General features: G+C 71.1%; 54 protein-coding genes and 1 pseudogene. 44 read left to right on the plus strand and 11 right to left on the minus strand.

The genetic code is table 11. From position 1 onward, the window contains the following. From ABZT04_RS36075 to nusB, 6 genes and pseudogenes are all read left to right on the plus strand, one after another. Nucleotides 1–111: pseudogene (locus ABZT04_RS36075) on the plus strand (shikimate kinase); the annotation flags it as partial. Then, the gene (gene aroB, locus ABZT04_RS36080) at nucleotides 108–1202 is read left to right on the plus strand and encodes a 3-dehydroquinate synthase (RefSeq protein ID WP_356062035.1); all 1095 of its coding nucleotides are present in this window, start codon (nucleotides 108–110) and stop codon (nucleotides 1200–1202) included. The pseudogene ABZT04_RS36075 and the gene aroB, both read left to right, overlap by 4 nt. A gap of 184 nt (nucleotides 1203–1386) precedes the next feature. Further along, nucleotides 1387–2205 carry a Pro-rich N-terminal domain-containing protein gene (locus tag ABZT04_RS36085; RefSeq protein WP_356062037.1) on the plus strand — a complete coding sequence of 273 codons (819 nt, stop codon included), beginning with the start codon at nucleotides 1387–1389 and terminating at the stop codon, nucleotides 2203–2205. 95 nt (nucleotides 2206–2300) lie between these two features. Further along, entirely contained in the window at nucleotides 2301–3407 is a 1107-nt protein-coding gene (locus ABZT04_RS36090; protein WP_356062040.1) for an aminopeptidase P family protein, read from the plus strand. Nucleotides 3408–3467: 60 nt separating this feature from the next. Next, nucleotides 3468–4034, plus strand: coding sequence for an elongation factor P (efp, locus tag ABZT04_RS36095; protein WP_356062043.1), 567 nt, complete (start codon nucleotides 3468–3470; stop codon nucleotides 4032–4034). A 2-nt stretch (nucleotides 4035–4036) separates the two neighbouring features. Next, a complete protein-coding gene (gene nusB / locus ABZT04_RS36100; protein WP_355925542.1) occupies nucleotides 4037–4471 on the plus strand; it encodes a transcription antitermination factor NusB in 435 nt (144 codons plus the stop codon). Between the two features lie 167 nt (nucleotides 4472–4638). Here the strand turns inward: nusB and bldD are convergent, their stop codons facing one another. Further along, the gene (gene bldD / locus ABZT04_RS36105; protein ID WP_019059743.1) at nucleotides 4639–5139 is read right to left on the minus strand and encodes a transcriptional regulator BldD; all 501 of its coding nucleotides are present in this window, start codon (nucleotides 5137–5139) and stop codon (nucleotides 4639–4641) included. Between the two features lie 253 nt (nucleotides 5140–5392). Here bldD and pyrR point away from each other — a divergent pair, with 253 nt between their 5' ends. From pyrR to metK, 13 genes are all read left to right on the plus strand, one after another. Beyond that, the gene (pyrR, locus tag ABZT04_RS36110) at nucleotides 5393–5956 is read left to right on the plus strand and encodes a bifunctional pyr operon transcriptional regulator/uracil phosphoribosyltransferase PyrR (protein ID WP_356062046.1); all 564 of its coding nucleotides are present in this window, start codon (nucleotides 5393–5395) and stop codon (nucleotides 5954–5956) included. Nucleotides 5957–6042: 86 nt separating this feature from the next. Continuing rightward, nucleotides 6043–7020: an aspartate carbamoyltransferase catalytic subunit gene (locus ABZT04_RS36115; protein ID WP_356062048.1), complete on the plus strand. Its 978-nt coding sequence runs from the start codon at nucleotides 6043–6045 to the stop codon at nucleotides 7018–7020. A 5-nt stretch (nucleotides 7021–7025) separates the two neighbouring features. Next, nucleotides 7026–8312 carry a dihydroorotase gene (locus ABZT04_RS36120; protein ID WP_356062051.1) on the plus strand — a complete coding sequence of 429 codons (1287 nt, stop codon included), beginning with the start codon at nucleotides 7026–7028 and terminating at the stop codon, nucleotides 8310–8312. Beyond that, nucleotides 8309–8902, plus strand: coding sequence for a hypothetical protein (locus ABZT04_RS36125; RefSeq protein ID WP_356062054.1), 594 nt, complete (start codon nucleotides 8309–8311; stop codon nucleotides 8900–8902). Before ABZT04_RS36120 ends, ABZT04_RS36125 begins: the two co-directional genes overlap by 4 nt. Further along, nucleotides 8899–10056, plus strand: a complete 1158-nt coding sequence (gene carA, locus ABZT04_RS36130; RefSeq protein ID WP_356062057.1) for a glutamine-hydrolyzing carbamoyl-phosphate synthase small subunit — start codon at nucleotides 8899–8901, stop codon at nucleotides 10054–10056. The genes ABZT04_RS36125 and carA overlap by 4 nt, the downstream gene beginning before the upstream one ends. Continuing rightward, the gene (carB, locus tag ABZT04_RS36135) at nucleotides 10049–13357 is read left to right on the plus strand and encodes a carbamoyl-phosphate synthase large subunit (RefSeq protein ID WP_356062060.1); all 3309 of its coding nucleotides are present in this window, start codon (nucleotides 10049–10051) and stop codon (nucleotides 13355–13357) included. The genes carA and carB overlap by 8 nt, the downstream gene beginning before the upstream one ends. Nucleotides 13358–13431: 74 nt before the next feature. Further along, on the plus strand, nucleotides 13432–14538 hold the full coding sequence (locus tag ABZT04_RS36140; RefSeq protein ID WP_356062063.1) for a quinone-dependent dihydroorotate dehydrogenase: 1107 nt from the start codon (nucleotides 13432–13434) through the stop codon (nucleotides 14536–14538). Then, the gene (gene pyrF / locus ABZT04_RS36145; protein WP_356062065.1) at nucleotides 14535–15380 is read left to right on the plus strand and encodes an orotidine-5'-phosphate decarboxylase; all 846 of its coding nucleotides are present in this window, start codon (nucleotides 14535–14537) and stop codon (nucleotides 15378–15380) included. Before ABZT04_RS36140 ends, pyrF begins: the two co-directional genes overlap by 4 nt. A gap of 289 nt (nucleotides 15381–15669) precedes the next feature. Next, a complete protein-coding gene (locus ABZT04_RS36150) occupies nucleotides 15670–15993 on the plus strand; it encodes an integration host factor (RefSeq protein ID WP_019059734.1) in 324 nt (107 codons plus the stop codon). Between the two features lie 37 nt (nucleotides 15994–16030). Then, on the plus strand, nucleotides 16031–16588 hold the full coding sequence (gmk, locus tag ABZT04_RS36155) for a guanylate kinase (protein ID WP_356062068.1): 558 nt from the start codon (nucleotides 16031–16033) through the stop codon (nucleotides 16586–16588). Nucleotides 16589–16628: 40 nt separating this feature from the next. Beyond that, nucleotides 16629–16901 (plus strand): DNA-directed RNA polymerase subunit omega, encoded by a 273-nt coding sequence (gene rpoZ / locus ABZT04_RS36160; protein WP_019059732.1) that lies wholly within the window; start codon nucleotides 16629–16631, stop codon nucleotides 16899–16901. A gap of 100 nt (nucleotides 16902–17001) precedes the next feature. Then, on the plus strand, nucleotides 17002–18204 hold the full coding sequence (gene coaBC / locus ABZT04_RS36165) for a bifunctional phosphopantothenoylcysteine decarboxylase/phosphopantothenate--cysteine ligase CoaBC (protein WP_356062071.1): 1203 nt from the start codon (nucleotides 17002–17004) through the stop codon (nucleotides 18202–18204). Between the two features lie 239 nt (nucleotides 18205–18443). Next, nucleotides 18444–19652 carry a methionine adenosyltransferase gene (metK, locus tag ABZT04_RS36170; protein WP_356062074.1) on the plus strand — a complete coding sequence of 403 codons (1209 nt, stop codon included), beginning with the start codon at nucleotides 18444–18446 and terminating at the stop codon, nucleotides 19650–19652. 68 nt (nucleotides 19653–19720) lie between these two features. On the opposite strand, the gene ABZT04_RS36175 is transcribed toward metK, so the two are convergent. Both ABZT04_RS36175 and ABZT04_RS36180 read right to left on the minus strand, forming a co-directional pair. Next, the gene (locus tag ABZT04_RS36175; RefSeq protein WP_356062077.1) at nucleotides 19721–20470 is read right to left on the minus strand and encodes an ABC transporter permease; all 750 of its coding nucleotides are present in this window, start codon (nucleotides 20468–20470) and stop codon (nucleotides 19721–19723) included. Further along, complete coding sequence (locus ABZT04_RS36180; RefSeq protein ID WP_356062081.1) at nucleotides 20460–21359, minus strand: ABC transporter ATP-binding protein; 900 nt, start codon at nucleotides 21357–21359, stop codon at nucleotides 20460–20462. Before ABZT04_RS36180 ends, ABZT04_RS36175 begins: the two co-directional genes overlap by 11 nt. A 68-nt stretch (nucleotides 21360–21427) precedes the next feature. Between ABZT04_RS36180 and ABZT04_RS36185 the strand changes: the two genes are divergently transcribed. Continuing rightward, the gene (locus ABZT04_RS36185; RefSeq protein WP_356062084.1) at nucleotides 21428–21958 is read left to right on the plus strand and encodes a TetR/AcrR family transcriptional regulator C-terminal domain-containing protein; all 531 of its coding nucleotides are present in this window, start codon (nucleotides 21428–21430) and stop codon (nucleotides 21956–21958) included. Nucleotides 21959–22019: 61 nt separating this feature from the next. Next, a complete protein-coding gene (locus ABZT04_RS36190; RefSeq protein WP_356062087.1) occupies nucleotides 22020–24161 on the plus strand; it encodes a primosomal protein N' in 2142 nt (713 codons plus the stop codon). 167 nt (nucleotides 24162–24328) lie between these two features. Here ABZT04_RS36190 and ABZT04_RS36195 read toward each other — a convergent pair whose 3' ends face one another. Further along, complete coding sequence (locus tag ABZT04_RS36195; protein ID WP_355918640.1) at nucleotides 24329–24880, minus strand: hypothetical protein; 552 nt, start codon at nucleotides 24878–24880, stop codon at nucleotides 24329–24331. Nucleotides 24881–25135: 255 nt separating this feature from the next. Between ABZT04_RS36195 and fmt the strand changes: the two genes are divergently transcribed. Next, the gene (gene fmt, locus ABZT04_RS36200) at nucleotides 25136–26068 is read left to right on the plus strand and encodes a methionyl-tRNA formyltransferase (RefSeq protein WP_356062090.1); all 933 of its coding nucleotides are present in this window, start codon (nucleotides 25136–25138) and stop codon (nucleotides 26066–26068) included. A 94-nt stretch (nucleotides 26069–26162) separates the two neighbouring features. Continuing rightward, entirely contained in the window at nucleotides 26163–27581 is a 1419-nt protein-coding gene (locus ABZT04_RS36205) for a transcription antitermination factor NusB (protein ID WP_356062093.1), read from the plus strand. 577 nt (nucleotides 27582–28158) lie between these two features. Here ABZT04_RS36205 and ABZT04_RS36210 read toward each other — a convergent pair. Next, nucleotides 28159–29325, minus strand: a complete 1167-nt coding sequence (locus tag ABZT04_RS36210; protein ID WP_356062096.1) for an alpha-hydroxy-acid oxidizing protein — start codon at nucleotides 29323–29325, stop codon at nucleotides 28159–28161. A 95-nt stretch (nucleotides 29326–29420) separates the two neighbouring features. Between ABZT04_RS36210 and ABZT04_RS36215 the strand changes: the two genes are divergently transcribed. After that, entirely contained in the window at nucleotides 29421–30455 is a 1035-nt protein-coding gene (locus ABZT04_RS36215) for an Lrp/AsnC family transcriptional regulator (RefSeq protein ID WP_356062099.1), read from the plus strand. A 384-nt stretch (nucleotides 30456–30839) separates the two neighbouring features. Here the strand turns inward: ABZT04_RS36215 and ABZT04_RS36220 are convergent, their stop codons facing one another. Further along, nucleotides 30840–31178, minus strand: coding sequence for a hypothetical protein (locus tag ABZT04_RS36220; RefSeq protein ID WP_356062102.1), 339 nt, complete (start codon nucleotides 31176–31178; stop codon nucleotides 30840–30842). Nucleotides 31179–31355: 177 nt separating this feature from the next. Between ABZT04_RS36220 and rpe the strand changes: the two genes are divergently transcribed. The 5 genes from rpe (at nucleotide 31356) to ABZT04_RS36245 (ending at nucleotide 34559) form a co-directional block, all read left to right on the plus strand. Next, entirely contained in the window at nucleotides 31356–32042 is a 687-nt protein-coding gene (rpe, locus tag ABZT04_RS36225; protein ID WP_317887984.1) for a ribulose-phosphate 3-epimerase, read from the plus strand. Nucleotides 32043–32120: 78 nt separating this feature from the next. After that, nucleotides 32121–33167 (plus strand): sugar-binding domain-containing protein, encoded by a 1047-nt coding sequence (locus ABZT04_RS36230; RefSeq protein ID WP_356062106.1) that lies wholly within the window; start codon nucleotides 32121–32123, stop codon nucleotides 33165–33167. Nucleotides 33168–33217: 50 nt separating this feature from the next. Beyond that, nucleotides 33218–33589 (plus strand): ribonuclease, encoded by a 372-nt coding sequence (locus tag ABZT04_RS36235; RefSeq protein ID WP_356062109.1) that lies wholly within the window; start codon nucleotides 33218–33220, stop codon nucleotides 33587–33589. Beyond that, a complete protein-coding gene (locus ABZT04_RS36240; RefSeq protein WP_356062112.1) occupies nucleotides 33586–33912 on the plus strand; it encodes a barstar family protein in 327 nt (108 codons plus the stop codon). The genes ABZT04_RS36235 and ABZT04_RS36240 overlap by 4 nt, the downstream gene beginning before the upstream one ends. A gap of 35 nt (nucleotides 33913–33947) precedes the next feature. Beyond that, the gene (locus tag ABZT04_RS36245; protein WP_356062115.1) at nucleotides 33948–34559 is read left to right on the plus strand and encodes a hypothetical protein; all 612 of its coding nucleotides are present in this window, start codon (nucleotides 33948–33950) and stop codon (nucleotides 34557–34559) included. A gap of 20 nt (nucleotides 34560–34579) precedes the next feature. Here ABZT04_RS36245 and ABZT04_RS36250 read toward each other — a convergent pair whose 3' ends face one another. Then, nucleotides 34580–35974 (minus strand): hypothetical protein, encoded by a 1395-nt coding sequence (locus tag ABZT04_RS36250; RefSeq protein ID WP_356062118.1) that lies wholly within the window; start codon nucleotides 35972–35974, stop codon nucleotides 34580–34582. A gap of 203 nt (nucleotides 35975–36177) precedes the next feature. On the opposite strand from ABZT04_RS36250, the gene ABZT04_RS36255 reads away from it, so the two are divergent. The 5 genes from ABZT04_RS36255 (at nucleotide 36178) to ABZT04_RS36275 (ending at nucleotide 39632) form a co-directional block, all read left to right on the plus strand. Continuing rightward, a complete protein-coding gene (locus ABZT04_RS36255; RefSeq protein ID WP_356062222.1) occupies nucleotides 36178–37620 on the plus strand; it encodes a GuaB1 family IMP dehydrogenase-related protein in 1443 nt (480 codons plus the stop codon). Between the two features lie 86 nt (nucleotides 37621–37706). After that, a complete protein-coding gene (locus ABZT04_RS36260; protein WP_356062121.1) occupies nucleotides 37707–38225 on the plus strand; it encodes a GNAT family N-acetyltransferase in 519 nt (172 codons plus the stop codon). A 21-nt stretch (nucleotides 38226–38246) separates the two neighbouring features. Next, the gene (locus ABZT04_RS36265; protein WP_356062123.1) at nucleotides 38247–38642 is read left to right on the plus strand and encodes a hypothetical protein; all 396 of its coding nucleotides are present in this window, start codon (nucleotides 38247–38249) and stop codon (nucleotides 38640–38642) included. A 73-nt stretch (nucleotides 38643–38715) separates the two neighbouring features. Next, nucleotides 38716–39168 (plus strand): Lrp/AsnC family transcriptional regulator, encoded by a 453-nt coding sequence (locus tag ABZT04_RS36270; protein WP_355918601.1) that lies wholly within the window; start codon nucleotides 38716–38718, stop codon nucleotides 39166–39168. Between the two features lie 35 nt (nucleotides 39169–39203). Then, entirely contained in the window at nucleotides 39204–39632 is a 429-nt protein-coding gene (locus tag ABZT04_RS36275; RefSeq protein ID WP_356062126.1) for a VOC family protein, read from the plus strand. A 10-nt stretch (nucleotides 39633–39642) separates the two neighbouring features. Here ABZT04_RS36275 and ABZT04_RS36280 read toward each other — a convergent pair whose 3' ends face one another. Then, nucleotides 39643–40383, minus strand: coding sequence for a GntR family transcriptional regulator (locus tag ABZT04_RS36280; protein WP_356062129.1), 741 nt, complete (start codon nucleotides 40381–40383; stop codon nucleotides 39643–39645). A 237-nt stretch (nucleotides 40384–40620) separates the two neighbouring features. On the opposite strand from ABZT04_RS36280, the gene ABZT04_RS36285 reads away from it, so the two are divergent. From ABZT04_RS36285 to ABZT04_RS36315, 7 genes are all read left to right on the plus strand, one after another. Further along, on the plus strand, nucleotides 40621–41778 hold the full coding sequence (locus ABZT04_RS36285) for an ABC transporter substrate-binding protein (RefSeq protein WP_356062132.1): 1158 nt from the start codon (nucleotides 40621–40623) through the stop codon (nucleotides 41776–41778). Beyond that, nucleotides 41775–42674 carry an ABC transporter permease subunit gene (locus ABZT04_RS36290; RefSeq protein WP_356062134.1) on the plus strand — a complete coding sequence of 300 codons (900 nt, stop codon included), beginning with the start codon at nucleotides 41775–41777 and terminating at the stop codon, nucleotides 42672–42674. The genes ABZT04_RS36285 and ABZT04_RS36290 overlap by 4 nt, the downstream gene beginning before the upstream one ends. Then, entirely contained in the window at nucleotides 42659–43477 is an 819-nt protein-coding gene (locus tag ABZT04_RS36295) for an ABC transporter permease subunit (protein WP_356062136.1), read from the plus strand. Before ABZT04_RS36290 ends, ABZT04_RS36295 begins: the two co-directional genes overlap by 16 nt. A gap of 3 nt (nucleotides 43478–43480) precedes the next feature. After that, complete coding sequence (locus ABZT04_RS36300; RefSeq protein ID WP_356062138.1) at nucleotides 43481–44560, plus strand: ABC transporter ATP-binding protein; 1080 nt, start codon at nucleotides 43481–43483, stop codon at nucleotides 44558–44560. A gap of 41 nt (nucleotides 44561–44601) precedes the next feature. Then, a complete protein-coding gene (locus ABZT04_RS36305) occupies nucleotides 44602–46086 on the plus strand; it encodes an HAD-IA family hydrolase (RefSeq protein WP_356062141.1) in 1485 nt (494 codons plus the stop codon). A 318-nt stretch (nucleotides 46087–46404) separates the two neighbouring features. Continuing rightward, on the plus strand, nucleotides 46405–47193 hold the full coding sequence (locus ABZT04_RS36310; protein WP_356062144.1) for a carbon-nitrogen hydrolase family protein: 789 nt from the start codon (nucleotides 46405–46407) through the stop codon (nucleotides 47191–47193). A 53-nt stretch (nucleotides 47194–47246) separates the two neighbouring features. Next, on the plus strand, nucleotides 47247–48947 hold the full coding sequence (locus ABZT04_RS36315; protein WP_356062147.1) for an NAD(P)/FAD-dependent oxidoreductase: 1701 nt from the start codon (nucleotides 47247–47249) through the stop codon (nucleotides 48945–48947). 7 nt (nucleotides 48948–48954) lie between these two features. On the opposite strand, the gene ABZT04_RS36320 is transcribed toward ABZT04_RS36315, so the two are convergent. Both ABZT04_RS36320 and ABZT04_RS36325 read right to left on the minus strand, forming a co-directional pair. Further along, nucleotides 48955–49884: an LLM class F420-dependent oxidoreductase gene (locus ABZT04_RS36320; protein WP_356062150.1), complete on the minus strand. Its 930-nt coding sequence runs from the start codon at nucleotides 49882–49884 to the stop codon at nucleotides 48955–48957. Nucleotides 49885–49960: 76 nt separating this feature from the next. After that, nucleotides 49961–50647, minus strand: coding sequence for a DUF5995 family protein (locus ABZT04_RS36325; protein ID WP_356062152.1), 687 nt, complete (start codon nucleotides 50645–50647; stop codon nucleotides 49961–49963). 139 nt (nucleotides 50648–50786) lie between these two features. Here ABZT04_RS36325 and ABZT04_RS36330 point away from each other — a divergent pair, with 139 nt between their 5' ends. Together ABZT04_RS36330 and ABZT04_RS36335 are read left to right on the plus strand one after the other, a co-directional pair. Beyond that, nucleotides 50787–51896, plus strand: coding sequence for a glycoside hydrolase family 6 protein (locus ABZT04_RS36330; protein WP_356062225.1), 1110 nt, complete (start codon nucleotides 50787–50789; stop codon nucleotides 51894–51896). Between the two features lie 114 nt (nucleotides 51897–52010). Continuing rightward, on the plus strand, nucleotides 52011–53276 hold the full coding sequence (locus ABZT04_RS36335; RefSeq protein WP_356062155.1) for an alginate lyase family protein: 1266 nt from the start codon (nucleotides 52011–52013) through the stop codon (nucleotides 53274–53276). Nucleotides 53277–53534: 258 nt separating this feature from the next. On the opposite strand, the gene ABZT04_RS36340 is transcribed toward ABZT04_RS36335, so the two are convergent. Further along, nucleotides 53535–54746, minus strand: a complete 1212-nt coding sequence (locus tag ABZT04_RS36340) for an MFS transporter (protein WP_356062158.1) — start codon at nucleotides 54744–54746, stop codon at nucleotides 53535–53537. A 131-nt stretch (nucleotides 54747–54877) separates the two neighbouring features. Between ABZT04_RS36340 and ABZT04_RS36345 the strand changes: the two genes are divergently transcribed. Continuing rightward, nucleotides 54878–56050 carry an ROK family transcriptional regulator gene (locus ABZT04_RS36345; protein ID WP_356062160.1) on the plus strand — a complete coding sequence of 391 codons (1173 nt, stop codon included), beginning with the start codon at nucleotides 54878–54880 and terminating at the stop codon, nucleotides 56048–56050. Nucleotides 56051–56175 lie beyond the last annotated feature (125 nt).

Raw genomic sequence — 56175 nt, forward strand, 5'->3', positions numbered from 1 at the left:
AGGCGGCACTTGTATGCCGAGGTCGCGCGGGCCGTCGTACCCACCGACGGCCGCACCCCCGAAGAGGTCACCCAAGCCGTCCTGGACGCACTGGAGTTGAAGGAAGCATGAGCAGCGAGTCAGTGACGCGGATCCAGGTCGGCGGCACGGCGGGCAGTGACCCCTACGAGGTCCTGGTGGGCCGTCAACTCCTGGGCGAGCTGGGCGGGTTGATCGGCGACCGGGCGAAGCGGGTCGCGATCGTCCACCCCGAGGCCCTCGCCGAGACGGGGGAGGCGCTGCGCGCCGACCTGGCCGGGCAGGGCTTCGAGGCCGTCGCCATCCAGGTGCCCAACGCGGAGGAGGCCAAGACCGCCGAGGTCGCCGCCTACTGCTGGAAGGCGCTCGGTCAGTCCGGGTTCACCCGCTCCGACGTCATCGTCGGCGTCGGCGGCGGCTCCACCACCGACCTGGCCGGGTTCGTCGCCGCGACCTGGCTGCGCGGGGTCCGCTGGATCGCCGTCCCGACCACCGTCCTCGCCATGGTCGACGCGGCGGTCGGCGGCAAGACCGGCATCAACACCGCAGAGGGCAAGAACCTGGTCGGCTCCTTCCACCCGCCGGCCGGCGTGCTCTGCGACCTGGCCGCGCTGGACTCCCTCCCGGTCAACGACTACGTCTCCGGGCTCGCCGAGATCATCAAGGCCGGCTTCATCGCCGACCCGGTGATCCTCGAACTCATCGAGTCCGACCCCCAGGCCGCCCGCACCCCGGCCGGACCGCACACGGCCGAGCTGATCGAACGCTCCATCAAGGTCAAGGCCGAGGTCGTCTCCGCCGACCTCAAGGAGTCCGGCCTGCGCGAGATCCTCAACTACGGCCACACCCTCGCGCACGCCATCGAGAAGAACGAGCGCTACAAGTGGCGGCACGGCGCCGCAGTCGCCGTAGGCATGCATTTCGCGGCCGAACTGGGCCGTCTCGCGGGCCGGTTGGACGACGCGACGGCGGACCGCCATCGCACGGTCCTCGAATCCGTCGGTCTCCCGCTCAGCTACCGCTACGACCAGTGGCCCAAGCTCCTGGAGACCATGAAGGTCGACAAGAAGTCCCGCGGCGACCTGCTCCGCTTCATCGTCCTCGACGGCCTCGCCAAGCCGACGGTCCTGGAGGGCCCCGACCCGGCGGTGCTGCTCGCCGCGTACGGCGAAGTGGGCGAGTAGGTCCTGTCACACCCCCTTCCATCCGATTTGCCTTGCGGGGATGGGCACTTCGGGCCCTCCCCGGCCGTTCACCAAATGGCGGCGGGGGAAGGTACCGTTCGGTAGGGAGCGGGGGTTCGGGCCCGCTGCCAGCGCCAATCGCCGCCGCGAGCGAGCCAGAAGACACGAGACGGAGTGGCACCGGATGCAGCACGCAGTGGGGTCTCCGCTGCCGCCGCCCCACCAGCCGGGGCAGGGACCGGCCACCGGTTGGATGCCGACCGGACAGCATCCGGGCCCGCATCCTCCGGGTCCGGCCCCGGTGCCCCCACCGCCACCGGCCCCACCCCTGCCGCACACAGTCCCGCGCCGCGCCCCGGACACCACCGGCCATGTCCAACTGCCGCCGGGCGGCCCCGTGCCCATGCCCAGCACGCCCCCCGCGCCGGCCGCGGCCGACCCGGCCTCCACCACCCTCGCGGTGCTGCTCATCGGCCCCGCCGGCGCGGGCAAGACGAGCGTCGCCAAGTACTGGGCGGACCATCGCGGGGTCCCCACCGCGCACATCAGCCTCGACGACGTACGCGAATGGGTCCGCTCGGGCTTCGCCGACCCGCAGTCGGGGTGGAACGACCACTCGGAGGCCCAGTACCGCCTGGCCCGCCGAACCTGCGGCTTCGCCGCCCGCAACTTCCTGGCCAACGGCATCTCCTGCATCCTCGACGACGCGGTCTTCCCCGACCGCCCGGTCGTCGGCCTCGGTGGCTGGAAACGCCATGTGGGCCCCGGTCTCCTCCCGGTCGTTCTCCTCCCGGGGCTGGAAATCGTCCTGGAACGCAACGCGGAGCGCTCCGGCAACCGCCGCCTCACCGACGAGGAGGTGGCCCGTATCCACGGCCGTATGGCGGGCTGGTACGGCTCGGGCCTCCCGATCATCGACAACTCGCAGATGGACGTACAACAGACGGCTCAAGTGCTCAACGACGTGCTGGCCCGATCGATAGCGAGCCCCCCGAGCTGGTAGTCACCGGGGAGTGGCCTTACCCGTTCCGCACCCCCGTCCCCCGAACGGCACCCTCCCAACCAGCACAATCCGGCCACCGCTCCTACGCTCGTCTCATGTCAGAGGTCTACGCAGCCCGCAGAGCACGCCTCAGGGAACGAGCCCAGGCCGGCGGCAGCCAATCCGCGCTGGTGACCAGCCCGGCCAACGTGCGCTATCTGGCCGGGCCGGCCCCGCAAGGCACCGTCCTGCTCCTGGGCAGGCGCGAGGACCTGCTGGTCTGCGCCGGCCCGGCGGAGGAGCGCCCCGCCGAGGGTCGCCCCGATGAGGCGCTCCGCATCCACGAACTGTCCGGCCCGGGCGGCGACCCCGCCGTGGCGGCCACGGACCTCGCGCTCGCACAGGGCGCCGAATCGCTGGCCGTGGAGGAACACCACCTCACCGTGACCCGCCACCGAGCCCTCCGCTCGGTCGCCCCTGCGCTGCGCCTCACCGACATCGGCGCGGCGGTCGAGCAGCTCCGGGTCGTCAAGGACGAGGAGGAGATCTCCTGTCTGAGAATCGGCGCCGAGATCGCCGACCAGGCCCTCGGCGAGCTGCTGGAGTCGATCCTCGTCGGCCGCACCGAACGCCATCTCGCCCTCGAACTGGAGCGACGGCTCGTCGACCACGGTGCCGACGGCCCCGCCTTCGCCACCTCCGTCGCAACTGGCCCGCACTCCGGCAGACGCGGCCACCGGCCGACCGACCGCCGGGTCGAGGAAGGAGATTTCCTCTCCGTCTGCCTCGGCGCCGCCTATCGCGGATACCGCTGTGAGATCGGCCGTACGTTCGTCATCGGCACCTCTCCCGCGGACTGGCAGATCGAGCTGTACGACCTCGTCTTCGCCGCCCAGCGCGCCGCACGGGAGTCCCTGACCCCCGGTGCCGCCTACCGGGAGGTGGACCGCGCGGCCCGCCAGGTACTGGACTCCGCGGGGTATTCGGAGGGCCTTCCAACCCTCACCGGGCACGGTGTCGGGCTCGAAATCGACGAGGAGCCGCAGTTGGCCCCCGCGGCCATGGGTAAACTGGACGCTTGCGTGCCGGTCACCGTCGAACCGGGGGTTCACCTCCCGGGCCGGGGCGGTGTCCGGATCGATGACACGCTCGTCGTGCGCCCTGAGGCGGACGGCGGACCCGAGCTACTCACCATCACGACCAAGGAGCTGCTCGCGCTGTAGCTTTTCGAGCTGTGCGCAGGCCCCGTGGTCGTCCACGTCAGTCCAGGAGATTCCGCAACCGTGGCTTCCACGAACGACCTCAAGAACGGCCTGGTGCTCAAGCTCGACGGGGGCCAGCTCTGGTCCGTCGTCGAGTTCCAGCACGTCAAGCCCGGCAAGGGCCCTGCCTTCGTGCGCACCAAGCTCAAGAACGTGCTCTCCGGCAAGGTCGTCGACAAGACGTTCAACGCCGGCGTCAAGGTCGAGACGGCCACTGTCGACAAGCGCGACATGCAGTTCTCGTACATGGACGGCGAGTACTTCGTCTTCATGGACATGGAGACCTACGACCAGCTCATGGTCGACCGCAAGGCCGTCGGCGACGCCGCCAACTTCCTGATCGAGGGCTTCACCGCCACGGTCGCCCAGCACGAGGGCGAGGTGCTCTTCGTCGAGCTGCCGGCCGCCGTCGAGCTGGTCATCCAGGAGACCGAGCCCGGCGTCCAGGGCGACCGCTCCACCGGTGGCACCAAGCCCGCCATCCTGGAGACCGGCTACCAGATCCAGGTCCCGCTCTTCATCACCACCGGTGAGAAGATCAAGGTCGACACCCGCTCCAGCGACTACCTCGGCCGGGTGAACAGCTAACCGTGGCTGCCCGCAATACGGCCCGCAAGCGCGCCTTCCAGATCCTCTTCGAGGGCGACCAGCGCGGTGTCGGTGTCCAGACGGTCCTCGCGGACTGGATCCGGCTCTCCCGGGACGACACCCGGCAGCCGCCGGTCAGCGAGTACACGATGGAGCTGGTCGAGGGGTACGCGCAGCACGCGCGCCGTATCGACGAGCTGATCGCCCAGTACTCGGTCGGCTGGACGCTCGACCGCATGCCCGTGGTGGACCGCAACATCCTGCGCCTCGGGGCCTACGAGCTGATCTGGGCCGACGAGACCCCGGACGCCGTCGTCCTGGACGAGATGGTGCAGTTGGCGAAGGAGTTCTCGACGGACGAGTCGCCCTCGTTCGTCAACGGCCTGCTGGGCCGGTTCAAGGACCTGAAGCCCTCGCTGCGCCGGGACGACGTCTGAGCAGTACGCGAGCGAAACGCCGGAGGGCCCGCAGCGACACCGCTGCGGGCCCTCCGGCGTTCCCGTACGCATGAGGCCCCTGAGGCCCGCAGAAAGCCGCCGGGGTGGGCGGAACGGTGAAGTTCCGGCCACCCCGGCGGCACGTTTCTGCTGAGACGGGGAGCGGCTCAGTTCTCCTCGTGGGAGACGGCGCGACGCGCGTCCGCGTCCAGCACGCCCCAGCTGATCAACTGCTCGGTGAGGACCGAGGGCGACTGGTCGTAGATGACGGCGAGTGTGCGCAGGTCGTCCTGGCGGATCGAGAGCACCTTGCCGTTGTAGTCACCGCGCTGGGACTGGATCGTGGCGGCATACCGCTGCAGCGGGCCGGCCTTCTCGGCGGGCACGTGGGCCAGCCGCTCCAGGTCCAGGACCAGCTTCGGCGGCGGCTCGGCGGCCCCGCCCGGCGTGGTGCCCGGCAGCAGCTCCTGCACCGGAACCCCGTAGAAGTCCGCCAGCTCGGCAAGGCGCTGCACGGTGACGGCACGGTCACCGCGCTCGTACGACCCGACCACGACCGCCTTCCAGCGTCCCTGGGACTTCTCCTCGACACCGTGGAGGGAAAGGCCCTGCTGGGTGCGGATGGCCCGGAGCTTGGCCCCGAGCTGTTTGGCGTATTCGCTGGACATATAGCTCCCCGGACACTGTGTCGACGCGGCAGCGGTGGGTCCGCGCCGCGCGGCTGGTAACTCACTGTGAGGTTACGCAGCGTTACACTTCCGCGTCAAGCCGAATGGTCCGCACCGGCACTTCCGTGCCAGCGGTGGCCGATTACTCCATAGGGGTGATCAGGGGTGTCGCCCCGGCCTGCTATCGTCGATGGCGCAAATCCGACGTCCTTTAAGGTCCGTCCCGTGAGGCGGAGAAGGAGGTCCGTTTCCTATGGACACCCAGCAGTACGAGTCCGATGCGCGGCCGGTGCTCGAAGCCCCCGACATCGCGCGGGTCCTGACCCGCATCGCCCATGAGATCGTCGAGCGCGCCAAGGGCGCCGACGACGTGGTGCTCCTCGGCATTCCGACCCGGGGCGTGTTCCTCGCCCAGCGGCTCGCCGTCAAGCTCCAAGAGATCACCGACCGCAAGATCCCGGTCGGCTCCCTCGACATCACCATGTACCGCGACGACCTGCGCATGCACCCGCCGCGTGCGCTGGCCCGCACCGACATCCCCGGTGACGGCATCGACGGCCGCCTCGTCGTCCTCGTCGACGACGTGCTCTTCTCCGGCCGCACCATCCGCGCCGCCCTCGACGCGCTGAACGACATCGGGCGCCCGCGCGCGGTGCAGCTCGCGGTCCTGGTCGACAGAGGCCACCGCGAACTGCCCATCCGCGCCGACTACGTCGGCAAGAACCTCCCCACGTCGCTGCGGGAGACGGTCAAGGTCCTGCTCGCCGAGGAGGACGGTCGCGACACCGTGCTGCTCGGCGCGAAGCAGACCTCGTAGCGGGCCGAAGGGCGTGCGCCGGTTCGGCGTGCCCCTGGCTGCCCGGAATCTCCCTCTTTCGTGAACTGCCTTACGGAGCCTGACAGATGCAGCGTCATCTCATCTCGGCCGCCGACCTCACCCGCGACGACGCCGTCCTGATCCTCGACACCGCCGAGGAGATGGCCCGGGTCGCCGACCGGCCGATCAAGAAACTGCCGACCCTGCGCGGCCGTACCGTCGTCAACCTCTTCTTCGAGGACTCCACGCGCACGCGCATCTCCTTCGAAGCCGCCGAGAAGCGCCTCTCCGCCGACGTCATCAACTTCACCGCCAAGGGGTCGAGCGTCTCCAAGGGCGAGTCCCTGAAGGACACCGCCCAGACCCTCGAAGCCATGGGCGTCGACGCGGTCGTCATCCGGCACGGCGCCTCCGGAGCGCCGTACCGGCTCGCCACCTCGGGGTGGATCGACGCGGCCGTCATCAACGCCGGTGACGGCACCCACCAGCACCCGACGCAGGCCCTGCTGGACGCGTTCACCATGCGCCGCAGGCTGGTCGGCCGGGATGCCGGGCTCGGTCAGGACCTGGCCGGCAAGCGGATCACGCTCGTCGGCGACATCCTGCACAGCCGGGTCGCCCGCTCGAACGTCGATCTGCTGCACACCCTCGGCGCCGAGGTCACCCTCGTCGCCCCGCCCACCCTGGTGCCGGTCGGCGTCGAGACCTGGCCCTGCGAGGTGTCGTACGACCTGGACAGCACGCTCTCCAAGTCCGACGCGGTGATGCTGCTGCGCGTGCAGCGCGAGCGCATGAACGCGGCGTTCTTCCCGACCGAGCGCGAGTACTCGCGGCGCTACGGCCTCGACGGCGACCGCATGGCGAGGATGCCCGAGCACGCCATCGTGATGCACCCCGGGCCGATGGTCCGGGGCATGGAGATCACCGCCGAGGTCGCCGACTCGGACCGCTGCACCGTCGTCGAGCAGGTCGCAAACGGAGTGTCCATCCGGATGGCCGTGCTCTATCTGCTTCTGGGCGGCAACGAACCCGCCGTCAGCCACGCCCGTATCGAGGAGAAGTAAGTCACATGAGCAAGATCCTGATCCGTGGTGCGAAGATCCTCGGCGGCGAGCCGCAGGACGTGCTGATCGACGGGGACACCATCTCCGAGGTGGGCGTCGGCCTGAACGCCGAGGGCGCCGAGGTCGTCGAGGCCGCCGGAAAGGTGCTGCTCCCGGGCCTCGTCGACCTGCACACCCACCTCCGCGAGCCCGGCCGCGAGGACTCCGAGACCGTCCTGACCGGTACCCGGGCCGCGGCCAGCGGTGGCTACACGGCCGTGTTCGCCATGGCCAACACCTTCCCGGTCGCCGACACCGCCGGTGTCGTCGAGCAGGTCTACCGGCTGGGCCAGGAGCACGGCTACTGCGACGTGCAGCCCATCGGCGCCGTCACGGTCGGCCTGGAGGGCAAGAAGCTCGCCGAACTGGGCGCCATGCACGAGTCGGCGGCCGGGGTCACCGTCTTCTCCGACGACGGCAAGTGCGTCGACGACGCGGTGATGATGCGCCGGGCGCTGGAGTACGTGAAGGCCTTCGGCGGCGTCGTCGCCCAGCACGCGCAGGAGCCTCGCCTCACCGAGGGCGCTCAGATGAACGAGGGTGTCGTCTCCGCCGAACTCGGCCTCGGGGGCTGGCCGGCGGTGGCCGAAGAATCGATCATCGCCCGAGATGTCCTGCTCGCCGAGCACGTCGGCTCCCGCGTCCACATCTGCCACCTGTCGACCGCCGGGTCCGTCGAGATCGTCCGCTGGGCCAAGTCCCGGGGCATCGACGTCACCGCCGAGGTCACCCCGCACCACCTCCTCCTCACGGATGAGCTGGTGCGCTCCTACAACCCCGTCTACAAGGTCAACCCGCCGCTGCGCACCGAGCGCGACGTGTTCGCCCTGCGCGAGGCGCTCGCCGACGGCACGATCGACATCGTCGCCACCGACCACGCCCCGCACCCGCACGAGGACAAGGACTGCGAGTGGGCCGCCGCCGCCATGGGGATGGTCGGCCTGGAGACCGCGTTGTCAGTGGTGCAGGCGACCATGGTGGACACCGGGCTCCTCACCTGGACCGGGGTCGCCGAGCGCATGTCCGCCAAGCCCGCCGAGATCGGGCGGGCGCACGGGCACGGCCGTCCCGTCTCGGCTGGTGAGCCCGCCAACCTCACGCTCGTCGACACGGAATACCGTGGGTCGGTGGACCCCGCGGGCTTCGCTTCGCGCAGTCGCAACACCCCGTACGAGGGGCGTGAGCTGCCGGGCCGTGTGACGCACACCTGGCTCCGGGGCAAGGCCACGCTCGTCGACGGGAAGCTCACGTGACACCACTGCAACTGACCCACCTCGCGGCCGGCGAGAAGTCTGCCCCGGTGACCGACTGGGCGGCCCGTATCGGCTGGCTCGTCGGCCTGGCCCTGTTCATCGCGCTCGTCTACTGGCTGATGCGCGAGGGCTGGAAGTGGCGCGGCACCCTCCAGGGCGACCTGCCCGAGCTGCCCGCCGTGCCGGAAGAGCAGGGTCCGGCGAAACTGGCTGTGCTGTCGATGACCGGCCGCTACCACGGCTCCACCACCGCAGGGCAGTGGCTCGACCGCATCGTGGCGCACGGCCTGGGCACCCGCAGCAGGGTCGAGCTGACCCTGACGGAGGCCGGCCTGGCTGTCGTACGACCGGGAGCCACCGACTTCTTCATCCCGGCCGGGGCGCTGCGCGAGGCACTGCTCGGCAAGGGCATCGCCGGGAAGGTCCTCAGCGAGGGCGGGCTGCTGATCGTCACGTGGGCGCACGGCGACCGGCTGATCGACTCCGGGTTCCGCTCGGACCAGGCGGCCGAGCACACGGAGTGGGTCGACACCCTGAACAGCATGATCAACAAGAGTCTCCAGACGACCGACACGGAAGGCGCACGATGACCACCTCCACCAGGGGAGCCGACAAGGTTCCCGCCGTACTCGTCCTGGAGGACGGCCGGATCTTCCGCGGCCGGGCCTACGGGTCCGTGGGGGTGACCTTCGGCGAGGCCGTGTTCTCCACCGGCATGACCGGCTACCAGGAGACCCTGACCGACCCGTCGTACCACCGCCAGGTCGTCGTGATGACCGCCCCGCACGTCGGCAACACCGGCGTCAACGACGAGGACCCCGAGTCGAAGCGCATCTGGGTGGCCGGTTACGTGGTGCGCGACCCCGCGCGCGTGCCGTCCAACTGGCGCTCCCGCCGCTCGCTCGACGAGGAGCTGCGCGAGCAGGGTGTCGTCGGGATCTCCGGCGTCGACACGCGCGCGTTGACCCGCCATCTGCGCGAGCGCGGCGCGATGCGCGTGGGCATCTTCTCCGGGAACGCGCTGCCCGACGAGGGCACCATGCTCGCCGAGGTGCGTCAGGCCCCCGAGATGGCGGGCGCCGACCTCTCCGCCGAGGTCGCCACCAAGGAGGCGTACGTCGTCCCCGCGATCGGCGAGAAGAAGTTCACCGTCGCCGCCGTCGACCTGGGCATCAAGGGCATGACCCCGCACCGCATGGCCGAGCGCGGCATCGAGGTGCACGTACTCCCGGCCACGGCGAGTGTCGAGGACGTCTACGCGGTCCAGCCGGACGGCGTGTTCTTCTCCAACGGGCCGGGCGACCCGGCCACCGCCGACCACCCCGTCGCCGTCATGCAGGCCATCCTGGAGCGCGGCACCCCGCTCTTCGGCATCTGCTTCGGCAACCAGATCCTGGGCCGCGCGCTCGGCTTCGGCACGTACAAGCTGAAGTACGGCCACCGGGGCATCAACCAGCCGGTCCAGGACCGTACGACGGGCAAGGTCGAGGTCACCGCGCACAACCACGGCTTCGCCGTCGACGCGCCCCTCGACAAGGTCTCCGAGACCCCCTTCGGCCGCGCCGAGGTCTCCCACGTCTGCCTGAACGACCAGGTCGTCGAGGGGCTGCGACTCCTCGACCGGCCGGCCTTCAGCGTCCAGTACCACCCCGAAGCGGCGGCCGGCCCGCACGACGCCGCCTACCTGTTCGACCGCTTCACGTCTCTGATGAACACCGTCCGCATGGAGGGCCAGCGTGCCTAAGCGCTCCGATATCCAGTCCGTCCTGGTCATCGGCTCCGGCCCGATCGTCATCGGCCAGGCCGCCGAGTTCGACTACTCCGGCACCCAGGCCTGCCGCATCCTGCGCGCCGAGGGCCTCCGCGTCATCCTGGTCAACTCCAACCCGGCGACGATCATGACCGACCCGGAGATCGCCGACGCCACCTACGTCGAGCCGATCACCCCGGACTTCGTCGAGAAGATCATCGCCAAGGAACGGCCGGATGCTCTTCTGCCCACCCTGGGCGGCCAGACGGCCCTCAACACGGCCATCTCGCTGCACGAGGCCGGCACCCTGGAGAAGTACGGCGTCGAGCTGATCGGCGCCAATGTCGAGGCCATCAACAAGGGCGAGGACCGCGACCTCTTCAAGGGCGTCGTCGCGGCCGTCAAGGCGAAGATCGGGCACGGCGAGTCCGCCCGCTCGGTGATCTGCCACTCCATGGACGACGTCCTCGGTGGTGTCGAGACGCTCGGCGGTTACCCGGTCGTCGTCCGCCCCTCCTTCACCATGGGCGGCGCGGGCTCCGGCTTCGCGCACGACGAGGAGGAGCTGCGCCGCATCGCCGGCCAGGGCCTGACCCTGTCTCCCACCACCGAGGTCCTCCTGGAGGAGTCCATCCTCGGCTGGAAGGAGTACGAGCTGGAGCTGATGCGCGACAAGCACGACAACGTCGTGGTCGTCTGCTCCATCGAGAACTTTGACCCCATGGGCGTGCACACCGGCGACTCGATCACCGTCGCCCCGGCGATGACGCTGACCGACCGCGAGTACCAGATCCTGCGGGACATCGGCATCGCCGTGATCCGCGAGGTCGGCGTCGACACGGGCGGCTGCAACATCCAGTTCGCGGTGAACCCCGAGGACGGTCGCGTGATCGTCATCGAGATGAACCCGCGCGTGTCCCGCTCCTCGGCCCTCGCCTCCAAGGCGACCGGCTTCCCGATCGCCAAGATCGCCGCCAAGCTGGCCGTCGGGTACACCCTGGACGAGATCCCGAACGACATCACGCGCGAGACCCCGGCCTCCTTCGAGCCGACCCTCGACTACGTCGTCGTGAAGGCCCCGCGGTTCGCCTTCGAGAAGTTCCCGAGCGCCGACTCCACCCTCACCACCACCATGAAGTCGGTCGGCGAGGCCATGGCCATCGGCCGCAACTTCACCGAGGCCTTCCAGAAGGCGCTGCGCTCGCTGGAGAAGAAGGGCAGCCAGTTCACCTTCGTCGGCGAGCCCGGCGACAAGGTCCAGCTCCTGGAGGAGGCCGTACGGCCCACCGACGGCCGGATCAACACCGTCATGCAGGCCATCCGCGCGGGCGCCACCCAGGAGGAGGTCTTCGACTACACGAAGATCGACCCGTGGTTCGTCGACCAGCTCTTCCTCATCAAGGAGATCGCGGACGAGCTGGCCGCCGCGGACAAGCTGGACCCGGCGCTGCTCGCCGAGGCCAAGCGGCACGGCTTCTCCGACCAGCAGATCGGCGAGATCCGCGGCCTGCGCGAGGACGTCGTCCGCGAGGTCCGGCACGCGCTCGGCATCCGCCCGGTCTACAAGACGGTCGACACCTGCGCCGCCGAGTTCGCCGCGAAGACCCCGTACTTCTACTCGTCCTACGACGAGGAGAACGAGGTCGCCCCGCGCGAGAAGCCCGCCGTCATCATCCTGGGGTCGGGCCCCAACCGCATCGGCCAGGGCATCGAGTTCGACTACTCCTGCGTCCACGCCTCCTTCGCGCTCAGCGACGCCGGCTACGAGACCGTGATGGTCAACTGCAACCCCGAGACCGTCTCCACGGACTACGACACCTCCGACCGCCTGTACTTCGAGCCGCTGACGCTCGAAGACGTGCTGGAGATCGTCCACGCGGAGCAGCAGGCGGGCCCGGTCGCCGGCGTGATCGTGCAGCTCGGCGGCCAGACCCCGCTGGGCCTCTCGCAGGCCCTCAAGGACAACGGCGTCCCGGTCGTCGGCACGCCCCCCGAGGCGATCCACGCCGCCGAGGACCGCGGCGCCTTCGGCCAGGTCCTCGCCGAGGCGGGCCTCCCGGCCCCCAAGCACGGCACCGCGACCACCTTCGTGGGCGCCAAGGCCATCGCCGACGAGATCGGCTATCCGGTCCTGGTCCGCCCGTCGTACGTCCTCGGCGGACGCGGCATGGAGATCGTCTACGACGAGACCCGCCTGGAGTCGTACATCGCCGAGTCCACCGAGATCAGCCCCTCCCGGCCGGTCCTGGTCGACCGCTTCCTCGACGACGCCATCGAGATCGACGTCGACGCGCTGTACGACGGCCACGAGCTCTACCTCGGCGGCGTCATGGAGCACATCGAGGAGGCCGGTATCCACTCCGGCGACTCGGCCTGCGCCCTGCCGCCGATCACCCTGGGCGGCTTCGACATCAAGCGCCTGCGGACCTCGACGGAGGCCATCGCCAAGGGCGTTGGTGTCCGCGGCCTGATCAACATCCAGTTCGCGATGGCGGGCGACATCCTCTACGTCCTGGAGGCCAACCCGCGCGCGTCCCGCACGGTCCCCTTCACCTCGAAGGCGACGGCGGTACCGCTCGCGAAGGCAGCCGCCCGCATCTCGCTGGGCGCGACCGTCGCCGAGCTGCGCGCCGAGGGGCTGCTCCCGGCCCACGGCGACGGCGGCGAACTCCCGCTGGACGCGCCGATCTCCGTCAAGGAGGCCGTCATGCCGTGGTCGCGCTTCCGCGACATCCAGGGGCGTGGCGTCGACACGGTCCTCGGCCCGGAGATGCGCTCCACCGGCGAGGTCATGGGCATCGACTCCGTCTTCGGCACGGCGTACGCCAAGTCCCAGGCGGGCGCCTACGGCCCGCTGCCCACCAAGGGCCGCGCGTTCATCTCGGTCGCCAACCGCGACAAGCGCTCGATGATCTTCCCGGCACGCGAACTGGTCGCCCACGGCTTCGAGTTGCTCGCCACCTCCGGCACCGCCGAGGTCCTCAGGCGCAACGGCCTGAACGCGACGGTCGTCCGCAAGCAGTCCGAGGGCACCGGCCCGAACGGCGAGAAGACCATCGTCCAGCTCATCCACGACGGCGAGGTCGACCTCATCGTCAACACGCCCTACGGCACCGGCGGCCGTCTCGACGGATACGAGATCCGTACGGCGGCCGTGGCCCGGTCCGTGCCCTGCCTGACGACAGTCCAGGCGCTCGCCGCCGCCGTCCAGGGCATCGACGCCCTCAACCACGGTGACGTGGGCGTGCGTTCACTCCAGGAACACGCGCAGCACCTGACCGCGGCCCGCGACTAGCAGCCGAAGAGGGGGACACCGGAAACGGTGTCCCCCTTCTCGTGAGGACACCGAAGTTTCAAGAGGACTCTGAGATGTACAAGCTTTTCTTCCGGCTGGTCTTCAAGCGCATGGACCCGGAGCGGGCCCACCACCTCGCCTTCCGCTGGATCCGGCTCGCCGTCCGCGTCCCCGTGCTGCGGACGTTCGTCGCCGCCGCCCTTGCACCCCGCTTCACGGAACTGCGGACCGAGGCCTTCGGGCTGCGGATGCACGGCCCGTTCGGGCTCGCGGCCGGCTTCGACAAGAACGCGGTCGCGATCGACGGCATGTCGATGCTCGGCTTCGACCACGTCGAGATCGGCACCGTCACCGGGGAGCCGCAGCCCGGCAACCCCAAGAAGCGGCTGTTCCGCCTCGTGCCGGACCGGGCGCTGATCAACCGCATGGGCTTCAACAACGAGGGCTCCGCGGCCGTGGCGGCCCGCCTGGAGGCCCGTGAGGCGGTCTTCCGGACCGTCGTGGGCGTCAACATCGGCAAGACCAAGGTCGTACCCGAGGAGGAGGCCGTCGGCGACTACGTGAAGTCGACCGAGCGACTCGCCCGGCACGCCGACTACCTCGTCGTCAACGTGTCGTCGCCCAACACGCCGGGGCTGCGCAACCTCCAGGCGACCGAGGCGCTGCGCCCGCTGCTGACCGCGGTGCGCGAGGCAGCCGACCGCGCCGTGACCGACCGCCGTGTCCCGCTGCTGGTGAAGATCGCCCCGGACCTCGCCGACGAGGACGTGGACGCCGTCGCCGACCTCGCCGTGGAACTCGGCCTGGACGGCATCATCGCCACCAACACCACCATCGCGCGCGATGGACTCGGTCTGACCTCCGAACCCTCCCTCGTGAAGGAGACCGGCGGACTGTCCGGGGCGCCGCTGAAGGCCCGCTCCCTGGAGGTATTGCGCCGCCTCTACGCGCGCGTGGGCGACCGCATCACCCTCGTGGGCGTCGGCGGCATCGAGAACGCCGAGGACGCCTGGCAGCGCATCCTCGCCGGCGCCACCCTGGTCCAGGGCTACAGCGCCTTCATCTACGAAGGGCCCTTCTGGGGCCGAGCCATCCACAAGGGCCTCGCCGCACGCCTGCGCACGAGCCCGTACACCACCCTCGCCGACGCGGTCGGCGCCGACGTGAGGAAGCCGGCATGAGCCCACTCGAACCCTTCGGGGCGCGCCTGCGCCGTGCCATGGACGTACGGGGCCCGCTCTGTGTCGGCATCGACCCACACGCCTCGCTGCTCACCGAATGGGGCCTGAACGACGACGTCGCGGGACTGGAGCGGTTCAGCCGCACGGTCGTCGAGGCGCTCGCCGACCGGGTCGCCGTACTCAAGCCGCAGAGCGCCTTCTTCGAGCGCTTCGGCTCGCGCGGGGTCGCCGTCCTGGAGAAGTCCGTCGAGGAGGCGCGGGCGGCCGGCGCGCTGGTCGTGATGGACGCCAAGCGCGGCGACATCGGCTCGACCATGGCCGCCTACGCCGAGTCCTTCCTCCGGAAGGACTCCCCGCTGTTCTCCGACGCGCTGACCGTCTCGCCGTATCTCGGCTACGGTTCGCTGTCCCCGGCCATCGCACTGGCCCGCGAGAGCGGCGCCGGGCTCTTCGTGCTCGCGCTGACCTCCAACCCGGAGGGCGGCGAGGTGCAGCACGCGGTCCGCGCGGACGGCCGGAACGTCGGAGCGACGATGCTGGCCCACCTGGCCGCCGAGAACGCGGGGGAGGGGCCGCTGGGCTCCTTCGGGGCCGTCGTCGGCGCCACGCTGGGCGACCTGTCGTCGTACGACCTCGCTTTCGGCGGTCCGATCCTCGCGCCCGGCATCGGCGCGCAGGGGGCCACTCCGGCCGATCTTCCCGGGGTCTTCGGGACGGTGCTGCGCCATGTCGTCCCGAACGTGAGCCGGGGTGTTCTACGTCACGGTCCCGATGTCGGGGCGCTTCAGGCGGCCTCGGATCGCTTCGCGGAGGAGATCCGCGTCGCCTTTGCGACCGTCTGAGGTGTTCGAACGGGTCGATCGAGTCCTCCGATGAGTGACTCGGCGAGCGCCTCTGGAGTGACTTGAGTCTGAATACATCCTCAAATCCGGGGCGTTATGTCGGAAATGTCCGGCCTGGCGCAGGCTGACCAGGACTTTTCCTCTGTTCTCGCTGACTCTGGCGCCCCTGGCCGCTAGTCTCCGAGCAGAGTCAACGGGCAAGCGTGTTGCTCGTAGCTCCCCAGGTGTGGGGCGACTAGGTTCCTCACCGGTCCGTATCCGACAGTTCGACATCCGAGGTGACGTAGGCGTGGCTCTTCCGCCCCTTACCCCTGAACAGCGCGCAGCCGCGCTCGAAAAGGCCGCCGCGGCTCGCCGGGAGCGGGCCGAGGTCAAGAATCGACTCAAGCACTCCGGCGCCTCCCTGCATGACGTCATCAAGCAGGGCCAGGAGAACGACGTCATCGGCAAGATGAAGGTCTCCGCGCTGCTTGAGTCCCTGCCTGGCGTGGGCAAGGTCCGCGCCAAGCAGATCATGGAGCGACTCGGCATCTCCGAGAGCCGCCGAGTGCGTGGTCTCGGTTCCAACCAGATCGCCTCCCTGGAGCGTGAGTTCGGCAGCACCGGCTCCTGAGTCCCGGGCACCCCGGGATTGCTGGAATAATCGCTGCATGAGTGAACGTCCGCGGCTGACCGTGCTCTCCGGCCCCTCAGGGGTCGGCAAGAGCACGGTCGTCGCCCATATGCGCAAGGAACACCCCGAGGTCTGGCTCTCGGTGTCGGCGACGACCCGCAGGCCGCGCCCCGGCGAGAAGCACGGAGTCCACTACTTCTTCGTCACCGACGAGGAGATGGACAAGCTGATCGCCAACGGCGAACTGCTGGAGTGGGCCGAGTTCGCCGGCAACCGCTACGGCACACCGCGCACGGCCGTGCTGGAGCACCTGGAGTCCGGTGTGCCGGTCCTGCTGGAGATCGACCTCCAGGGCGCCCGCCAGGTCCGCGAGTCCATGGCCGAGGCCCACTCGGTGTTCCTGGCCCCTCCCTCCTGGGAGGAGCTGGTGCGCAGGCTCACCGGACGGGGCACCGAGCCGCCCGAGGTGATCGAGCGCCGCCTGGAGGCGGCCAAGGTCGAGCTGGCGGCCGAGCCCGAGTTCGACGCGACCCTGGTCAACACCTCCGTCGAGGACGTAGCCCGCGAGCTGCTAGCCTTGATGGAAGTTGTGTGATCGTTTTTCCGATCTCATCCCATCTTTCGGAAGGCAGAGCGTGTCCTCTTCCATCACCGCGCCCGAGGGCATCATCAACCCTCCGATCGACGAGCTTCTTGAGGCCACCGACTCGAAGTACAGCCTCGTGATCTACGCCGCCAAGCGCGCCCGTCAGATCAACGCGTACTACTCGCAGCTCGGCGAGGGCCTCCTCGAGTACGTCGGTCCGCTCGTCGACACGCACGTCCACGAGAAGCCGCTCTCCATCGCCCTGCGCGAGATCAACGCGGGCCTGCTGACGTCCGAGGCCGTAGAGGGCCCCGCGACCTGAGGCGTATCGCAGTGGTTTTCCCTCCACAGGCCCGGCAGCGCGACTGCCGGGCCTGTGGTGTGTCATGGACGTATTGCGTTTGCCGAGTCCGGGGAGAGACGTGGACAAGCCGAAGGTCGTTCTGGGAGTCAGTGGTGGCATCGCCGCGTACAAGGCGTGCGAACTGCTGCGCAGACTGACGGAGTCGGGCCATGACGTCCGCGTCGTCCCCACCGCCGCCGCCCTGCACTTCGTCGGCGCGGCCACCTGGTCCGCGCTCTCCGGCCACCCGGTCTCGACCGAGGTGTGGGACGACGTCCACGAGGTCCCGCACGTGCGCATCGGTCAGAGCGCCGATCTGGTGATCGTGGCTCCCGCGACCACGGACCTGCTCGCGAAGGCCGCCCACGGCCTCGCCGACGACCTGCTCACCAACACCCTCCTCACCGCCCGCTGTCCGGTCGTCTTCGCGCCCGCCATGCACACGGAGATGTGGGAACACCCGGCCACCCAGGAGAACGTGGCGACACTGCGCCGCCGCGGCGCCGTCGTGATCGAACCGGCCGTCGGACGGCTGACCGGCGTCGACACCGGCAAGGGCCGGCTGCCCGAGCCCGCCGAGATCTTCGAGGTGTGCCGCCGGGTTCTCGCGCGGGGCGTCACCGAACCCGACCTCAAGGGTCGGCACGTCGTCGTCAGCGCGGGCGGCACCCGCGAGCCCCTCGACCCGGTCCGCTTCCTCGGCAACCGCTCCTCCGGCAAGCAGGGCTACGCCTTCGCGCGCACCGCCGCCGCTCGGGGCGCCCGGGTCACTCTGATCGCCGCGAACACGGGACTGCCGGACCCGGCGGGCGTGGACGTCGTCCCGGTCGGGACCGCCGTACAGCTTCGGGAGGCGGTGCTGAAGGCCGCCGCGGACGCCGACGCGGTCGTCATGGCCGCGGCCGTCGCGGACTTCCGGCCGGCCGAGTACGCGGCCGGGAAGATCAAGAAGAAGGACGACAAGGACCCCGACCCCATCGTCCTGGTGCGGAATCCGGACATCCTCGCGGAGATCTCCGCCGACCGGGCCCGCCCCGGGCAGGTGGTCGTCGGTTTCGCCGCCGAGACGGACGACGTCCTCGCCAACGGCCGCGCCAAACTGGCACGCAAGGGGTGCGATCTGCTGGTGGTGAACGAGGTGGGGGAGCGCAAGACGTTCGGTTCCGAGGAGAACGAGGCGGTGGTGCTGGGCGCCGACGGCACCGAGACCGCCGTACCGCACGGCCCGAAGGAAGCCCTGGCCGAGATCGTGTGGGACCTGGTCGCACACCGTCTCGCCTGATTTGTTTCAGCCATTTGTCAGCTTGCCGAAACCTGACATTCGCGCGTGGCGGCTCTGGCCAACGGCATACGCCATTGGGCAAAATGCGCGTGCCGCAGGTCACAGCGTTTCCCGAGAAGCGAGACAGGGGAGCCGTCTGTCGACCGCGACCGATAAACTGTTCTCGGACGACGTCGGGCGCAGCTCCCGTCCCGTCCGCCAATGATCAGCCAGCAGCCGCTGCAACCTCAGGGAGCGTTGTGTCCCGTCGCCTTTTCACCTCGGAGTCCGTGACCGAAGGTCACCCCGACAAGATCGCTGACCAGATCAGCGACACCATTCTCGACGCGCTTCTGCGGGAGGACCCGACCTCGCGGGTCGCCGTCGAGACGCTGATCACCACCGGCCTGGTGCACGTGGCCGGCGAGGTCACCACCAAGACCTACGCGCCCATCGCGCAGCTCGTCCGCGACAAGATCCTGGAGATCGGCTACGACTCCTCCAAGAAGGGCTTCGACGGCGCCTCCTGTGGCGTCTCGGTGTCCATCGGCGCGCAGTCCCCGGACATCGCGCAGGGTGTCGACTCGGCGTACGAGAACCGTGTCGAGGGCGACGACGACGAGCTGGACCGCCAGGGCGCGGGCGACCAGGGCCTGATGTTCGGTTACGCGACCGACGAGACGCCGACGCTCATGCCGCTCCCGATCTTCCTGGCGCACCGCCTCTCGAAGCGCCTCTCCGAGGTCCGCAAGAACGGGACCATCCCGTACCTGCGTCCCGACGGCAAGACCCAGGTCACCATCGAGTACGACGGCGACAAGGCCGTCCGCCTCGACACGGTCGTCGTCTCCTCGCAGCACGCCTCCGACATCGACCTGGAGTCGCTGCTCGCCCCCGACATCCGCGAGTTCGTGGTCGAGGCCGAGCTGAAGGCGCTCCTGGACGACGGCATCAAGCTGGACACCGAGAACTACCGCCTGCTGGTGAACCCGACCGGCCGTTTCGAGATCGGCGGCCCGATGGGCGACGCCGGCCTCACCGGCCGCAAGATCATCATCGACACGTACGGCGGCATGGCCCGCCACGGCGGCGGCGCATTCTCCGGCAAGGACCCGTCCAAGGTCGACCGCTCCGCCGCCTACGCGATGCGCTGGGTCGCGAAGAACGTCGTGGCCGCGGGCCTCGCCTCGCGCTGCGAGGTCCAGGTCGCGTACGCGATCGGCAAGGCCGAGCCGGTGGGCCTGTTCGTCGAGACCTTCGGCACCGCCAAGGTCGACACCGACCGCATCGAGAAGGCGATCGACGAGGTCTTCGACCTCCGCCCGGCCGCCATCATCCGCGACCTCGACCTGCTGCGCCCGATCTACGCCCAGACCGCTGCCTACGGCCACTTCGGCCGCGAGATCCCCGACTTCACGTGGGAGCGCACGGACCGCGTGGAGGCGCTGCGGAAGGCTGTGGGGCTGTAGTACGCGAGTTTGTTTTGCGGGGCCCGGTTTCCCTTGGGGGAGCCGGGCCCCGGTGTTTCCCGGCGGGGTCAGCGGCGAATGCGGCGAGCGGTGACAAGGAGTGCGGCCGCGGTGATGGCCGCGATCACTGCCGCCGCGTGTGTGTAGGCGTCGGTGTCGCCGGTGACGGCTGCCTGGAAGCCGTGCAGGGCCCAGTAGCCCGGGGTCGCGGGAGCCACCGTGGAGACCCAGTGGGGGAGGACGGTGAGGGGGACCAGGCAGCCGCTGAGGCAGGTGATCGTGAGGGCGCCTATGTCGGAGGCGGCGGCCAACTGGCCCTGGCTGCGGGCGTGGACGCCCAGGGCCAGGCCGCAGGAGGTGACGCAGGCTGCCCAGAGGAGAGCCAGCAGGGGGAGGCGCCAGGTGCCGGCGGTGAGGGGGAAGCCGAAGGCCGCGGTCGCGAAGAGGAAGAGCACGGCCTGCTGGGTCAGGAACAGTGCGATCAGGGGGAGGGCCTTCCCGGTCAGGATCGTCGAGGACGTCGCCGGGCCGGAGCGCAGGCGGTCCCAGGTGTGCCAGGTGCGTTCGGAGAGGATGAGTTGGCCGGCCACGTCCAGGGCGAGCAGGGTGAACATCACCGCGATGCCCGGAACGGCCTGCACGATGCCCGGTACGGCGGGGACGGCCAGGCGGTCGTACACCGGGCGGAGCACGCTCAGCAGCACCAGGGACATGACGACGTAGGCGAGCGGGGTTCCCGGGTCCCGTACGAGCAGGACGAGGGTGTGGCGGGTCATGACCCAGGTGCGGTGGCCGGCCGGGGCCGGTTCAGGCCGCATGGTGGGCCTCCGTGGCCAGGCTTCGGTAGAGGTCGTCCAGGGAGGGCTCGCGGATCGCGGCCGAGCGGACCCGGGTGGTGTCGGGGCCCAGGTCGCGGAGGAGCCGGGCCAGTGCCTGGGCAGGGTCCACGGAGCTGAAGCGCAGTTCTCCAGGGGTGGTCGAGGTCTGTGCCCGGTGGTCGGGCACGGGGCCGGTGAACGTCACCGTGACCTCGCCAGGCAGGCCGTCCAGGAGGTCGGCGCGGTTGCCGCGGGCGATCACCCGGCCGGCCGCGGCCACCGCGAGGGTGGCGTCCAGGTGCTCCAACTCCGGTAGGTAGTGCGTGGTGTAGCAGATGGCGGCGCCTTCGTCGGCGCGGGTCCTGACGAGTCGTAGCAGCGCTTCGCGGGTGGTGGGGTCGGCGCCGACCGTGGGTTCGTCCAGCAGCAGTACGCGGGGGCGGTGGAGCAGGGCCGTGGCCGCCTGGGCGCGGCGCTGCTGGCCGCCGGAGAGCGTCGAGAGCGGACGGTCGAGTACGTCGGTCAGGAGCAACTCCTCGGCTACGGCGGCCAGTTCGGTGCGGAGTGCGGTGCGGCGCAGGCCGGCCAGGCCGCCGAAGAGGCGGAGGTTCTGGCGCAGGGTGGCGGTCGGGTAGAGGGCCAACTCCTGGGGTGCCAGGCCGACTTGGGTTCGGGCGGAGCGGGGGGCCGTGGCGAGGTCCACTCCCGCGACGACCACCGAGCCCGCGTCGGGGCGCTCCAGGCCGGCGACCGTGCGGGCGAAGGTCGTCTTGCCCGCGCCGTTGTGGCCGATCAGACCGCAGATCTCGCCGGGCTCGATCCGCAGGTCGAAGCCGTCGAGGGCTTGGACGGGGCCCCACCGTTTGTGCAGGCCACTGACGGTCAGCATGGCCACTCCCTCGATATATACAACGTATACGTATACTGTGTATACGTAGCTTCGAGGGAGGATGTCAAGTGACGCCACGGCGCATCAGTCGTGATCAAGTACTCGACGTGACATGGGAGTTGGCGACCCGAAAGGGACTGCCCGCCGTCACCATGCGGGCCGTCGCGCAGGAACTCGACGTGAACCCGATGACGCTCTACCGGCACGTCGGCGACAAGCAGGGACTCCTCGACGGCCTCGTGGAGCGACTGCTGCTGGAGATAGAGGTACCCGGCCCCGGACTCGACTGGCGTGAGCAACTGCGCCTGCTCGCCGACAGCATGAGAGCCACGGCCCGGCGCCATCCCGATCTGTTCCTGCTCCTCTTCCAACGGCCGGCGGCCACACCGGAGGCCTTCCGGCCGAGGAACGCGGTCTACGACGCCCTGCACGCGGCCGGTGTCGCGGAGGAGCGGATTCCGCAGGTCGAGCGGCTGTTGGCCACGTTCATGCTCGGGTTCGCCGCCTCGGAGGCCGGGGGTCGGTTCCGGGACGGCGACCCGGACGACGACATGGCCTTCGCGGAGCAGCTCATCGTGCAGGCGATCGCCGGGGCCTAGTGGCCAAGGGGCGTACGGCGGTCGTCGTCGGTTGTCAGTGGCGTTTGGTAAGAATGCAGGCGTGAGCAGCGAGAACGGGGAACGGGACGGCGGTGCCGAGGGTGCGCCGCCCGAGCAGCTTGCGCTCATCCGGGAGAGCGTGCGGCAGGCCAAGGGGCCGAAGGCCAAGCCGCGCACCTGGCGGGGGGCCGCGCTGGCCGGGGAGTTGCCTGTCGCGCGGGTGCTGGTCGACAAGGGTGTGCTGCATCTCGACCGGTACTTCGACTATGCGGTGCCCGCGGAGCTCGACGCCGACGCGCAGCCCGGGGTGCGGGTGCGGGTGCGGTTCGGGGCCGGGCGGCACCGGGTGCGGGACGGACGGCGTGAGGGTGGCGGGCTGATCGACGGGTTCCTCGTCGAGCGGCTGGCCGAGTCGGACTACTCCGGGCCGCTCGCCGCGCTGGCCCAGGTCGTGTCGCCCGAGCCGGTGCTGAGCGAGGAGCTGCTCGGGCTGGCCCGGGCCGTCGCCGACCGGTACGCGGGGAGCCTCGCCGATGTGCTGCAACTGGCCGTGCCGCCGCGCAGCGCCCGCGCCGAGCAGAAGCCGTCGCCCGCACCGCTGCCGCCGCCGGGGGCGCCCGAGGCGGGGTCCTGGGCGCGGTACGAGCGGGGGGCCGGGTTCCTTGAGGCGCTGGCTTCGGGGGGTGCCCCGCGCGCGGTGTGGAACGCGCTCCCTGGGCCCGAGTGGAGCGAGGAGATCGCGCGGGCCGTCGCCGCGACGCTCGCCTCGGGACGCGGGGCGCTCGTCGTCGTACCGGACGGACGGGCCGCCGGGCGGGTCGACGCCGCGTTGACGGCGGTCCTCGGCGAGGGGCGGCACGCACTGCTCACCGCCGATGCCGGACCCGAGAAGCGGTATCGGCAGTGGCTGGCCGTGCGGCGCGGGTCCGTGCGCGCGGTCGTGGGGACCCGGGCCGCGATGTTCGCGCCGGTCCAGGACCTGGGGCTCGTCGTCATCTGGGACGACGGGGACGACAGCCACAGCGAGCAGCACGCGCCGCAGCCGCATGCGCGCGAGGTGCTGCTGCTGCGCGCGGCCCTGGACAAGTGCGGCTTCCTGCTGGGCAGTTGGAGCTGCACCGTGGAGGCCGCCCAGTTGGTCGAGAGCGGGTGGGCGCGGCCGCTCGTCGCGGCGCGCGACCAGGTCCGGGCGGCCGCTCCGCTCGTACGGACCGTGGGGGACGGAGACCTGGCGCGCGACGAGGCCGCCCGGGCGGCCCGGTTGCCGACGCTGGCCTGGCAGGCGGCGCGGGAGGGACTGAAGCACGGGCCCGTGCTGGTGCAGGTGCCCCGGCGCGGGTATGCGCCGCGGATGGCGTGCGCCCAGTGCCGGGCCGCCGCGCGGTGCCGGCACTGTGCCGGGCCGCTGGAGGGACAGGACGCGGGGGTGCTGCGGTGCGGGTGGTGCGGGGTCGAGGAGAACTCCTGGCACTGTCCCGAGTGCGGCGGGTTCCGGTTGCGGGCCCAAGTGGTGGGGGCGCGGCGGACGGCGGAGGAGCTGGGGCGGGCGTTTCCCGCCGTGCCGGTGCGGACGTCCGGGCGTGAGCAGGTGCTCGACACGGTGCCGGGGACTCCCGCGCTGGTCGTGAGCACACCGGGGGCCGAGCCAGTCGCCGACGGCGGTTATGCGGCGGCTCTGCTGCTGGACGGATGGGCGATGCTCGGCCGACCCGATCTGCGGGCCGGGGAAGACGCGTTGCGGCGCTGGATCGCGGCAAGTTCGCTGGTACGGCCGCAGGAGGCCGGGGGGACCGTCGTCGTGGTCGCCGAACCCACCCTGCGGCCGGTGCAGGCGTTGGTGCGGTGGGATCCCGTGGGGCATGCGGTGCGGGAGCTCGGCGAGCGGGCGGAGTTGGGGTTTCCGCCGGTGTCCCGGATGGCCGCGGTCACCGGGGTGCCGGAGGCGGTCGCGGAGTTTCTTGGCGCGGTCGAACTGCCCGCGGATGCCCAGGTGTTGGGGCCGGTGCCCGTTGCTGTGGCCGCAGGGCCCCGGCGAGTGGGGGGACCGCCGGTCGGGGAGCGGTGGGAGCGGGCGTTGATTCGGGTGCGGCCGGGGAGTGGGAGTGCGTTGGCTTCCGCGTTGAAGAGTGCGCAGGCCGCTCGGATGGCGAGGGGGGCGGGGGAGCCGTTGCGGGTGCGGGTGGATCCGCCGGACATCGGATGAGCCCTCGGCCTTCGGCCTCGGGTTGTCTCCCACCCGCACCGCCCGTTTGCTGTTGGTCGAGAGGCTGGGGTTGTTCGCGGGTGGTGCTCGCCGTCGGCGGCCGCCGGTAGTCCGGGTATACGGCTGCCTCCCGGTTCGGTCCGGGAGGCAGAGGTGGGGGAGGGGGGTCAGCCGTTGCGCGGGCCGGGGAAAGCCGTGGGCCTGGCCTCGTCGCGGAGGGTGGGGCTGCCCGCGGTCGGCTGGGTCGGCATGGAGCGGGCCGCCGGGACCGTCGGCATGGTGGGGAGGGTCGGCAGGCCGGTGTTCACCGTGACCGGGCGGGCACTCGCCGCCTCGGTCGTGCGCTCGGCGTCGGCGGCCGCCTGGGTCGCGGCACGGCGGGCGCCGTAACGGCGGTGCACCGCCTGCTTGGTGACACCGAGGGCCGAGCCCACCGCGTCCCACGAGAAACCGAGTGAGCGGTCGAAGTCCACGGCGGCCGTGACCAGGGTCTCGACACTGTCCCGCAGCTCCTGCGCGAGACGGACCGTCGGCGCGGGAGCGCGTCCGTAGACGACGAAGCCCGTGGAGGGACCGGAGCGACGCGGGCGGTAGACATTGCCCAACTGGGCGGTGAGCGTGCGCAGTGCGTCCACCTGCCGGCGGACCCGCTCGATGTCGCGCACCAGCAAGTGCAGGCTGGCCCGAGCCTGGGCGTCGTGGGTTGCGTGGTCGGCCATGAACAAGCCTCTCGAACCGGCGTTGAAAAGGATCGGGCCGCGCGAATGCGGCCCATGGTGGTCAACTCTTTCTTGACCAACGCGTGCGCGCTCCGCTGGTCACGCAACGGGGGCGTAAGGGCATATGCGTACGCCCCCGGTGAACCTGTGTGCGCTGCGGGCGGCCGGGAGTTCACCGAAGTGAGCCGCCGACGGCTCTCGCCATAGACTGGTGCGCTGCCGCCCGACCCCCGCCCGAGAGGCCCGAACCCAGCCATGAAGCTCGTCTTCGCCGGTACCCCCGAGGTCGCCGTTCCCGCACTGGACGCCCTGATCGCCTCCGGGCGGCACGAGGTGGCCGCCGTCGTCACGCGGCCCGACGCGCCGGCCGGGCGTGGGCGCAGGCTGGTGGCGAGCCCCGTCGCCGAGCGGGCCGAGGAGGCGGGCATCGAGGTGCTGAAGCCCGTCAAGCCGCGCGATCCCGAGTTCCTGGAGCGGCTGCGGGAGATCGCGCCCGACTGCTGTCCCGTCGTCGCCTACGGCGCCCTGCTGCCCCGTGTCGCCCTCGACATCCCCGCTCACGGCTGGGTCAACCTGCACTTCTCGCTGCTCCCCGCCTGGCGCGGCGCCGCCCCCGTGCAGCACTCCATCATGTCCGGCGACGAGATCACCGGCGCCTCCACCTTCCTGATCGAGGAGGGACTCGACTCCGGTCCCGTCTACGGCACCGTCACCGAGGAGATCCGCCCCACCGACACCAGCGGCGATCTGCTGACCCGGCTCGCGTTCGCCGGCTCGGGCCTGCTGGCGGCGACCATGGACGGTATCGAGGACGGCACCCTGAAGGCCGTACCGCAGCCGAACGAGGGCATCACCCTCGCCCCGAAGATCAACGTCGAGGACGCCCAGGTGGAGTGGTCCGCCCCCGCCCTGCGGGTCGACCGGGTGGTGCGTGGGTGCACACCGGCACCGGGTGCCTGGACCGTCTTCCGCGGCGAGCGGCTCAAGCTGATCCAGGCCGTGCCCGTGCCCGAGCGGACCGACCTCGCGCCCGGGGAGCTGTCGGTCGGCAAGAACAACGTGTACGTGGGCACCGGTTCGTACGCCGTCGAGCTGCTGTGGGTGCAGGCGCAGGGCAAGAAGCCGATGCGGGCCGCGGACTGGGCGCGCGGGGCGCGGATCGGGGCCGGGGAGAGTGTCGGGACTTGAGGGGCGTCCGGGGCGTGACGGCCCCGCACACGTCCGCGCCGGTGCGACGTAGGCTGGACGCACATCTCGGCCAGAAATCCGGAGCACCTTTTTCGTGAGCGAGCAGTCCCCTCGACCCCGTAAGCCCGGCAAGCCCTACCGCCGGCCGCAGAAGGACCCCGTCCGCTTCCTCGCCTTCGAGGCGCTGAGGGCCGTGGACGAGCGGGACGCGTACGCGAACCTCGTCCTGCCGCCGCTGCTGCGGAAGGCCCGGGAGAAGGGCGATTTCGATGCCCGGGACGCGGCGCTCGCCACTGAGTTGGTCTACGGGACGCTGCGCCGGCAGGGGACGTACGACGCGATCATCGCCGCCTGCGTCGACCGGCCGCTGCGTGAGGTCGACCCGCCGGTGCTGGACGTGCTGAGCCTCGGGGTGCATCAACTGCTCGGGACGCGGATCCCGAGCCATGCCGCCGTCTCCGCGTCCGTCGAACTCGCCCGGGTCGTCCTCGGCGACGGGCGGGCCAAGTTCGTCAACGCCGTGCTGCGGAAGGTCGCGCGGGACGACCTCGGCACCTGGATCGAGCGGGTCGCGCCGCCCTACGACGAGGATCCCGAGGACAACCTGGCCATCGTGCACTCGCATCCGCGCTGGGTCGTCTCCGCGCTGTGGGACTCGCTCGGCGGCGGCCGGGCCGGCATCGAGGACCTGCTGGAGGCCGACAACGAACGGCCCGAGGTGACCCTGGTCGCCCGGCCCGGCCGGTCCACCACCGAGGAGCTGCTCCGCGAGGAGGCCGCGGTTCCGGGGCGCTGGTCGCCATACGCCGCGCGGCTGAGTGAAGGCGGCGAGCCCGGGGCCGTGGCGGCCGTGAAGGAGGGCCGGGCCGGGGTGCAGGACGAGGGCAGCCAACTCGTCGCGCTCGCCCTCGCGAACGCGCCCCTCGACGGCCCGGACGAGAAGTGGCTCGACGGGTGCGCGGGCCCCGGCGGCAAGGCCGCGCTGCTCGCCGCCGTGGCCGCCGAGCGCGGGGCGATGCTCCTCGCCTCCGAGAAGCAGCCGCACCGCGCGGGTCTGGTCGCGAAGGCGCTGGCCGGGAACCCCGGGCCCTACCAGGTCATCGCCGCCGACGGGACCCGGCCGCCGTGGCGGCCCGGCACCTTCGACCGCGTCCTGATGGACGTGCCGTGCACCGGACTGGGCGCCCTGCGCCGCCGCCCCGAGGCCCGCTGGCGGCGCCGCCCGGAGGACCTCGAAGGGTTCGCGCCCCTTCAGCGCGACCTGCTGCGCACCGCGCTCGAGTCGGTGCGCGTCGGCGGCGTCGTCGGCTACGCGACCTGCTCACCGCACCTCGCCGAGACCCGGGCCGTCGTCGAGGATGTGCTCAAGCAGTACCCGCACACCGAACTGATCGACGCCCGGCCGCTTCTGCGGGACGTTCCGGCACTGGGTGAGGGGCCTGACGTACAGCTCTGGCCGCATCTGCATGGGACCGATGCGATGTACCTGGCGCTCATTCGCCGGACCGGGTGAGCTGCGGCGCGTGGCGGTCGGGGTGGCGGCGACTGGTCGGTTGGGTCGTGCGTGACGAGGTCATGCGGGAGCGGTTGGTCGGGAGGCGCGGTGGGCCGGGGAGGGCTGGTGGCCATCGGCGTTGCGCTTCGAGGGCGGGGTGCTGAGTGGCGGGGTGGTGCGGGGTTTTGGGTGCTGCCGACCGCGGAGGCGGCGCAGCGCTCTGCGGACCGCCGCGGTGGTGTAGCACGCTGCCGCCGCCTGAGTGGTTGTTCGGCCCGCACCGACTGCCGGCGCTCGGGCGGCCGGCCTGGCTGTCGGACCGTATGGGCATCGCGGCTGGTGCTACTTGGGCAAGCCCTCCGCTTGCTCGCCCGGCTGGCTGCCCGTGCCTGCGCGCTTGGTCTGGCCTTGACCGTAGGGGGATCGCGGGCGGCCCCAGTTGGGTAAGCCCCCTGCTCGCGTGCCCGGCAGACTGCCTGCGCCTGCGCGCGCGTTCGGGTCCCTGGACCGTAGGGACGTCGCGGATGACCCCAGTTGGGCAAGCCCGTTGCTCGCTCGCCCGGCAGCCACTCTTCGTCCCCGCGGACGCGAACCCTCACACCACGCGCTGCAGGGCCTCCCGTGTCAGGTCGGCCAGCCTCGGGTAGCCGTCGACGGCCATGATCAGGTCGGTCTCCGCGAGGAGGGCGCGGAGGACGTGGACGATGCCGTCCGTGCCGCCGAGGGCGAGGCCGTAGGCGTACGGACGGCCGATGCCTACGGCGGTGGCGCCCAGGGCGAGGGCCTTGATGATGTCGGCGCCGCTGCGGATGCCGGAGTCGAAGAGGACTGGGAGGCCGTCCGCGGCCTCGACCACGGCGGGGAGCGCGTCGAGGGCGGGGAGGCCGCCGTTGGCCTGGCGGCCGCCGTGGTTGGAGCAGTAGACGCCGTCCACGCCGCCGTCCTTGGCCCGGCGTACGTCCTCGGCGTGGCAGATGCCCTTGACGATCAGGGGGAGGCTGGTCAGGGAGCGCAGCCAGGGGAGGTCGTCCCAGGTGAGGGGGTTGCCGAAGAGCTGTGTCCAGAGGAGGACCGCGGACTGGGGGTCCTCCTCCGGGGTGCGGGCGAGGAGGGCGCGGAAGACCGGGTCGCTGGTGTAGTTGGCGAGGCAATGGCCGCGCAACTGGGGGAAGTTGGCGGTGGAGAGGTCGCGGGGGCGCCAGCCGGTGATCCAGGTGTCCAGGGTGACCACGATCGCCTTGTAGCTGGCCTGTTCGGCGCGGTGGACGAGGCTCGCGGCGAGGTCGCGGTCGGTGGGCGTGTAGAGCTGGAAGAGGCCCGGGGTGTCCCCGAATTCGGTGGCGACCTCCTCAAGAGGGTCGACTGTGAGTGTGGAGGCGACCATCGGTACGCCGGTGCGCGCGGCGGCCCGTGCGGTGGCCAGGTCGCCGTGCCCGTCCTGGGCGCACAGGCCGATGACGCCGACCGGTGCCATGAACACGGGGGAGGGCAGCCGCAGCCCGAACAGGTCGACGGACAGGTCGCGTTGTGCCGCGCCGACGAACATCCGGGGGACCAGTCCCCAGCGGTCGAAGGCGGTCACGTTGGCGCGCTGGGTGCGTTCGTCGCCCGCGCCGCCCGCGACGTACGACCACACAGAGGGTGGGAGCGCCGAGCGTGCCCTGTCCTCCAGTTCCGCGAAGGCCATCGGGAAGGGCGGCACGATGCCGCCGAGCCCGTTCAGGTAGATCTCGTTCTGGTAGGAGCCGAACGGCTGTCCCATGCCCTCTCCCTCTCCGCGCCGGTACCCGGTCAGAGTGCGATACTCGCCGCTGGGTACCGCCTAAGTGCAGGATTCTCACATTGGGGGCCGGTGTCGTGCAGGATCACGTCGGACTGCTGAGCGAGGACGAGCTGGCGCTCATCAACGCCCTGCAGCTCAGACCGCGTGCCTCGTGGACGGAACTGGGCAGCGCCCTCGGCGTCGACCCGGTCACCGTGGCGCGGCGCTGGAACCGGCTGGCGGAGCGCGGCGAGGCCTGGGTCAGCTACTCGCCGGGGCCGCGTCTGCTGGACCGGGTGTGCATCGCGTTCGTCGAGATCGACTGCGGCGCGGGGGCGGCCGGCCCGGTCACCCGCGCCCTCACCGGCCACCCCCACATGCTCACCGTCGAACGCGCGGCCGGCACCTACGACCTCCTCGCCACCGTGGCCACCGCCGATCTGGCCGCGATGTCCCGCTACACGCTCGACGTCCTTCCCACGATCGCCGGTGTGCGCGCCGTCCGCGCCCGGATCGTCACCCACATGTTCACCGAGGGCGGCCAGTGGCGGATCGCCGCGCTCGCGCCCGGACAGCGCGCCCGGCTGACCACCCCGCCCGACACACCGGCCGCCGACGACCGGGCCGGGGCCACCACCCCGTTCGACCGGGCCCTGCTGGCCCCCTTGGCGTACGACGGCCGGGCCTCGCACCAGCGGCTGGCGACCGCGCTCGGCGTCAGCTCCACCACCGTCAAGCGGCGCCTGGACCAACTGATCCGGCTCGGTCTGCTCCGCTTCCGTTGCGACTTCGCCCGCCCGCTCGGCGGCTGGCCCGTCGCCGTCACCTTCTGGGCCAGGGTGCCGCCCGCCGACCTGCCCGAGCTGGGCCACGCCCTGATCCGGCTCCCGGAGACCCGCAACTGCGCCGCCGTGAGCGGCACGCACAACCTCGTCCTCCAGGCCAGCCTGCACTCCGTCGCCGACGTCCTGCGCTTCGAGACCCAACTCGCCGTCTCCCACCCCGGGTTGGACATCACCGAGCGGGTGATCACCCTGCGCCACGAGAAGCTGCTGGGCCACGTCCTCGACCCGGAGGGCCGTTCCGTGGAGGTCGTACCGCCGGACATCTGGGCCGACGTTGGGACCTGACCGCCAGCCGGTGACCCTTGCCGGGCGGGTGCCCTGGCGGGCCGTCTCGCGCGGACGCGAGTGGTCAGGAGGATGTCGTAGTCGATCATGTCCGGCAGGGCCGCACTGCCGCCGCCCACGCGCGCGTGCGCGTCCGCGGCGCGCTGGGGCCCGGCACCACGCCTTGGTGGACGCGACGGTCCGCCTTACCTCGTCGGGCCGCATCCGGTTCGACACGATCACCGGCGGACGCGGGCTTGCCGTGAGCGCGTCAGCGTCGCTGATGCCCGCCGCGGACTTGGAGCAGGCCCAGGGACACGGCGGCCGGCGCCGTGCCGTGCCGGCCCCGGACACCCCGATCGGTCCCAGCGACCGTCAGACCGGCGTGCTCGGCGAGCAGGCAGATCAGCGCCCGCGCGCGGTCGTACCCCCGGGACCGGTGACGTGGACGGCGAGGCCGCCCTCGCCCCCGCCGACCTGCTCGCGGATGGAGTCGACTGCCGGCACGAGTTCCTGCCGGCCCTGCGCGTCCATCGTGATGGGCACAGGGATCTCGGAGGCCCGGGGCGCGGCCCGGTCGTCGTAGACCAGCCCACGCCTCTCGCCACCACGCCCCCCCGCGCGCAAGCCGGTCCGCATCCTGCGCGATCGCCCGCCTGACCTGCGCGGTGAGCCGCTCTCCCGCGCGTACACGACCACGGCCGGAATCCGCTTCGGCCCGAACTCGCCCGAGACATCGAGCACTTGAGGCGACTCGACGGACCCCGGCAACCAGGAGGCCTGGTCATCGTCCTGCGGTGTCGCCGAGCTTCCTTTCCGTACGGACCCCGGACCAGCCACCTCCGCCCCGCACCGTGCAGCGGACCGTATCCGCGACGGACCGATGCCGCTAACCCCCGCAGGACATGGCAGGCTTGGGGCATGGCCGTGCAGATCAACCCCAGTATCCTGTCCGCCGACTTCGCCCGCCTGGCCGAGGAGGCGAAGGCGGTGGAAGGAGCCGACTGGCTCCACGTCGACGTCATGGACAACCATTTCGTCCCGAACCTCACGCTCGGTGTGCCGGTCGTAGAGTCGCTGGCCCGTGCGACGGACACCCCGCTGGACTGCCATCTGATGATCGAGGACGCCGATCGCTGGGCGCCCCAGTATGTAGAGGCGGGCGCCTCTTCGGTCACCTTCCACGTCGAGGCGGCCGGCGCTCCGGTGCGGCTGGCCCGGGAGATCCGGGCCAAGGGTGCCCGCGCCTCCATGGCGCTCAAGCCCGCGACGCCCATCGAGCCGTACGAGGACCTGCTCCCCGAACTCGACATGCTGCTGATCATGACGGTGGAGCCGGGCTTCGGCGGCCAGTCGTTCCTCGACATCATGCTGCCGAAGATCCGTCGCACCCGTGAGCTGATCAGGAAGCACGGGCTGGAGCTGTGGCTGCAGGTCGACGGGGGAGTTTCCGCCTCTACGATCGAGCGCTGCGCCGAGGCCGGCGCGGACGTTTTCGTCGCCGGTTCGGCGGTCTACGGGGCATCCGACCCGGCCGCGGCGGTACGTGCATTGCGCACACAGGCCGAAGGGGTCGTGAGCAAGGCATCCTGGGCGTGCGACCACTGAGCGGCAGGTATGTGAACGGCGGCCATCGAGGCTGATCAAATGCGCCGGATCTGCAAGGATGAACGGCGAATCCAGAGTGTGAACAGCAGTGAGGAGATCGCCGTGTCGGGTATGTCGGCGGGCCGGTCAGCCATGCGGATGGGACCCGCTGAGCTGGTGCAGGCGGCGGCCATGGCCCGCCGCTTCTACCTCGAGGGCAAGTCCAAGATCCAGATCGCGGAGGAGTTCGGCGTCAGCCGCTTCAAGGTGGCCCGGGTCCTGGAGACCGCTCTCGAACGGGATCTCGTACGGATCGAGATCCGAGTACCGGCCGAGCTGGACGCGGAGCGCTCGGACGCGCTGCGTGCCCGGTACGGCCTGAGGCACGCCGTCGTGGTCGAGTCCCCGGCCGAGGTCAGCGAGGAGTCGCCCGATCCCGAGAACCTCGGGGAGGTCGCGGCCGACCTGCTCGGCGAGCTGGTCAACGAGGGCGATGTGCTCGGCCTCGCCTGGGGCCGGTCCACCATCCACATGGCGGCCGCCCTCGACCGGCTGCCGCCCTGCACGGTGGTCCAGTTGACGGGTGTCTACGACGCCGGGACCGCCGAGCGCGGCTCTGTCGAGGCGGTACGGCGGGCCGCGCAGGTGTCGGGCGGCGACGCCCACCCCATCTACGCGCCGATGCTGCTGCCGGACGCGGCCACCGCGCAGGCGCTGCGCCACCAGACCGGGATCGCCCGGGCCTTCGACTACTTCGACAAGGTCACGGTCGCCTGTGTCTCCATCGGCTCCTGGGAGCCGGGCATCTCGACGGTGTACGACATGCTCAGTGACGAGGAGCGGGCGCACTACTCGTCCCTCGGTGTCGCCGCCGAGACGTCCGCGCACCTCTTCGACGCCGAGGGCCGCCGGGTCGGCCGGGACCTGGGCGAGCGGTGCATCACCGTCAAGGCGGACCAGTTGCGCCGTATCCCCGAGGTCGTCGCGATCGCGGGCGGGCAGCGGAAGGCGGCGGCGATCGACGCGGTGCTGCGGTCCGGGCTGGTCACCAGCCTGGTGACGGACACCGCGGCGGCGGACTATCTGATGACGGCCGGGACCTCGCCGAAGTCGGCGCTGAGCCGGACGGACCCCGACGGCATCTGAGGGGCCCTGGCGGCGGGCCGCGCGGGGGCGGCCGTGGCAGCATCGGGCGCATGCTGCTGCGGTTCGCCTCCCGGGTGCTTCTCGTCTGTCTTGCCGTCCTGCTGCCGGTCGGCTGTTCGGTCACGGACACCAGCGGCGGCTCCTCCACCGCCACCGTCAAGGAGTCCCAACTTCCGGCGGAGGCACAGCAGACCATCGCCCTCATCGACCGGGGCGGCCCCTTTCCGTACGCCAAGGACGGGGTCGTCTTCGGGAACTACGAGAAGCTGCTGCCGGAACAGAAGCGTGGTTACTACCACGAGTACACAGTGAAGACCCCGGGCTCGCGCGATCGCGGAGCCCGGCGCATTGTCACCGGGCAGGGCGGCGAGATCTACTACACCGATGATCACTACAAGTCGTTCAGGACGGTACTGAGATGACGCAGCTCGCGGTCACGCTGGACCTCGACGGGGTCACGGACAAGGCCGGCCTGATGGACCGCTGCGCGGAGGCACTCGGTCTGCCCGACTGGTTCGGCCGCAACTGGGACGCGCTCGCCGACAGCCTCAGCGACCACACCGTGTGGCCCGAAGGGGCCGTGGAACAGGGGCTGTTGGTCGTCGTACGGAACTGGCGGCCGTACGCGAAGGCACGGCCGGAGGAGTGGGGGACCGCCGTCGACGTCTTCGGTGACGCGGTCGACCGCACACCGGCGCTCTCCGTGATGCTCGCGCTGGGAGGGTCCGAAGGAACCGGTCGTTAGACCGATTGTCCGAGGCGGCTGGCAGAGTGGTCGGCATGGAGCAACAGGAGCAGCGCACGTCCGTCCGTCTCGTGGTCGTGGACCCGGACCTCGACGCGCAGTGCGACCGGGTGGAGGAACACTTGCTGGCGCCCCTGGCCGAGTCCGTCGGCGGGGCCGGCGGGCACGGTCTGTTCGCGGACGGTCTCGCGGCCTTCCGGCGGGTCCGGGAAACCCTCACCGACGCGGTGGCGCGGGGCCCCAAGGTGTGGACGCCGAACGGCCGTTGGGAGCACGAGGGCCTGCGCATCGTCGAACTGCCCACCGAGGACACGGACTTGCTGTACGCGCTGCTGCGCGAGCTGTCCGGGCTCTTGGTGGCACCGCCGGACCTGCCCGACCCCTCGGGTGTCGTGGCCGCGGTCCGCGGCACCGTCCTGACGCCCGAGAAGACCGCCGTGGGCCTGGTCGGCGCGCTGGCGCGGGTGCTGTCCCTGGTGGACCTCACGCCCGACGCCGACACCGCGACCCTCTTCGCGGCGATCGAAGGGGGCGACGGCGAGGACGTAAGACTCACCTACGGTCAGGACGAGGCGTGGCAGCGCCTCGCCCACCGGCTCACCATGCTGCTGACCGAGTCGGCTCCGTTGCACCGGTTCCTGTACTGATCTCGCGCTCCGGTGCCGGGCTATCCGCCGAAGGCGAAGGCGAACGTGGCGCTGTCGTTGGACGGGTCCGGGTCGTGGAGGGGGAGACCTGCCGGGCCGGGGCGTACGGTCACCGTGCCGCCGGCGCCGTCGTAGCTCCTGGTCGTCTTTCCCCGCAGCACGAACGACTGGCTCCTGCCCGCCACGATTCTGAACGGCACGAAGCACACGTAGTGCCGGTGGCCCGCCTCGAAGGCCGTTGTGCTGGTGGGGCCGGCCCAGAGGCGGCATTCGCCGTGGAAACCGTCCTCCGACTCCGCGAAGACGTTGCCGGTCGCGACCGTGCCCCTGGGCAGGACGACGTCGACCACGGCGGCGGCCTGGGTGCCGACGTTGTACACGGAGGCCGGGCCGTGGTCCACGGCGGTGATGTCCAGGGTCCATCGGCCCGCCCTGGAGACGGGCTTCGCCTTCGCCGCGAGGTCGGCGGAGTTGTCGGCCGTGACGGTGAGCCGGCCCTCGGAGCCACCCTCGGACCCGCCGGACGCCGGGACCAGGGTGAGCGCCGGACCGGTGCCCCGCTCGGCGCCGCCGTCGGCGTCTTCGCCCGGCTCCAGAGGGGCGGCCGAGTAGTCGGTCACGTCGTGCAGGACGTGCTTGCCGACCGTGGCGGTCAGGGGACTGTTCAGCTCCAGGGTGGCGCCGGCGGCCACCGGGGTCGTGACGAGGCAATCGACGGAGGTCTGGCCGCTGGGTTCGCCGCCCAGGCCGGGTCCGTCGCCCCCGCCGTAGACGCAGTTGGAGAACTTGCGGTCGAAGACCAGGCCGCCCACCGACGCCCAGCGCAGCATGACGGGCCCGTCGGTGGCCAGGTCGCCGATGTTGCTGATCCGGAGCGGAATCTCGATCCGGGAGCCGATCTTGGCGTGGGTCACGTCCGGGAGTTTGCCGACGATCAGGTTCGGGAGGCCGGCGATCACCTTCGTCCTGGCCGTGGCGGCCTTGGCGTGCCCGGCGCTGACGGTGTACGTGATCGTGCCGTCGGCGCCGGGGGCGGCGCCCGCGTCCGCAGCCACAGAGAACTCGACCGACCCGCCCCGCAAGGCGGCCTTGGAGACACAGGTGAAGACCCGTCCGGCGGCCTCGCAGCGGGGATCGTCGACCGTGACGTCCGCGATTCCGGCCAGGTCGTGGGCGTCGATGACGAGCGTCTCGTCCGTCTGCGGGGGACCGTTCGGCTCCACGCCGAGGAGGTTCCAGTTCGCGTCGACCCGCTTCCCCGCCGACCCCACGTTGAGGTGTTCCACGGTGCTGAACGACACGTACGGCCGAGGGGACGGTTGGGACGTGTCGGCAACCGTGGCGGCCGAACCCGACGCCATGGCGAGCAGCGCGGCAGCCGACACCGCCCCGGACACCGTGCGACGGAAAGCCATGCAGGTTCGATGCGCGAGACGTCCCGAAGGTTGCGCGCATGAAGCCCAGGTGCCCCTGGAGGTTCCTCCAGGGAGGTCGCCGACCTGGCTGGACGATGATCCGAGGCATGGCATTACGCCCGACATGGGACAATGAAGTACGTGCTCTTCCCCCTGGCTGACCTGTCCGGGGACCACCTCTGATCGACTGGGATGTGCAGCACGTGCGTTTCCTCAACGACATCCAGCCCCCGTACGACCTGACGTACGACGACGTCTTCATGGTGCCGCGACACAGCGCGGTCGGTTCGCGTCAGGGTGTGGACCTCAGCTCCCCGGACGGCACGGGTACCACGATCCCGCTGGTCGTCGCCAACATGACCGCCATCGCGGGCCGGCGCATGGCCGAGACCGTGGCCCGGCGCGGCGGGCTCGTGGTCATTCCGCAGGACATCCCGATCGAGGTCGTCACCGAGGTCGTCTCCTGGGTCAAGAGCCGCCACCTCGTCCTGGACACCCCGATCCAGCTGACCCCGCACCAGACCGTCGCCGACGCGCTGGCCCTGCTGCCCAAGCGCGCGCACAACGCAGGTGTCGTGGTGGACGAGCACCACTGCCCGGTCGGTGTCGTCACCGACGCCGACCTCAACGGTGTGGACCGGTTCACCCAGCTCGCCGAGGTCATGTCCCGGGACCTGCTGCTGCTCGACGCGGACATCGACCCGCGCGAGGCGTTCAACAGGCTGGACGGCGCCAACCGCCGCTACGCGCCCGCCGTCGACAAGGACGGCAAGCTCGCCGGCATCCTCACCCGCAGGGGCGCCCTGCGCGCCACGCTGTACTCGCCGGCCGTCGACGAGCGGGGCAGGCTGCGTATCGCCGCCGCGGTCGGCATCAACGGCGATGTCGCCGGCAAGGCCAAGCAGTTGCTGGACGCCGGCGTCGACACGCTCGTCATCGACACCGCGCACGGCCACCAGGAGTCGATGATCGCCGCGATCCGCACCGTCCGCGCGCTCGATCCGCGGGTCCCGATCGCGGCCGGCAACATCGTCGCCGCCGAGGGCGTCAAGGACCTCATCGAGGCGGGCGCCGACATCATCAAGGTCGGCGTGGGACCCGGCGCGATGTGCACCACCCGCATGATGACCGGCGTCGGCCGACCGCAGTTCTCGGCGGTCATGGAGTGCGCCGCCGAGGCCAAGAAGTACGGCAAGCACGTGTGGGCCGACGGCGGTGTCCGCCACCCGCGCGATGTCGCCATGGCACTCGCGGCGGGCGCGTCGAACGTGATGATCGGCTCGTGGTTCGCGGGCACGTACGAGTCCCCCGGCGACCTCCAGCAGGACGCGGGCGGCCGCCTCTACAAGGAGTCGTTCGGCATGGCCTCCGCACGCGCGGTCCGCAACCGTACGTCGGACGAGTCGGCCTACGACCGCGCCCGCAAGGCGCTCTTCGAGGAGGGCATCTCCACCTCCCGCATGTTCCTCGACCCGGCCCGCCCGGGAGTCGAGGACCTCATCGACTCGATCATCGCGGGCGTCCGCTCCTCCTGCACCTACGCCGGCGCCAACTCCCTGGAGGAATTCGCGGAGCGGGCGATCGTCGGCATCCAGAGCGCGGCGGGTTACGCGGAGGGCAAGCCCCTGCACGCGAGCTGGAGCTGAGCAAGTTCCTTGCCTACGGCCCCTGTTGACCCGGTGGACGGGATATTCGGGGGCCGTGCGTGTGCCCCGGCGGCTACCGTCGCCCCATGGAGATCACCGTGTGCCGGGCCGCCGACGTGGCGCTGCTCGACGAGTTCATGGGTTCGTCGTCTGCCGTCTCCTTCCATGCCCGGAGGTTCGCTCGGCAGGAGGCCGGCGCGGGCACGTATCTCGTCGCCTGGCTGGACGGGCGGCCCGTCGGACACGCGGAGATTCGGTGGGGCGGCTGCGCGGACCCCGAGGTGCGGGCCGCGCTCCCCGGCTGTCCGGAGCTCAACGGTCTCGCCGTATGGCCCCCGGAACTGCGCTCGCGCGGCATCGGCGGCGCGCTCGTCCGGCGGGCCGAGGAGCTGGTCCGGGAGCGTGGCCATACGGTCCTCGGTCTGGGTGTCGCGGCCGACAATCCGAGAGCCGCCGGTCTCTACGCGCGGCTCGGCTACCAACCCCTGACGGAGTACGTCGATCGCTGGTCGTACGAGGACCGCGAAGGGGTGACCCATGAGCACGCCGACCCCTGTACCTTCCTCACCAAACCCCTGCCGTCAGGCCCTCTTGACGTCAAGTAGTCCTGACGTGACGCTGAGGGCATGACCACACCGCAGAGCATCGAACCGGAGCACACCCTCCTCACCGCCGTCGCCCGCCTCGACCACCTGCGCACCCGTGAGTCCCTGGCCGGCTTCGGCAGTGACGCCGAGGCCCTCGACCGGGCCGAGACGCTGGAGCTGCTCGCCCTGAGCGAGGTCGTCGCCCGCAAGGCCGCCTACGGCCGTCAGCTCACCGTGCGCGCGGCCCGTGAGGCCGGTGCCTCCTGGGCGCAGGTCGGGGCCGCGCTCGGCATGAGCAAGCAGGCCGCGTGGGAGGCCCACACGCGGTGGATCGACGCGCAGGCGGACGCCTTCGGGCGGCCCGGGCGGATGGGTTTCGACGAGGGGGACGCGGCCGAGGCGCGGGCGCTGGCGGGCGAGCCGGACGAGGGCTGAACCGGCTCGTGTTCTACTTCGTACACGGCCACCGCCGCACCACCCGCACCGCCCGAGAAGTGATCGATCCCCCGTGCTGAACGAACTCGACGAACGCATCGTGCACGCCCTCGCCGAGGACGCCCGCCGCTCCTTCGCGGACATCGGGCACCTGGTCGGCCTCTCCGCCCCCGCCGTGAAGCGGCGCGTGGACCGGCTGCGGGCCACCGGCGCCATCACCGGATTCACCGTCCGCGTGGACCCCTCGGCACTCGGCTGGGAGACCGAGGGGTTCGTCGAGATCTACTGCCGGCACAACACCTCCCCGGACACCATCCGACGGGGCCTGGAGCGCTACCAGGAGGTCGTCGCCGCCTCCACCGTCACCGGCGAGGCGGACGCGGTCGTCCAGGTCTTCGCCGCCGACATGCGCCACTTCGAGCGGGTGCTGGAACGGATCGCGGGGGAGCCGTTCGTCGAGCGGACGAAGTCGGTGCTGGTGCTCTCCCCGCTGCTGCGCCGCTTCTCTTCCGGCTCGCCCACATAGGGGCGACTGTCAGTGGGACGCCGTACGGTCGGGACATGGCAGCACGAATCGATCTGACCCTCGACTGCGACAACGCCACACTCCTCGCCGCCTTCTGGAAGACGGCCCTCGGCTACGTCGACGAACCGCCGCCCGCGCCCTTCGCCACGCGTGCCGAGTGGGCCGCACAGTTCGAACCGGTGGAGGACGAGTCCGAGGACGACGGCGCCTGGCTGTGCGACCCCGACGGGGTCGGCCCGCGCCTGTCCCTACTCAAGGTCCCCGAGCCCAAGACCGCCAAGAACCGGCTGCACCTCGACATCCGGGTGCCGGTGCGGGGCACGCCGGACGAGCGGTGGGCGATCATCCGGGCGGAGGCCGAGCGGCTGGTGCGCGCGGGCGCCCGGGTGCTCACCGAGGTCGACGGGCACCACGTGGTGATGGCCGACCCGGAGGGCAACGAGTTCTGCGTGGCGGCCCGTTGAGGCCCCGGGATCACTCCGCCGTCTTGCGGGCCAGCGCGTTGTTCCCTATCGAGTTGTGCACGCTGAAGCTCACCGCGTCCGAGCGGTAGCGGTCGTCGGACCACTCGACGGGCCGTCCCTCGCGGGTCGTTGTGACCCGGCGGACCCGCAGGAGGGGGCTCGTGCGGCGGATGCCCAGCAGCTCCGCGTCCTGCGCGCCCGCCGCCACCGCGTCGATGACATGCTCGCCGTAGGCGAAGACCAACCCCGTGTCGTCGTACAGGCGTTGGGTCACCGACGGGCAGTCCGGCTCGATCGCCTCGACGGCGGGGGAGATCCAGTCGGCGTAGACGGTGCGCTCCAGCAGGACCGGCTCGCCGTCCAGGCCGCGGACCCGCAGGACGTGCAACACGGGGGTGCTCTCCGGGAGTTGGAGGCGTACGACGTCCTCGGCCGTGGCCGGGCGGTACTCCTGCGCGACCACGTGCCCGGTCGCCTCGCGCTCCATCGCGCGCGCCCACTCGGCGAAGCTGCGCAGCTCCGCGAAGCTCTGGCTGCGCCGGCTGGCCAGCACCATCCGGCGGGCGCCCTGGCGGGAGCCGATCAACCCCTCGGCGGTGAGGGCCGCGACGGCCTGACGGACCGTGCCGCGTGAGACGCCGTACTGCGCCGCGAGCTCCGTCTCCGCGGGCAGCCGGCTGCCGACTGTGTACTCCTCGCGGCCGATGGCTTTCCGCAGCTCGTCGGCGATCTCCTCGTGTCGCGCCGTCATGCTTCCCCTCTGAGTCGGCCGGTGTGCACAGCGTGAGCAGCGTAGTCGAGTTCCCTTGGTGATCCGTGTCACCCAGGAGTGTGCAGGGAATAAGGGGTCACGGTTTCGCCAATGTTTACGAACAAGACACCATCGCCGGGCGTACTGAGGCCAACTTGTTCAGACAAGTTCTGCACGTAAGTGCTTCGGACAAGTTCTCCGCTCTGCTCAACCCTCGTGCGCACCCCTGGAGAGACCGTGACCGTGTCCCCGCCGAGAAACGCCGTCCTGGGTGGTTCCCTCGCCGTCGTCGCCGCGCTGGCCCTCAGCGCCTGCGGCGCCGCCCCCACCAACTCGTCGACCACCGCCGACGGCAAGAACGCCGCCACCGCCACCTCCGCCGCCGACTTCGGGGGCATGGCCGCCCTGGTGAAGGCCGCCAAGAAGGAGGGCGCGCTGCACATCATCGCGGTGCCCCGCGACTGGGCGAACTACGGCGCCATCATCGACGGTTTCACCAAGAAGTACGGCATCAAGATCACGGACGAGAACCCGGACGGCTCCAGCCAGGACGAGATCAACGCCGTGACCTCCCGCAAGGGCCAGGACCGGGCGCCCGACGTCCTCGACCTCGGCTCCTCGTTCGCGCTCAGCGCCGCCCAGCAGGGCCTGCTCGCGCCGTACAAGGTCGCCTCCTTCGACCAGATCCCCGAGGGCCAGAAGGACCCGAAGGGGCAGTGGTTCAACGACTACGGCGGCTACATCTCCATCGGCTGCGACGCCAAGCGCGTCAAGACCTGCCCGACCACCTTCGCCGACCTGCTCAAGCCGCAGTACAAGGGCCAGGTCGCCCTCAACGGCAACCCCACCAAGTCGGGTTCGGCCTTCGGCGGCGTGTACGCGGCGGCGCTCGCCAACAAGGGCTCCTTCGACGACATCCAGCCCGGCCTGGACTTCTTCGCCAAGCTGAAGAAGAACGGCAACTACACGCCCGTCGAGTCGACCCCGGCCACCGTCGAGAAGGGCGAGACGCCCATCTCCATCGACTGGGACTACCTGAACGCCGGTTACGCCGACGAGTTCAAGTCCAAGGGCGTCGACTGGAAGGTCACCATCCCCAGTGACGGCCAGTACGCGCAGTACTACTCGCAGGCCATCAACAAGGACGCCTCCCACCCGGCGGCCGCCCGCCTGTGGCAGGAGTACCTGTACAGCACCGAGGGCCAGAACCTGTGGCTCAAGGGGTACGCGCGCCCGGCACTGATGACCTCCATGGAGTCGGCCGGCACCCTGGACAAGACCGCCGCCGCCAAGCTCCCGCAGGTCACCGGCACGCCGTCCTTCCCGACCGAGACCCAGCAGAGCAAGGCCAAGACGGTCATCGCGTCCGGCTGGGCGAAGGCCGTCTCCGGATGACGGCCACGCTCACGCGGGCCGACGTGGTCGCCGCCGCTTCTGTGAAGCGGCGGCGCCGCGTCCCCGGCTGGATCGCCGTGGTCCCGCTGCTCGTGTTCGTCGCGGTCGCCTTCGGGGTGCCCGCCGTGGCGATGCTGAACGGCGCCTTCACCGTCAAGAACCAGACGACGGGCGCCACTTCGTACAGCACCGCCAACCTGACCGACTCGCTCCAGGGCGCCTACTTCACCGCGCTGGTCGGCAGCGTCAAGCTGTCCGCCCTCTCGGCCGCCCTCGGCACGCTGTTCGGTCTGCCGCTCGCGCAGGTCGTCGTCACCTCGCGCTTCCGCGCGCTGCGCGAGGCCGTCCTCACCGCGTCCGGCGTCCTCGCCAACTTCGGCGGTGTCCCGCTCGCCTTCGCGTTCGTCGCCACGCTAGGCAACGCCGGTGTGCTGACGACCCACTTGGGCCTGAAGGACCAGGGCTGGGACCTCTACAGCTTCACCGGACTGGTCATCGTCTACCTCTACTTCCTCATCCCGCTGATGGTCCTCACCATCACCCCCGCCCTGGAGGGCCTGCGCACCCAGTGGCGCGAGGCCGCCCAGAACAACGGTGCCACCGGCGTGCAGTACTGGCGGCACGTGGCCCTGCCGGTCCTCGCGCCGTCCCTGCTCGGCGGGTTCGTGCTGCTCTTCGGCAGCGCCTTCGCCGCGTACGCCACCGCTGCGGCCATGGTGGGCAGTTCGGTCCCGCTGGTCACCCTGCAGATCGCCGACGCCATCTCCGGCAACGTGCTCGTCGGCCAGGAGAACGTGGCCCTCGCCCTCAGCCTCGACATGGTCCTGGTCGCGGGCCTGGTCATGGCCGTGTACCTGCCCCTGCAACGACGGAGCGCGCGATGGCTGGACGCCTGAACCCCTGGCGGTGGGTCGTCCTCGGCCTCGCCGCCCTGTACTTCCTGGTGCCGCTCGCCGCGTCGGTCGTCTTCACGGTCGACGTGCCGGGCCAGGGCGTCACCTTCGACGCCTACACCCAGATCGTCTCCGCCGACGGCTTCACCTCCAGCCTGGTGCTCTCGCTGGAACTCGCCGCCGCCACCATCGCCGTCGTCCTGCTCCTGATGGTCCCCGCCATGGTCGCGCTACGGCTCGGCGCGCCCCGCCTGCGCCCGGTCGTCGAGGTGATCTGCTCGCTGCCGCTGGTGGTCCCGCCGATCGCGTTCGTCGCCGGCATCGCCACGGTCCTCAAGTGGGGCCCCGACTACCTGTCCCGCACCCCCCTCTTCGAGACCTTCGTCGCCATCCAGAACCCGGACTTCCCCTTCATCCTGGTCCTGGCCTACGTCGTGATGGCGCTGCCGTTCGTGTACCGGGCCCTGGACTCCGGGCTGAGGGCCATCGACGTGAAGACCCTCGTCGAGGCCGCCCGCAGTTGCGGCGCAGGCTGGCCGCAGGCGCTCGTACGGGCCGTACTGCCCAATCTGCGCGGCGCGTTGCTCAACGCCTCCTTCCTGACGCTGGCGTTGGTGCTCGGCGAGTTCACCGTGGCCCAACTGCTCGGCTTCCAGCCCTTCGCCGTGTGGATCTACAGCGTCGGCGGGTCCAACGCCCAGCTCTCCGTCGCCGTCTCCGTGCTCAGTCTGGTCGTCACATGGGCACTGCTCCTCACGCTCGCCGGTGTCGGCGGGCGTGACCGAACCGCTCCTTCCCGGGGATGAACCATGACCGCCACCACGCTTGAGAAGACCACCGCCGAGAAGGCCGCCACCGTCGAATTCCGCGGCCTGCGCCGGGAGTTCGGGCTGACGGTCGCCCTCGACGGACTCGACCTGACCGTCCGTCCCGGCGAGTTCCTGGCCCTGCTCGGCCCCTCCGGCTGCGGCAAGACCACCGCGCTGCGCATGCTCGCCGGCTTCGAACACCCCACCTCGGGCGAGGTGTTGGTCGACGGCCAGGACGTCACCGATGTGCCCGCGCACCGTCGCGACGCCGGGATGGTCTTCCAGTCGTACAGCCTCTTCCCGCATCTCAACGCGCTCGACAACGTCGCCTTCGGACTGCGCATGCGCAAGGTCCGTACGGCCGAACGGCGGGCCCGTGCGGCCGAGTTGCTCGACCTCGTCGGGCTCGGCGACAAGGGTGAGCGCTTCCCGCACCAGCTCTCCGGCGGCCAGCAGCAGCGCATTGCGCTGGCCCGCGCGCTCGCCCTGCGCCCGCGTGTCCTGCTACTCGACGAGCCGTTGTCGGCGCTCGACGCCAAGGTGCGACTCTCCCTGCGCGAGGAGATCCGCCGCCTCCAGCAGGAACTCGGCATCACCACCCTCTTCGTGACACACGATCAGGAAGAGGCGCTGTCCATCGCCGACCGGGTCGCCGTGATGCGTGCCGGAAAACTCGAACAGTGCGCCGCCCCGGCCGAGTTGTACGGCCGGCCCGCGACCGCGTTCGTCGCCGAGTTCGTCGGCACGATGAGCCGGCTCCCGGGACGGCTCACGGACGGGGTCGTCGAGGTACTCGGCCAGCGACTGCCCGTCGACGGCGAGGCCCCGGCCGGACCGGACGTGGACGTGCTCGTCCGCCCCGAGGCGATCGACGTGCGCGCCGACTCCTCGGGTGATGCGCGGGTCGTCGGCACCGCCTTCCTCGGCGCGGTCGTCCGCCTCACCGTGCAACTCGCCGACTCCACCGAGGTCAAGGCCGACCTGCCCACGCACGAGGCCGCGGGTCTGGGCGCAGGCGTCGCCGTACAGGTGTCGCTGCCGGAGCGCCCGGTACTCGTGGCAGAACGCATCAACCCGTAGGGCGGTAGTCGCCCGCAGTGCCCGTACTGAAAGAGAGAAACGTGACCCCCCACACCCAACTCCCGCTCCAGGCCGTCCTGTTCGACATGGACGGGACGCTCGTCGACACCGAGCGGCTGTGGTGGGAGGCGGTGGAGCAGGTCGCGGGCAGGTCCCTGACCGACGCGGACCAGCCGGAGGTGCTCGGCCGCCCGGTCGAGCACACCGCCGGCTGGCTCGCCACGACCACGGGCGCATCGGCGGCGGACCTCGCCGCCGCTCTGCACCGGGAGTTCGCCACCCGCGTCCGCACCGGCATCGTGCCCCGACCCGGCGCGCTCGACCTCCTCGACGCCCTCGCCCGCGACGGCGTCCCCACGGCCCTCGTCACCGCGTCCCCCCGCGCGGTCGCCGACACCGTCCTCGACGCGCTCGGCGCGAGCCGCTTCGCGGTCTCCGTCACCGCCGACGACACCGGGCCCACCAAGCCCGCCCCCGACCCCTACCTTGCCGCCTGCCGCGCCCTCGGCGTCGACCCCGCCGCCTGCGTGGCCGTCGAGGACACCCAGACCGGCGTCAGTTCCGCCGAGGCGGCCGGCTGCGCGGTCCTCGCGGTCCCGTCGCTGGCGCCGATCGACGAGGCCCCCGGCCGCACGGTACGGGCGAGCCTGGCCGGAGTGACCCCGGCGGACCTACGCGCCATGGTGACACCGGGGACGCACGATGCACCCGACCTACGCGTGTTGACCTGGAACCTCTGGCTCGGCGGCAGCAAGGTCGACGACCACCGCACCAAGCAGCTCAAGGCCATCGCGGAGACCGGCGCGGACGTGGTCGGCCTCCAGGAGACGGCCGGCACCGCGACCCAGGAACTGGCCGAGGCTCTCGGCTGGCACCACCACCGGGCGGGCGAGAACCTTGGCATCATCAGCCGCCACCCGATCACCGCCCGCTTCGGCGACCCGGACGTCGGCTTCTACGGAGCGGCAGGCGTACGGATCGCCGTCGGGCGGGGCCGCGAGATCGACGTATGGACCTGCCACCTCGACTACACGCCCTACGGCCCCTACGAATCCGCCTTCGATGGGCTCCCGGCCACCGACCTGATCGTCCACGAGAAGGTGCGGCTGGCCCAGATGCGAGACACCTTGACCCGCATCGCGGAGGTGGCCGAGGACGGCGTCCCCGTCATCCTGGTCGGCGACTTCAACAGCCCCTCACACCTGGACTGGCCGGACGTCGAGTGGCCGGTGACGAGGGCGGCGGCCGCCGCGGGCCTACGCGACAGCTACCGCGAAACCCACCCGGACCCGACCACGGCCCCCGGCCACACCTGGTCGCCCATCCACCCCGTCCACGAGGACGGCAGCGGCCGCCCCGAACCCCAGGACCGCATCGACTACGTCCTGCACCGAGACCTGACGGTGCTCGACTCCCGCACCTTCGTCACCGGGACCCCGAGCCCGTGGCCCGAGGTGTCGGGGAACTGTTGGCCTTCGGATCATGCGGCGGTTCTTACGGTGTTCGGGGTGCCGGGTGTGAGGTGAGGTGAGGCGGGCAGCGGGTGGTCGCCTTGGCCCGGGCGGAGCGGTCGTGTCGGGAGGCCGGTGGTTTCCGGCTAGCCCCCCCGGGGCCATGCGGCCAGTACTCGGACCATGCCGCCGATATTCGGGCCCTCGCTACGCCCCACGCCCCGAGGACCGGCAGCGCACGCAACGAATCGCCGTCCTGCCCCGCCCACACGCAACGATCCGCTCACCGGCGCGCAACGGCTGCTTCTTGTCCGGTCCAGGCCCTCGGTCGTACCGTCGAGGTGGCCCCCGACAGGTGGCTCGTCAGCCATTTCGTCCCGGTGAGGAACACATATGCGCACCGCCCTGCTCCAGAGCTCCGGCCGCCCCGGCTCCGTCGTCGAGAACCTCAAGGTCCTCGACGAGGCCGCGGGCCGGGCCGCGGCGGGTGGCGCCGGGCTGTTGGCCGCGCCGGAGATGTTCCTCACCGGATACGCGATCGGCGACGGCGTCGGCCGTCTCGCCGAGCCCGCCGACGGTGACTCCGCGCAGACGATCGCCGAGATCGCCACCCGCCACGGACTCGCCATCGCCTACGGCTACCCGGAGCGCGACGGCGACGTCGTCCACAACTCGGCCCAGTTGATCTCCGGCGACGGCACCCGCCTCGCCAACTACCGCAAGACCCACCTCTTCGGCGACTTCGAGCGCGCCCACTTCACCCCGGGTGAACAGCCGGTCGTCCAGGCCGAGTTGGACGGTCTGCGGGTCGGCCTGATGATCTGCTACGACGTCGAGTTCCCGGAGCCGGTCCGCGCCCACGCCCTCGCCGGCACCGACCTGCTCCTCGTCCCGACGGCGAACATGCACCCGTTCCAGTTCGTCGCCGAGTCCCTGGTCCCGGTGCGGGCCTGGGAGAACCAGTTCTACGTGGCGTACATCAACCGCACCGGCCAGGAAGGGGAGTTCGACTTCTTCGGCCTCTCCACGCTCGCCGGCCCCGACGGAGTCGCCCGCACCCGGGCCGGCCGCGGCGAGGAACTCCTCCTCTCCGACATCGACGCCGAGTTCCTGGCCAACTCCCGTGCGGCGAACCCGTATCTGAAGGACCGCCGCCCCGGTCTCTACGGCTCCCTCGCCTGATCCCCTCCCCGCAGCCCCGTTGGCCCTGTTTTTTCGCAAGGAGTCCGTACCCCATGACGTCCACGGTGCCCAACGCCGTCCAGCACGCCGACGAGCGGCAGCCGCCGATCACCATGTTCGGGCCGGACTTCCCCTACGCCTACGACGACTTCCTCGCCCACCCGGCGGGCCTCGGCCAGATACCCGCGACCGAGCACGGCACCGAAGTCGCGGTGATCGGCGGCGGGTTGTCCGGCATCGTGGCCGCCTACGAGCTGATGAAGATGGGCCTCAAGCCTGTCGTCTACGAGGCCGACCAGATCGGGGGCCGGTTGCGGACCGTGGGCTTCGACGGCCCCGGCACCGAGGAACTCACCGCCGAGATGGGCGCGATGCGCTTCCCGCCCTCCTCCACCGCCCTCCAGCACTACATCGACCTGGTCGGTCTTGAGACCCGGCCGTTCCCCAACCCCCTTGCGGAGGCGACCCCTTCGACCGTCGTCGACCTCAAGGGCGAGTCCCACTACGCGACCACCGTCGACGACCTCCCGCAGGTCTACCGCGACGTGATGCACGCCTGGAACGCCTGCCTCGAAGAGGGCGCCGACTTCTCCGACATGAACCGGGCCATGCGCGAGCGCGACATCCCGCGCATCCGCGAGATCTGGTCGAAGCTCGTCGAGAAGCTCGACAACCAGACCTTCTACGGCTTCCTCTGCGACTCCGCGTCCTTCAAGTCCTTCCGGCACCGCGAGATCTTCGGCCAGGTCGGCTTCGGCACCGGCGGCTGGGACACCGACTTCCCGAACTCCATCCTGGAGATCCTGCGCGTCGTCTACACCGAGGCCGACGACCACCACCGCGGCATCGTCGGCGGCTCCCAGCAACTCCCGCTCAGGCTCTGGGACCGCGAGCCGCAGAAGATCGTCCACTGGCCCTACGGCACCTCGCTGGCGTCCCTGCACGTGAACGGCGAACCCCGCCCCGCCGTGACCCGGCTGCACCGCACCGCCGGCAACCGGATCACGGTGACGGACGCGAACGGCGACATCCGCACCTACCGGTCGGCGATCTTCACCGCCCAGTCCTGGATGCTGCTCTCCAAGATCGCCTGCGACGACTCGCTCTTCCCGATCGACCACTGGACGGCGATCGAGCGCACCCACTACATGGAGAGCTCGAAGCTCTTCGTCCCCGTCGACCGGCCGTTCTGGCTCGACAAGGACGAGCAGACGGGCCGGGACGTCATGTCGATGACCCTCACCGACCGTATGACGCGCGGGACTTACCTCCTCGACGACGGCCCGGACAAGCCCGCCGTCATCTGCCTCTCGTACACCTGGTGCGACGACAGCCTCAAGTGGCTGCCGCTGTCCGCGAACGAGCGCATGGAGGTCATGCTGAAGTCGCTCGGCGAGATCTACCCGAACGTCGACATCAGGAAGCACGTCATCGGCAACCCGGTGACCGTCTCCTGGGAGAACGAGCCTTATTTCATGGGCGCGTTCAAGGCCAACCTGCCCGGCCACTACCGCTACCAGCGGCGCCTGTTCACCCACTTCATGCAGGACCGGCTGCCCGAGGACAAGCGCGGCATCTTCCTCGCGGGCGACGACATCTCCTGGACGGCCGGCTGGGCCGAGGGCGCCGTCCAGACCGCCCTGAACGCTGTCTGGGGCGTCATGCACCAGCTCGGCGGCACGACCGACCCGACCAACCCCGGGCCGGGGGACGTCTACGACGACATCGCGCCGGTCGAACTGCCCGAGGACTAGAGCGGGTTCAGACCCCGGCCGCCCGCGCCTTCTCGTACACCTCGGCGGCGACGTCCGTCAGCTCCCGCGCGTCCCGGGTGCCGCTCTGCAGGTCCACGAGGATCTCGTCGAGGCCGACCTCGACGTGCGCGGCGAGATCCTCGACGATCTGATCGACGTTGCCGTGGAAGGGACGGCGGTCGGGGCCGGCGTAGGGCTTGGCGGTGTAGCGGGGGTTGGTGCGCAGCACGGTCCGGATCGGCTCCGTGCGTCCGCGCTCGGCGGCCAGTTCCCGCAGCTCGCGCCACTGTGCGGCGAGCGTCTCGGCGCCCAGGCCGACCGGCATCCATCCGTCGGCGTGGTCGACCAGCCGTCGCCGGGCCTTCCCGCTGCTCGCCGCGAGCAGGATCGGGACGGGTCGGGCGGGCTTGGGGCCGACCACGGCCGACGCGATCTTCGTCAACCGGCCGTCGTACGACACCGGGTCGGGACCCCACACGGCCCGGCACACCTCGATCAGCTCGTCCAGGACCTGGCCGCGCTCCTCGAACGGCCGGACCGACGCCGCCGCGTACTCGTCGTGCGACCAGCCGGTACCGAGCCCCGCGACCACCCGGCCGCCACTCGCCGCGTCCAACGACGCCAGGGCCTTGGCCAGTTGGAACGGTACGTGCAGCGGTGCCACCAGCACACTGGTGCCGAGCCGGGCCCGCTCGGTGGCCGCGGCGGCGAGCGTGAGAGTGACCAACGGCTCGGCCACACTGCGGTAGTTGTCCGGCCAGGGCACGCCGGGCATGCCGTACAGACCCTGGGTCGCGGGCTCCGGGTACAGGGCGCGCTCGTACACCCACAGACTCTCGAAGCCGATCCGCTCGGCGGCGCGGGCCACGGTGGGCACGTCCTTGCCGATGTCGTACCAGTGCATCTGGGGGAGGCCGAGTCCGAGAGGGGTCGTCATGCCCTGTGCTCCTTCGCCCGAGCGGCTTGGGGATCTCGCCACCGAACGTACAACGTCGGCACGGGAGTTGAACGGATCAGTCGGGCAGCGGCGTCAGCATCATGCGGCCCGCGAGCCCCACCGCCGCGTCCAGCCGCTCGGTGAACTCCGCGGCGACATCCGGCAGTCCGCGCAGCGCCCACAGGGCCCGCGCCGCCGTCCAGGTCGCCTCCCTGGCGCGCTCCAGACTCCACGAGCCGAGCAGATGGGTGAGTGGATCGGCGATCTGGAACAGGTCGGGACCCGGCATCAGATCCTCGCGGATGCGCTCCTCCAGCGAGTCGAGGAGATCGCCCACGCGGTCGAACTCGTCCTCCAGTTCGGCGGGTTCGCAGTCAAGCGTACGACAGGCGTCCACGACGGCGAGCGCGAGATCGTGACCGATGTGCGCGTTGATGCCCGACAGGGCGAACTGCAGCGGTCGTACACCCGGATGACCGCGCAGTTGGAACAGCGGCCGCCAACAGGCGGGCGGACGCCGCCCGTTGGCCACCGCGTCCACGGCGGCGAGATAGCGCTCCGCGAACCGTACGTCCAGCGTGACGGCGGCCCGGGTGTCGTCGAACCGGCCTGCGTCGATGCGCCGGTCGACCGCTTCCGTGACGGCGAGGTAGACCCGGTTGAACACCGCGACCCCGTCCCGCGCGGGCAGTTCCTCGTCGAGCGCGCGCAGCCGGGAGACGACGATGTCCACGGGTGTGCCGAAGTGTGCCAATTGCCCCATGGGGGCAGCGTCCCAGTCCTACGCTGACCGAGGTGCCGCCGGGCCCGACACTTCCCCAGAACGGGGGAACGGTTCGGCGCGAGGGGGCGGTGTGTCGGGTTCGCGTGGCCGGCGGCGGAGGCCGATCGCCCGGCGGAGTGTGCTGATCCTGGCCGCGTCGGTAGTCGTGGCGATCGGCATCGCGACCGGGACGCTCAGGGTCCTGGACGAGGGGCGCGGCACGGACCGGGCCCGGCCGGAGGCGAGCGACGCGACGCTCCTGCTGCCAATGCCCGATGTGCCGGCGCTGTCGAACTCACCTTCCGTGAAGGAGAGTTCGTCGTCCGCCCGGCCGAAGAGGACAGCCGCGCCCTCCGGGCGGAAGTCGCAGCCGACCGCCACCGCCTCACCCCGCCTCTACCGCCACCCCGACTCCCAGGTCCTCGACTGGGTCCGCGCCCACCCCGACGACCCGCGTACCGACGTCATAGCGTCCCGGATCGCCGACGAGCCGGCGGCGGTGTGGTTCGCCGACTTCACGCCCTCGACGATCACCTCCCGGGTCCGCGCGGTCACTTCGGGCGCCGCCGCGCGGGGCCGGGTGCCGGTCGTCGTGCCGTACGCGATCCCGGAGCGCGACTGCGGCGGGGCGTCCGAGGGCGGGGCGCCTGACTTCGCCGCGTACGACGGCTGGATCGACGACTTCGCGGCGGGGCTGGGTTCCGGCGAGGTCGTGGTGATCCTGGAGCCCGACTCCGTGGCCCAGACCGACTGCCTCTCCGACGCCCAACGCGCCGACCGTTTCGCCGCGTTGGCCCGTGCGGGCCGGGTCCTGAAGGCCGCCGACCCGAAGGCGCGCGTGTACTACGACGCCGGCCACTCCGACTGGAACCCGGCCGCGCAACAGGCGGCCCTGCTCAGGCAGGCGGGTGCGGCCTCCGCCGAGTCGTCCGACGGAATCTTCAGCAACGTCTCCAATTTCAACGGCACTTCGGCCGAGATCGCCTACGACCGCCAGGTTCTCGACGCCCTCGGCGGCCCGGCGGGTCTCGGCGCCGTCGTCGACACCAGCCGCAACGGCAACGGCGCCCCGGCCGACGGCCAGTGGTGCGACCCGACGGGCCGGAAGATCGGCCGGGCGCCAACCCTGAACACCGGGGAGGCGCGGATCGACGGCTATCTCTGGGTCAAGCTGCCGGGGGAGTCGGACGGCTGCAAGGGCGCCGCCGGTGCGTTCACGGCGTCGTACGCCTATGACTTGGCGCGCTGACTCTCATCTCTGTACGTGAATCCGGTCCGGACCATTGTCACGGCTGCGGCATGGTCCTACGCTCGCACGGTTCCATTCATGAACTGCGTTCATATCCATGATTGGAGTCGCTGTATGAATGCCAGACCCCGCCTCGGTGTTCTTCTCGCGGCCGTGGCCGTACTGACAGCCGTGTTCGTCCCCTCCGCCGCCGCGCGCCCGGTGCCGGCCGCCCCCGACACCGCTGTCCTCGACGGCGCCCGCCTCCAGCAGACCAAGCTCCGCCTGGACCGAGGAGACCCCCAACTACGCCGGACCCTAAGGAACTTGACGACCCGAGCCGACAACTGGCTGCACCAGGGCCCCTGGACGGTCGTGGACAAACCAAAGCCCGCCCCCGGCGGCGACGTTCACGACTACCTGAGCCAGGCCCCCTACTGGTGGCCGACGACCACCCCGACCGCCGACAACCCCTGGGGCTGCCCGTACGTCCAGCGCGACGGACAGCGCAACCCCGAGGTCGACACGGGAACCGACCGCCAGGACGTGGAGAAGGTCTTCGACTCGACGTACGACCTCGCGCTCGCCTGGTACTACACCGGCGACCAGCGCTACGCGCACAAGGCCGACCAGGTCCTGCGTACCTGGTTCCTCGACCCGGCCACGAGGATGAACCCCAACCTGAACCACGCCCAGTTCATCCCCTGCAAGTACGACGGCCGCGCCATCGGCATCATCGACTTCTCCCAGTCGTACACCAGCGTCGTCGACGCCGTCGCCATCCTCGGCACCGGCGCCCCCGGCTGGACGAAAACCGACCGCACGGCGATGGCCCGGTGGAACTCCGACTTCCTCAACTGGCTGAAGAACAGCGCCTTCGGCAGGGAGGAGGGCGCCGCCGCCAACAACCACGGCACCTTCTACGACATGCAACTCGCCGCCCTCGCCTACGCGACCGGCGACAAGGCGCTGGCCCGGCGCACGGTGCTCGACGCCCGCGCCCAACGCATCGACCCCCAGATCGCGGGCGACGGCAGCCAGCCGCAAGAGCTGGCGCGGACCCGGAGTTGGCACTACTCGACCTTCGACCTGGTCGCGTACACCCGGCTCGCGGCCATCGGCCGACATGTCGGCGTGAACCTGTGGACCTACCAAGGCCCGGACGGCCAGGGCCTGTTGAAGGCCGTGGACTATCTGCTGCCCGCCGCGACCGGGGCCGCCGCATGGTCGCATCCGGAGCTGGAGTTCCACCGCTACGCGGCGAGCGACATCGTCCACGCGGCGGCCGACGCGGGCGACCCAAGGGCCAGGGCAGCCGTACCGAAACTGGAGACCCCGCCCGGCGGTGACCTGTGGTCCCTGCGCCCGGCGGCCGAGCAACTGGACTCCATCGCCGGGTGACCGCACGCCACCGGCCGGTCCGACTGGGCCGCCCGACAGGGGTTCCCGAGCGGCCGCCGGGCATGGGGCGTCCCCACAGCGCCGGCACTGCTCGGGAGCTCCGCCGGCCGCCTCGACGGCGTACGGGCCGGTGCCGGGGACGCCTGCGACGCGGTGAAGGAACTGTCGATCGGCTCTCAGGCCCCGGTCACCGGCTCGGGCCCGTACTCCGCCCGCCGCTGGCTGGACCCGCTCGATACGCGCGCCGGCCCGAGGAGTTCAGAGCTGCCGGTCCGGCACTACCGCCGTCGGCGCGCTGACCTTCGGACGGTCCCGGTCCCCGGCGCGCAGCACGCCCGCGAAGACCGCGAGGCCGCCGGCCAGCGCTGTCACCAGGCAGAACGACACCACCAGGCTGGTCGCCTGCGCCACCCCGCCGATCAGGCTCGGTGCGACCAGCCCCGAGGTGTAGGTGATCGTCGCCACGCCCGCGATGGCCTGGCTCGGGTTCGGCCCGCTGCGCCCCGCCGCCGCGAAGCAGAGCGGCACGACCACCGCGATGCCCAGACCGAGCAGCCCGAAGCCGGTCATCGCCAGCCCCGGGCTGTCCGCCAACACGATCAGCAGTCCGCCGACCACGGCAAGCACACCGCCCGCGCGCACCGTCCGCACCGAGCCGAAGCGGTTCACCACACCGTCGCCGACCAGCCGGGCCACCGCCATCGTCAACATGAAGCCGGTCGTCGAGGCCGCCGCGAGCCCGGCCGACGTGTCCAACTGGTCCCGCAGGAACACCGCCGACCAGTCCAGGCTCGCCCCCTCCGCGAACACCGCGCAGAAGCCCACTGTGCCGATGAGCAGCGCCGACCTGGGCGGCAGCGTGAACCGGGGCGGCGGCTCCTCCTCCGACCCCGGCCTCAGGTCGAGCACCCAGCGGCAGGCGGCCACGCCGAGCACGGTGAGGGTCGCCGCGGCGATGACGTGATGCACGCGAGCGTCCGAACCGAGATGCGCGGCGAGGGTGCCGCCCGCCGAGCCGATCAGGGCGCCCGCGCTCCACATGCCGTGCAGTCCGGAGATGATCGACTTGCCGAGCAGTCGCTCGATCTCGACGCCCAGCGCGTTCATGGCGACGTCGGCCATACCCGCGCTCGCGCCGTAGGTGAACATCGCCAGGCACAAGGTGACCAGGTTCGGCGCGAGGGACGGCAGGACGAGGGACATCGTCCACAGCGCGATAAGACCGCGCAGCGTCGCACGGCTGCCGAAGCGGTGGGTGATCCGACCGGCCAGTGGCATCGAACAGGAGGCGCCGAACGCCGTGAAGGCCAGGGCGAAACCGAGCCAGCCCGCGCCGACATGGGCATGCTCCTGGATCCACGGCACCCGGGTCGCGAACGAGCCGGTCACCGCGCCGTGCACGGCGAAGACGGCCGCCACGGCGTACCGGGCGCGCTTCACCTCGTGTCGGTCGTAGACCACTTCGCTCATCGTCCGGTCCCTCCAGCGCTCTTCACGTCCCCATCCTCACTCGCGTCGCGTAAACTATCAGGAACCCTGCCTGATAGATAGAGAATTACCGGCCGCCCGCCGCACCCCCTCGATCTGGGAGGATTCCCGGCATGCCCGCATCCCCGAGCACCGCCCGGGCCATCAACGACCGGCTCGCCCTGAGGCTGCTCCAGCACGAAGGCCCGCTGACCGCAGGGCAGTTGAAGCAGCTCACCGGACTGTCCCGGCCCACCGTCGCCGACCTCGTCGAACGCCTCACGGCCTCCGGACTGATCGAGATGGTCGGCGAGTCCGGGGAGCAACGGCGCGGCCCGAACGCCCGGTTGTACGGCATCGTCGCCAACCGCGCCCACCTCGCCGCCCTGGACGTCCGCATGGAGGGCGTCTCCGTCCTCGTCTCCGACCTGGTCGGCCGGGTGCTCGCGGAGGCGTCCGTGCCGATCGACGGCGACTCGGGCACCGGCCCGGCCGTCGAGCAGGCCGTGGCGCTGGTGGAGCGGGCCGCGAAGGAGGCGGGCGCGGAGCATCTGCACACGGTCGGCATCGGCGCCCCCGGCCTCATCGACCCGGCCACCGGTGAACTGCGCGACACCACGGGCCTGCCCGAGTGGCACCGCCGCCTGGTGGCCGCGCTCCAGGAACGGCTCCCCGACGCCCGAGTCGTCGTGGAGAACGAGACCAACCTCGCGGCCCTCGCGGAACAGCGCGACGGCGCGGCCCGCGACCGGGACACCTTCGTCCTCGTCTGGCTGGGTATGGGCATCGGTGCCGCGATCGTCCTGGACGGGACGTTGCGCCGAGGCGCGTCGGGCGGTGCGGGCGAACTGGGCTTCCTCCCGGTGCCGGGCACGCGGGGGCTTCCCTCGGCAACGGACTGCGAGGGAGGTTTTCACTCGCTGGCGGGGGCCGGCGCGGTGCTCGAACTGGCCCGGGAACACGGGGTGTTGGGTGCCGGGGGAGCGGCTGAGGCGGTGCGGTGGGCGGTGACGGAGGTGGCCGGCCCGGAACGTACCGTCGCCACCCGCTTCCTGGACGCCCTCGCCGACCGCGTCGCCCTCGGTGTCGCCTCCGTCGTGGCGCTGCTGGACCCCGGATGCGTGGTCCTCGGCGGCGAGGTCGGACAGGCCGGCGGTGACGAACTCGCCGTGCGGGTCGCCGAACGCATCGGCCGGATGTCACCCCTGCCCGCGGAGGTGCGCCCCAGCGTCCTCGGTGGCGCCGCCGTGCTGCGCGGTGCGCTGCTCACCGCACAGGACGGCGCGCAGGACGAGCTGTTCGGCTGAGAGGCCCGGCGGTGGGCAAGGGCCGTCGTCACCACCGCCGGACCGGACCAGGGAGATCCGAAAAGGACTAGACCAAATGATCCAGCAGGTGAGGGCCGGTTGAGAAGTCCATCGGCACTCTCTGT

The sequence above is a fragment of the Streptomyces sp. NPDC005492 genome, from assembly GCF_040605995.1.
Lineage (GTDB): Bacteria > Actinomycetota > Actinomycetes > Streptomycetales > Streptomycetaceae > Streptomyces.

Excerpts from the sequence above, each read along its gene's own strand:
- aroB (WP_356062035.1), top strand. The coding sequence starts at position 108 with ATGAGCAGCGAGTCAGTGACGCGGATCCAGGTCGGCGGCACGGCGGGC.
- ABZT04_RS36085 (WP_356062037.1), top strand. The coding sequence starts at position 1,387 with ATGCAGCACGCAGTGGGGTCTCCGCTGCCGCCGCCCCACCAGCCGGGG.
- ABZT04_RS36090 (WP_356062040.1), top strand. The coding sequence starts at position 2,301 with ATGTCAGAGGTCTACGCAGCCCGCAGAGCACGCCTCAGGGAACGAGCC.
- bldD (WP_019059743.1), bottom strand. The coding sequence starts at position 5,139 with ATGTCCAGCGAATACGCCAAACAGCTCGGGGCCAAGCTCCGGGCCATC.
- pyrR (WP_356062046.1), top strand. The coding sequence starts at position 5,393 with ATGGACACCCAGCAGTACGAGTCCGATGCGCGGCCGGTGCTCGAAGCC.
- ABZT04_RS36115 (WP_356062048.1), top strand. The coding sequence starts at position 6,043 with ATGCAGCGTCATCTCATCTCGGCCGCCGACCTCACCCGCGACGACGCC.
- ABZT04_RS36120 (WP_356062051.1), top strand. The coding sequence starts at position 7,026 with ATGAGCAAGATCCTGATCCGTGGTGCGAAGATCCTCGGCGGCGAGCCG.
- carA (WP_356062057.1), top strand. The coding sequence starts at position 8,899 with ATGACCACCTCCACCAGGGGAGCCGACAAGGTTCCCGCCGTACTCGTC.
- ABZT04_RS36140 (WP_356062063.1), top strand. The coding sequence starts at position 13,432 with ATGTACAAGCTTTTCTTCCGGCTGGTCTTCAAGCGCATGGACCCGGAG.
- pyrF (WP_356062065.1), top strand. The coding sequence starts at position 14,535 with ATGAGCCCACTCGAACCCTTCGGGGCGCGCCTGCGCCGTGCCATGGAC.
- gmk (WP_356062068.1), top strand. The coding sequence starts at position 16,031 with ATGAGTGAACGTCCGCGGCTGACCGTGCTCTCCGGCCCCTCAGGGGTC.
- ABZT04_RS36175 (WP_356062077.1), bottom strand. The coding sequence starts at position 20,470 with ATGCGGCCTGAACCGGCCCCGGCCGGCCACCGCACCTGGGTCATGACC.
- ABZT04_RS36180 (WP_356062081.1), bottom strand. The coding sequence starts at position 21,359 with ATGCTGACCGTCAGTGGCCTGCACAAACGGTGGGGCCCCGTCCAAGCC.
- ABZT04_RS36195 (WP_355918640.1), bottom strand. The coding sequence starts at position 24,880 with ATGGCCGACCACGCAACCCACGACGCCCAGGCTCGGGCCAGCCTGCAC.
- fmt (WP_356062090.1), top strand. The coding sequence starts at position 25,136 with ATGAAGCTCGTCTTCGCCGGTACCCCCGAGGTCGCCGTTCCCGCACTG.
- ABZT04_RS36210 (WP_356062096.1), bottom strand. The coding sequence starts at position 29,325 with ATGGGACAGCCGTTCGGCTCCTACCAGAACGAGATCTACCTGAACGGG.
- rpe (WP_317887984.1), top strand. The coding sequence starts at position 31,356 with ATGGCCGTGCAGATCAACCCCAGTATCCTGTCCGCCGACTTCGCCCGC.
- ABZT04_RS36235 (WP_356062109.1), top strand. The coding sequence starts at position 33,218 with ATGCTGCTGCGGTTCGCCTCCCGGGTGCTTCTCGTCTGTCTTGCCGTC.
- ABZT04_RS36240 (WP_356062112.1), top strand. The coding sequence starts at position 33,586 with ATGACGCAGCTCGCGGTCACGCTGGACCTCGACGGGGTCACGGACAAG.
- ABZT04_RS36245 (WP_356062115.1), top strand. The coding sequence starts at position 33,948 with ATGGAGCAACAGGAGCAGCGCACGTCCGTCCGTCTCGTGGTCGTGGAC.
- ABZT04_RS36250 (WP_356062118.1), bottom strand. The coding sequence starts at position 35,974 with ATGGCTTTCCGTCGCACGGTGTCCGGGGCGGTGTCGGCTGCCGCGCTG.
- ABZT04_RS36260 (WP_356062121.1), top strand. The coding sequence starts at position 37,707 with ATGGAGATCACCGTGTGCCGGGCCGCCGACGTGGCGCTGCTCGACGAG.
- ABZT04_RS36265 (WP_356062123.1), top strand. The coding sequence starts at position 38,247 with ATGACCACACCGCAGAGCATCGAACCGGAGCACACCCTCCTCACCGCC.
- ABZT04_RS36275 (WP_356062126.1), top strand. The coding sequence starts at position 39,204 with ATGGCAGCACGAATCGATCTGACCCTCGACTGCGACAACGCCACACTC.
- ABZT04_RS36280 (WP_356062129.1), bottom strand. The coding sequence starts at position 40,383 with ATGACGGCGCGACACGAGGAGATCGCCGACGAGCTGCGGAAAGCCATC.
- ABZT04_RS36290 (WP_356062134.1), top strand. The coding sequence starts at position 41,775 with ATGACGGCCACGCTCACGCGGGCCGACGTGGTCGCCGCCGCTTCTGTG.
- ABZT04_RS36295 (WP_356062136.1), top strand. The coding sequence starts at position 42,659 with ATGGCTGGACGCCTGAACCCCTGGCGGTGGGTCGTCCTCGGCCTCGCC.
- ABZT04_RS36300 (WP_356062138.1), top strand. The coding sequence starts at position 43,481 with ATGACCGCCACCACGCTTGAGAAGACCACCGCCGAGAAGGCCGCCACC.
- ABZT04_RS36310 (WP_356062144.1), top strand. The coding sequence starts at position 46,405 with ATGCGCACCGCCCTGCTCCAGAGCTCCGGCCGCCCCGGCTCCGTCGTC.
- ABZT04_RS36315 (WP_356062147.1), top strand. The coding sequence starts at position 47,247 with ATGACGTCCACGGTGCCCAACGCCGTCCAGCACGCCGACGAGCGGCAG.
- ABZT04_RS36320 (WP_356062150.1), bottom strand. The coding sequence starts at position 49,884 with ATGACGACCCCTCTCGGACTCGGCCTCCCCCAGATGCACTGGTACGAC.
- ABZT04_RS36325 (WP_356062152.1), bottom strand. The coding sequence starts at position 50,647 with ATGGGGCAATTGGCACACTTCGGCACACCCGTGGACATCGTCGTCTCC.
- ABZT04_RS36335 (WP_356062155.1), top strand. The coding sequence starts at position 52,011 with ATGAATGCCAGACCCCGCCTCGGTGTTCTTCTCGCGGCCGTGGCCGTA.
- ABZT04_RS36340 (WP_356062158.1), bottom strand. The coding sequence starts at position 54,746 with ATGAGCGAAGTGGTCTACGACCGACACGAGGTGAAGCGCGCCCGGTAC.
- ABZT04_RS36345 (WP_356062160.1), top strand. The coding sequence starts at position 54,878 with ATGCCCGCATCCCCGAGCACCGCCCGGGCCATCAACGACCGGCTCGCC.